The 46,575-nt window shown below is 60.9% G+C and carries 46 protein-coding genes (1 of these 46 running past the window's edge); 31 read left to right on the top strand and 15 right to left on the bottom strand.

Going from position 1 to position 46,575, the window contains the following annotated elements:
- Together HBO41_RS21435 and HBO41_RS21430 are read left to right on the top strand one after the other, a co-directional pair.
- The coding region (locus HBO41_RS21435) for an ABC transporter permease subunit (RefSeq protein ID WP_169987616.1) at positions 1-698 on the top strand (698 nt) is incomplete at its 5' end.
- Positions 695-1,579: an ABC transporter permease subunit gene (locus HBO41_RS21430; protein ID WP_056860728.1), complete on the top strand. Its 885-nt coding sequence runs from the start codon at positions 695-697 to the stop codon at positions 1,577-1,579. The genes HBO41_RS21435 and HBO41_RS21430, both read left to right, overlap by 4 nt.
- Before the next feature lie 131 nt (positions 1,580-1,710).
- On the opposite strand, the gene HBO41_RS21425 is transcribed toward HBO41_RS21430, so the two are convergent.
- Positions 1,711-2,352 (bottom strand): HD domain-containing protein, encoded by a 642-nt coding sequence (locus HBO41_RS21425; RefSeq protein WP_169987614.1) that lies wholly within the window; start codon positions 2,350-2,352, stop codon positions 1,711-1,713.
- Positions 2,353-2,608: 256 nt separating this feature from the next.
- On the opposite strand from HBO41_RS21425, the gene HBO41_RS21420 reads away from it, so the two are divergent.
- Complete coding sequence (locus HBO41_RS21420) at positions 2,609-3,574, top strand: GlxA family transcriptional regulator (protein ID WP_017139527.1); 966 nt, start codon at positions 2,609-2,611, stop codon at positions 3,572-3,574.
- On the opposite strand, the gene HBO41_RS21415 is transcribed toward HBO41_RS21420, so the two are convergent.
- On the bottom strand, positions 3,552-3,905 hold the full coding sequence (locus HBO41_RS21415; RefSeq protein WP_017139526.1) for a carboxymuconolactone decarboxylase family protein: 354 nt from the start codon (positions 3,903-3,905) through the stop codon (positions 3,552-3,554). The genes HBO41_RS21420 and HBO41_RS21415 overlap by 23 nt on opposite strands.
- A 99-nt stretch (positions 3,906-4,004) precedes the next feature.
- On the opposite strand from HBO41_RS21415, the gene HBO41_RS21410 reads away from it, so the two are divergent.
- A complete protein-coding gene (locus HBO41_RS21410; protein ID WP_017139525.1) occupies positions 4,005-4,913 on the top strand; it encodes an AraC family transcriptional regulator in 909 nt (302 codons plus the stop codon).
- A gap of 106 nt (positions 4,914-5,019) precedes the next feature.
- Here the strand turns inward: HBO41_RS21410 and HBO41_RS21405 are convergent, their stop codons facing one another.
- Positions 5,020-7,374, bottom strand: coding sequence for a penicillin acylase family protein (locus HBO41_RS21405; protein WP_169987613.1), 2,355 nt, complete (start codon positions 7,372-7,374; stop codon positions 5,020-5,022).
- Between the two features lie 158 nt (positions 7,375-7,532).
- Here HBO41_RS21405 and HBO41_RS21400 point away from each other — a divergent pair, with 158 nt between their 5' ends.
- Complete coding sequence (locus HBO41_RS21400) at positions 7,533-8,639, top strand: GNAT family N-acetyltransferase (protein WP_169987612.1); 1,107 nt, start codon at positions 7,533-7,535, stop codon at positions 8,637-8,639.
- A complete protein-coding gene (locus HBO41_RS21395; protein ID WP_017139522.1) occupies positions 8,636-9,514 on the top strand; it encodes a hypothetical protein in 879 nt (292 codons plus the stop codon). The genes HBO41_RS21400 and HBO41_RS21395 overlap by 4 nt, the downstream gene beginning before the upstream one ends.
- Here the strand turns inward: HBO41_RS21395 and HBO41_RS21390 are convergent.
- From HBO41_RS21390 to HBO41_RS21375, 4 genes are all read right to left on the bottom strand, one after another.
- Positions 9,492-10,709 (bottom strand): DegT/DnrJ/EryC1/StrS family aminotransferase, encoded by a 1,218-nt coding sequence (locus tag HBO41_RS21390; RefSeq protein ID WP_169987610.1) that lies wholly within the window; start codon positions 10,707-10,709, stop codon positions 9,492-9,494. The two genes, HBO41_RS21395 and HBO41_RS21390, sit on opposite strands and share 23 nt — an antisense overlap.
- Entirely contained in the window at positions 10,706-11,119 is a 414-nt protein-coding gene (locus tag HBO41_RS21385) for a multidrug efflux SMR transporter (RefSeq protein WP_017139520.1), read from the bottom strand. The genes HBO41_RS21390 and HBO41_RS21385 overlap by 4 nt, the downstream gene beginning before the upstream one ends.
- Complete coding sequence (locus HBO41_RS21380) at positions 11,119-11,475, bottom strand: EamA family transporter (protein ID WP_169987608.1); 357 nt, start codon at positions 11,473-11,475, stop codon at positions 11,119-11,121. The genes HBO41_RS21385 and HBO41_RS21380 overlap by 1 nt, the downstream gene beginning before the upstream one ends.
- 94 nt (positions 11,476-11,569) lie before the next feature.
- Positions 11,570-12,148 (bottom strand): DUF6436 domain-containing protein, encoded by a 579-nt coding sequence (locus HBO41_RS21375; RefSeq protein WP_017139518.1) that lies wholly within the window; start codon positions 12,146-12,148, stop codon positions 11,570-11,572.
- A 99-nt stretch (positions 12,149-12,247) separates the two neighbouring features.
- Here HBO41_RS21375 and HBO41_RS21370 point away from each other — a divergent pair, with 99 nt between their 5' ends.
- Positions 12,248-13,189 carry an alpha/beta hydrolase gene (locus tag HBO41_RS21370; RefSeq protein ID WP_169987624.1) on the top strand — a complete coding sequence of 314 codons (942 nt, stop codon included), beginning with the start codon at positions 12,248-12,250 and terminating at the stop codon, positions 13,187-13,189.
- Positions 13,190-13,228: 39 nt separating this feature from the next.
- On the opposite strand, the gene HBO41_RS21365 is transcribed toward HBO41_RS21370, so the two are convergent.
- A complete protein-coding gene (locus HBO41_RS21365) occupies positions 13,229-13,981 on the bottom strand; it encodes a DUF2059 domain-containing protein (RefSeq protein ID WP_099550310.1) in 753 nt (250 codons plus the stop codon).
- 131 nt (positions 13,982-14,112) lie between these two features.
- On the opposite strand from HBO41_RS21365, the gene HBO41_RS21360 reads away from it, so the two are divergent.
- A complete protein-coding gene (locus tag HBO41_RS21360) occupies positions 14,113-14,745 on the top strand; it encodes a 2OG-Fe(II) oxygenase (protein ID WP_099550311.1) in 633 nt (210 codons plus the stop codon).
- Between the two features lie 2 nt (positions 14,746-14,747).
- Entirely contained in the window at positions 14,748-15,230 is a 483-nt protein-coding gene (locus tag HBO41_RS21355) for a DUF523 domain-containing protein (protein WP_169987606.1), read from the top strand.
- A 101-nt stretch (positions 15,231-15,331) separates the two neighbouring features.
- Here HBO41_RS21355 and HBO41_RS21350 read toward each other — a convergent pair whose 3' ends face one another.
- Positions 15,332-15,805: a transporter substrate-binding domain-containing protein gene (locus HBO41_RS21350; RefSeq protein ID WP_169987604.1), complete on the bottom strand. Its 474-nt coding sequence runs from the start codon at positions 15,803-15,805 to the stop codon at positions 15,332-15,334.
- A gap of 133 nt (positions 15,806-15,938) precedes the next feature.
- Here HBO41_RS21350 and HBO41_RS21345 point away from each other — a divergent pair, with 133 nt between their 5' ends.
- On the top strand, positions 15,939-16,379 hold the full coding sequence (locus tag HBO41_RS21345) for a DUF4399 domain-containing protein (RefSeq protein WP_017139512.1): 441 nt from the start codon (positions 15,939-15,941) through the stop codon (positions 16,377-16,379).
- A 61-nt stretch (positions 16,380-16,440) separates the two neighbouring features.
- On the opposite strand, the gene serA is transcribed toward HBO41_RS21345, so the two are convergent.
- Positions 16,441-17,670 (bottom strand): phosphoglycerate dehydrogenase, encoded by a 1,230-nt coding sequence (serA, locus tag HBO41_RS21340; RefSeq protein WP_017139511.1) that lies wholly within the window; start codon positions 17,668-17,670, stop codon positions 16,441-16,443.
- Between the two features lie 365 nt (positions 17,671-18,035).
- Between serA and HBO41_RS21335 the strand changes: the two genes are divergently transcribed.
- The 4 genes from HBO41_RS21335 to HBO41_RS21320 all read left to right on the top strand — a co-directional run bounded on the left by HBO41_RS21335 (position 18,036) and on the right by HBO41_RS21320 (position 22,315).
- The gene (locus HBO41_RS21335) at positions 18,036-19,430 is read left to right on the top strand and encodes an FAD-binding oxidoreductase (protein ID WP_169987602.1); all 1,395 of its coding nucleotides are present in this window, start codon (positions 18,036-18,038) and stop codon (positions 19,428-19,430) included.
- 21 nt (positions 19,431-19,451) lie between these two features.
- Positions 19,452-20,117 (top strand): fumarylacetoacetate hydrolase family protein, encoded by a 666-nt coding sequence (locus HBO41_RS21330; RefSeq protein WP_017139509.1) that lies wholly within the window; start codon positions 19,452-19,454, stop codon positions 20,115-20,117.
- A 245-nt stretch (positions 20,118-20,362) separates the two neighbouring features.
- On the top strand, positions 20,363-21,286 hold the full coding sequence (locus HBO41_RS21325; protein ID WP_169987600.1) for an SdiA-regulated domain-containing protein: 924 nt from the start codon (positions 20,363-20,365) through the stop codon (positions 21,284-21,286).
- A gap of 120 nt (positions 21,287-21,406) precedes the next feature.
- Positions 21,407-22,315, top strand: a complete 909-nt coding sequence (locus HBO41_RS21320; protein ID WP_017139507.1) for an SdiA-regulated domain-containing protein — start codon at positions 21,407-21,409, stop codon at positions 22,313-22,315.
- On the opposite strand, the gene HBO41_RS21315 is transcribed toward HBO41_RS21320, so the two are convergent.
- Both HBO41_RS21315 and rpiA read right to left on the bottom strand, forming a co-directional pair.
- Complete coding sequence (locus HBO41_RS21315; RefSeq protein WP_169987598.1) at positions 22,316-24,262, bottom strand: autotransporter domain-containing protein; 1,947 nt, start codon at positions 24,260-24,262, stop codon at positions 22,316-22,318.
- Between the two features lie 364 nt (positions 24,263-24,626).
- Positions 24,627-25,298, bottom strand: a complete 672-nt coding sequence (gene rpiA, locus HBO41_RS21310; RefSeq protein ID WP_005792336.1) for a ribose-5-phosphate isomerase RpiA — start codon at positions 25,296-25,298, stop codon at positions 24,627-24,629.
- Positions 25,299-25,435: 137 nt separating this feature from the next.
- Here rpiA and ilvA point away from each other — a divergent pair, with 137 nt between their 5' ends.
- From ilvA to HBO41_RS21290, 4 genes are read left to right on the top strand one after another with little or no spacing between them, the layout of a single operon-like run.
- Positions 25,436-26,950 (top strand): threonine ammonia-lyase, biosynthetic, encoded by a 1,515-nt coding sequence (ilvA, locus tag HBO41_RS21305; protein WP_017139505.1) that lies wholly within the window; start codon positions 25,436-25,438, stop codon positions 26,948-26,950.
- Between the two features lie 41 nt (positions 26,951-26,991).
- Entirely contained in the window at positions 26,992-27,405 is a 414-nt protein-coding gene (locus HBO41_RS21300; RefSeq protein ID WP_017139504.1) for a DUF2269 family protein, read from the top strand.
- Between the two features lie 4 nt (positions 27,406-27,409).
- Positions 27,410-28,663, top strand: a complete 1,254-nt coding sequence (locus tag HBO41_RS21295) for an SDR family oxidoreductase (RefSeq protein WP_169987596.1) — start codon at positions 27,410-27,412, stop codon at positions 28,661-28,663.
- A gap of 24 nt (positions 28,664-28,687) precedes the next feature.
- Positions 28,688-29,155 (top strand): DUF2269 domain-containing protein, encoded by a 468-nt coding sequence (locus HBO41_RS21290; protein ID WP_056857660.1) that lies wholly within the window; start codon positions 28,688-28,690, stop codon positions 29,153-29,155.
- Between the two features lie 102 nt (positions 29,156-29,257).
- On the opposite strand, the gene HBO41_RS21285 is transcribed toward HBO41_RS21290, so the two are convergent.
- Complete coding sequence (locus tag HBO41_RS21285; RefSeq protein WP_138452856.1) at positions 29,258-29,914, bottom strand: HAD family phosphatase; 657 nt, start codon at positions 29,912-29,914, stop codon at positions 29,258-29,260.
- Between the two features lie 143 nt (positions 29,915-30,057).
- Here HBO41_RS21285 and HBO41_RS21280 point away from each other — a divergent pair, with 143 nt between their 5' ends.
- Together HBO41_RS21280 and ptsP are read left to right on the top strand one after the other, a co-directional pair.
- The gene (locus HBO41_RS21280; RefSeq protein WP_003176750.1) at positions 30,058-30,537 is read left to right on the top strand and encodes an RNA pyrophosphohydrolase; all 480 of its coding nucleotides are present in this window, start codon (positions 30,058-30,060) and stop codon (positions 30,535-30,537) included.
- Positions 30,538-30,559: 22 nt separating this feature from the next.
- Positions 30,560-32,839 (top strand): phosphoenolpyruvate--protein phosphotransferase, encoded by a 2,280-nt coding sequence (gene ptsP / locus HBO41_RS21275; RefSeq protein ID WP_017139499.1) that lies wholly within the window; start codon positions 30,560-30,562, stop codon positions 32,837-32,839.
- Between the two features lie 97 nt (positions 32,840-32,936).
- Here ptsP and HBO41_RS21270 read toward each other — a convergent pair whose 3' ends face one another.
- On the bottom strand, positions 32,937-33,683 hold the full coding sequence (locus tag HBO41_RS21270) for an NRDE family protein (RefSeq protein ID WP_017139498.1): 747 nt from the start codon (positions 33,681-33,683) through the stop codon (positions 32,937-32,939).
- Positions 33,684-33,895: 212 nt separating this feature from the next.
- On the opposite strand from HBO41_RS21270, the gene lgt reads away from it, so the two are divergent.
- Complete coding sequence (gene lgt, locus HBO41_RS21265; RefSeq protein WP_056857664.1) at positions 33,896-34,708, top strand: prolipoprotein diacylglyceryl transferase; 813 nt, start codon at positions 33,896-33,898, stop codon at positions 34,706-34,708.
- A 53-nt stretch (positions 34,709-34,761) separates the two neighbouring features.
- Positions 34,762-35,595 carry a thymidylate synthase gene (locus tag HBO41_RS21260; protein WP_017139496.1) on the top strand — a complete coding sequence of 278 codons (834 nt, stop codon included), beginning with the start codon at positions 34,762-34,764 and terminating at the stop codon, positions 35,593-35,595.
- Between the two features lie 141 nt (positions 35,596-35,736).
- Here HBO41_RS21260 and cadR read toward each other — a convergent pair whose 3' ends face one another.
- Complete coding sequence (gene cadR / locus HBO41_RS21255; RefSeq protein ID WP_017139495.1) at positions 35,737-36,186, bottom strand: Cd(II)/Pb(II)-responsive transcriptional regulator; 450 nt, start codon at positions 36,184-36,186, stop codon at positions 35,737-35,739.
- A gap of 85 nt (positions 36,187-36,271) precedes the next feature.
- Between cadR and HBO41_RS21250 the strand changes: the two genes are divergently transcribed.
- The 9 genes from HBO41_RS21250 to HBO41_RS21210 all read left to right on the top strand — a co-directional run.
- Entirely contained in the window at positions 36,272-38,578 is a 2,307-nt protein-coding gene (locus tag HBO41_RS21250) for a heavy metal translocating P-type ATPase (RefSeq protein ID WP_169987594.1), read from the top strand.
- A gap of 16 nt (positions 38,579-38,594) precedes the next feature.
- Positions 38,595-39,458 (top strand): LysR family transcriptional regulator, encoded by an 864-nt coding sequence (locus HBO41_RS21245; RefSeq protein WP_017139493.1) that lies wholly within the window; start codon positions 38,595-38,597, stop codon positions 39,456-39,458.
- Between the two features lie 224 nt (positions 39,459-39,682).
- Positions 39,683-40,747, top strand: a complete 1,065-nt coding sequence (locus tag HBO41_RS21240; RefSeq protein ID WP_017139492.1) for a putative 2-aminoethylphosphonate ABC transporter ATP-binding protein — start codon at positions 39,683-39,685, stop codon at positions 40,745-40,747.
- A gap of 1 nt (position 40,748) precedes the next feature.
- Complete coding sequence (locus tag HBO41_RS21235; RefSeq protein ID WP_026013869.1) at positions 40,749-42,473, top strand: putative 2-aminoethylphosphonate ABC transporter permease subunit; 1,725 nt, start codon at positions 40,749-40,751, stop codon at positions 42,471-42,473.
- A gap of 22 nt (positions 42,474-42,495) precedes the next feature.
- Positions 42,496-43,512 carry a putative 2-aminoethylphosphonate ABC transporter substrate-binding protein gene (locus tag HBO41_RS21230; RefSeq protein ID WP_017139490.1) on the top strand — a complete coding sequence of 339 codons (1,017 nt, stop codon included), beginning with the start codon at positions 42,496-42,498 and terminating at the stop codon, positions 43,510-43,512.
- A 126-nt stretch (positions 43,513-43,638) separates the two neighbouring features.
- The gene (locus HBO41_RS21225) at positions 43,639-44,769 is read left to right on the top strand and encodes a TIGR03364 family FAD-dependent oxidoreductase (RefSeq protein WP_169987592.1); all 1,131 of its coding nucleotides are present in this window, start codon (positions 43,639-43,641) and stop codon (positions 44,767-44,769) included.
- Positions 44,766-45,326, top strand: a complete 561-nt coding sequence (locus HBO41_RS21220) for a phosphonate degradation HD-domain oxygenase (protein ID WP_017139488.1) — start codon at positions 44,766-44,768, stop codon at positions 45,324-45,326. Before HBO41_RS21225 ends, HBO41_RS21220 begins: the two co-directional genes overlap by 4 nt.
- A 97-nt stretch (positions 45,327-45,423) precedes the next feature.
- The gene (locus HBO41_RS21215; protein ID WP_017139487.1) at positions 45,424-45,954 is read left to right on the top strand and encodes a hypothetical protein; all 531 of its coding nucleotides are present in this window, start codon (positions 45,424-45,426) and stop codon (positions 45,952-45,954) included.
- Between the two features lie 314 nt (positions 45,955-46,268).
- Positions 46,269-46,575, top strand: partial view of a hypothetical protein gene (locus tag HBO41_RS21210; RefSeq protein ID WP_169987590.1) — the 5' portion only. 248 nt of this gene lie beyond the right edge of the window; only the first 307 of its 555 coding nucleotides appear in the window; it begins with the start codon at positions 46,269-46,271; the stop codon falls past the right edge of the window.

Here is a 46,575-nt window from a genome sequence, read left to right as displayed (position 1 = left end):
ACGCGATGCTCGGCGACGATGAGTTGTACATCGCCGCCTACCTCGGCTCGCTGAAGATGGCGTTTTTCAGCACGATTTTGTGCCTGTTGATCGGCTACCCGATGGCCTACGCCATTGCCAGCGCGCGCAAAGAGATGCAGACCGTGCTGGTGCTGCTGATCATGATGCCGACCTGGACCGCGATCCTGATCCGCGTGTATGCGTGGATGGGCATCCTCAGCAACAACGGGTTGCTCAACGGCTTCCTGATGTCCATCGGGCTGATCAACGAGCCGCTGCAGATCCTCAACACCAACATTGCGGTGTATATCGGCGTGGTCTATTCGTACCTGCCGTTCATGATCCTGCCGCTGTACGCCAACCTGGTTAAACACGACCAGAGCCTGCTGGAAGCCGCATCGGACCTGGGTTCGAGCACCTTCAACAGCTTCTGGAAAATCACCGTGCCGCTGTCCAAGAACGGCATCATCGCCGGTTGCATGCTGGTGTTTATCCCGGTGGTGGGCGAGTTCGTGATTCCTGAACTGCTCGGCGGCCCGGAAACCCTGATGATCGGTAAAGTGCTGTGGCAAGAATTCTTCAACAACCGTGACTGGCCGGTGGCGTCTGCCCTGGCGGTGGTGATGCTGGCGATCCTGATCGTGCCGATCATCCTGTTTAACCGCAGCCAAGCCAAAGAGATGGAGGGCAAGATATGAAGCGCTTCAGTTTCTCGAGTTTCATGCTGGTAGCGGGGTTGCTGTTTATCTACCTGCCGATGCTGATCCTGGTGATCTACTCGTTCAACGAATCCAAACTGGTGACGGTGTGGGGCGGTTGGTCGATCAAGTGGTACGTGGGCTTGCTGGACAACACCCAGTTGATGGGCTCGGTGGCACGCTCTCTGGAAATCGCCTGCTACACCGCCGTTGCGGCGGTGGCATTGGGTACGCTGGCGGCGTTCGTGCTGACCCGTATCAGCCACTTCAAGGGCCGCACGCTGTTCGGCGGCCTGGTGACTGCGCCATTGGTGATGCCCGAAGTGATCACCGGTCTGTCGCTGTTGCTGCTGTTCGTGGCGATGGCGCAGATGATCGGCTGGCCCCAGGAACGTGGCATCGTCACCATCTGGATCGCCCACACCACGTTCTGTGCGGCGTATGTGGCGGTCGTGGTGTCGGCGCGCTTGCGTGAGCTGGACCTGTCGATCGAAGAAGCGGCGATGGACTTGGGTGCACGGCCATGGAAGGTGTTCTTCCTGATCACCATCCCGATGATCGCGCCGTCCCTGGCAGCGGGCGGCATGATGTCGTTCGCGCTGTCGCTGGACGACCTGGTACTGGCCAGCTTCGTGTCGGGGCCGGGTTCGACTACGTTGCCGATGGAAGTGTTCTCGGCAGTACGTCTGGGGGTTAAACCCGAGATCAACGCCGTGGCCAGTTTGATTCTGCTGGCGGTGTCGCTGGTGACCTTCCTGGTGTGGTTCTTCAGCCGTCGGGCCGAAGAGATGCGCAAGAAGGCGATCCAACAAGCCATCGAAGAAGCGGCGGCGGACGGTTGGCAGCAACCGGACAAGCGCCGGGCGCCTGCGCCGGTCTAACTGGCGCAACACGTAAACAATGTGGGAGCTGGCTTGCCTGCGATAGCGGTGTGTCAGTCGAAGGATGAGTCGACTGACATGGCCTTATCGCAGGCAAGCCAGCTCCCACATTTGATTGCATTTCAAGTCAGCTATGCAGCCCATGGCGATTTGCGAATCACCTCGACAAAATTCATCGGCTTGAACCCCGGCTCCTGGTCCACCAACACATCGGTCTTCACGTTGCCAAACGTGGTCTGCGGGCGATGGCGCAAGCCGTCGGCAAACGCGCAGATGATGCATTCCTTGAACTCTTCGCCGCGTGGATGCGCATGCACCACGGCCTCGCGCTGCACGCTGGAAAAGGCGGCGTAGTCCATGCCCAGCACGTCCATCTCAACGCCTGCAGTCACCAGTGCTACGGTCGGGCGCAAGTGCTGCGGTACACCCGGCGTGGTGTGCAGGGCGATCGACAGCCAGACTTGTTCGATATCGTCATCGCTCAGCCCGTAAGGCTTGAGGAACGCGGCCGCTGCATTGGCGCCGTCCACTTCGAAACGCTCGTTGTCACTGCGATGGCCTTCGACCAGGCCCAGGTCATGGAACATCGCGCCGACGTAAAGCAGCTCCGGGTTGTAGGCCAGTTGCTTGCGCTCACCGCTCAACGCACCGAACAGAAACACCCGGCGCGAGTGGTGGTACAGCAGGTCGGACTCGACGTCGCGGATGTATTCGGTAGTGGCCTTGGCCAGGGCGCTGTCCGGGATCTGGATGCCGGCGATGGAGTTGCTCATGGTCGTTCTCCTCAACAAAGCGCCGGGGGCGGCGCCGATGAGTGAAGTCTGGTCGCGTGCCCGCGATGGGGCTATCGCGGCGAGGGTGCGATGTCGGCCAATGTGGCTCGATATCAAGCCACATGCGGTCAAATGTGGGAGCTGGCTTGCCTGCGATGCTGACGACTCGGTCTGTCAGTTAGACTGAGGGGAGGCCATCGCAGGCAAGCCAGCTCCCACAGGGGTTTATGTTCCTCCAGTAGAAGGTGTGTTGTTCATGGGCAAAACCGTCGCCATCCTGATCTTCCCCGGCGTCCAGTCACTGGACGTGACCGGCCCCATGGATGTGTTCTGCGAGGCCAACCGTTTCCTGCTGCCCGAAGACCATTATCAGCTTGAAGTGATCGGCCTGGGCCACGGTACGATGGCCGCCTCTAACGGCCTTTCATTGCAGGCCCATCGGCATTACCCCGAAGCCCTGCAAGCCTACGACTTGCTGCTGGTCGCTGGTGGCCCTCAGCTGCCCTTCGAGGATTTCGGCGCCCAGTTTGATGATTGGCTGCGCGGTGCCGCCGCACGCGCACAGCGCTTTGGCTCGATCTGCAATGGCGCCTTCATGCTGGCGCGCGCCGGGTTGCTCGATGGCAAAACCGTCACCACGCACTGGAACGATGCCGCCGACCTGGCGCGCCTGTGCCCCTCGGCCCAGGTGGATGCCGACCGTCTCTACGTGCAGGACGGTAATCTCTACACCTCGGCGGGCGTCACGGCTGGCATCGACCTGTCGCTGTACCTGCTGGCCCAGGATCACGGCCCGGAAGTTGCGCTGAGCGTGGCCAAGCGACTGGTGGTGTTCACCCAGCGCTCGGGCGGGCAGTCGCAGTTCAGCCCGTTCCTCACGCCTCACGCCGAAAGCACTTCGGCGGTGGCGTTGGTGCAGCTTTACGTACTGGCGAACTTGACCGGGGATTTGACCATTGCCGATCTGGCCAAGGCGGCCAACATGAGTGCGCGTAATTTCTCTCGGGTATTTGCTCGTGAGGCGCGCATAACGCCTGCCGAGTTTGTCGAGCGGGCGCGAGTGGACGCGGCGCGGGTGATGCTCGAAAGCAGCCCCGCACCGCTCAAGACTGTGGCCTATCAATGCGGTTTCCGTGACGCCCAGCACATGCGCAGTGTGTTCAACCGCCGGCTGGGCGTGACGCCGCAACAGTTCCGGCTTAACTTTGCGGCGCCGGTGTGAGCGTGTCGTAGGCTTCCAGCGCGCGCAGCGAATAGATGTACGCAGCACCGGCATTCAGCGAGATGGCGGTGGCCAGGGTGGCGGCAACTTCTTCTCGGGTCGCGCCGGCCTTGATCGCCGCGTCGGCATGCGCGGCGATACAGCCGTCGCAGCGCGTGGTGATGGCCACGGCGATGGAAATCAGCTCACGGGTCTTGGCGTCGAGTACTTGGTTTTCCTCGGCAGCCTCGCCCAGCGCCATGTAGGCTTTGACCATCTTCGGGTTGCTCTTGCCCAGCGCGCCAAAGGTTTTATTCACGTTAGCAAGCAAGTTGGACCAGTTATTGAACATTGCGGTAACTCCTGAACGGGTTGGGTGTGAAGCCAGTGTGCGCGGTTCAGGTTTGGCGCTTTTGTTCGATCCACTCACCTTTTTGACCGATGCTCGCAAATGAACTCCATCGACACCCTGATTGCGTTGGCCAACCTGCGCGGCAGTCTGGATCTGCGCTGCCAGTTCCAGGGCGCGTGGGCCATGGACCACGGGCCTGAGCCGCTGGGCGTGGCGCCGTATCACATTGTGCTGGCGGGCACCTGCCACGCCGAGTTGTCGGGCGGCCAGCAGGTGACGCTGGAGGAGGGCGACATCCTGTTGATGCCCGGTGGCGCGACGCACCTGGTACGCAGCCAGGGCGCGCGGGTCAAGCCGGTGGCGCAGACCGTCATCGAGGGCGGCCTGTTGCCGATCCACCGCCTGGGAGGAGAGCAGCCGGACGTGGATATGCTCTGCGGCAACTTTCACTACAACCGCCAGTCGTTGTTGTTCAGTGCGTTGCCGGACTACCTGGTGGTGTCCAGCCGTGAGTGGCAGGGCGATGGGCAGTTGGCCGCGTTGATTGCTTTACTGCGCAGCGAAGCGGACGGCCAGCAACTGGGCGCACGCTCGTTTATCGACGCGCTGTCGTCGGCCTTGTTCACTCTGATCCTGCGCACCTGGCTGACCCGCCAGGCGCCGGTGGCGGGCACCTTCGCGTTGCTCGCCGACAAGCGCCTGAGCAAAGCCTGGCAGGCGATGCTGGCCGAGCCCGGCCATGAGTGGACCATCGACAGCCTGGCGGCAGCCGCCACCATGTCGCGGGCCACCTTCATGCGGGCGTTTGTGAAAGTCGCGGGCGTGTCGCCGTGGGTGCTGCTGACGCAGCTGCGCATGGAGTTGGCATTCAACCTGCTGCGCCAATCGCGCCTGAGCCTGCTGGATATCGCGGCGCAGGTGGGTTACCAGTCCCAGGCGGCGTTCAGCAAGAAGTTCAAGGAAACCTATGGCGAGGCGCCGGGGCGGATGCGGGCGAACACAGACTAACTGCGATAGCATCAACTCGGTCTGCCTGATGGACCGAGTTGATGCTATCGCAGGCAAGCCAGCTCCCACACAAGCCAGCTCCCACATTGATCGGGTTTACAGGCTGTTACCGGGCAGGCAACAGCTTCAGCGTGCCACGGGTATTCGCCGTCACCTCTTCCTCACTGAAATGCGCCTGCTCGTACCCACCCTCGATATAGGTTTCCGCCTGGTCGCCATAGTGCGAGTCAAACGGCACCCCGCTTTGCCCCACGGGGTTGATGGTCAATGCATGGGCCGGGTCGGCAAAGTCGATCAGGCGCCGGGTCGACGGGCCATAGGTCACGGGCCACGGCGCAGGGCCGATCATGGCCGATTGGTTATTCGGCACTTCGTGGGTGCCGGGCGCCGGGAATGGGCCGACGTTGAAAATCTTGTCCAGTGGCTTCTGCATGCCCAACGGATGCCCATGGGTCAGGGTATGGGCCTTGCCCCACTGCCATTGCGACGGGTCATCGCCAAAGGTGGCCTTGAGGTGCGCGAGGCTGTTGTCCCAGGCGAGTTTTACCGTGTCCGCGCGCTTGCCGTTCCACCATGGCGAGTCCGCCGAGGCGGCCAGGCGTGGCAGTGCGGCGTCGATCACCCGCGTGGTGATCAGGGTTTTGAACATCGCATCGCCCAGTTTCGGGTGGAAGGCCGCGTCGGTGAGGTTGAACAGAAACTGGTTGAACAGCGTGGCGCTGGTGGAGTCCAGCGGGTAGTCGCCTTTCCAGCTTGCAAGCTGCTCCACCAGTTTCAACTGCGCCGGGTCCTTGACCACTTCACGCAGCACCGGCAACAGCGGCGCCAGCAGGCGTGGGCCGTAGGCGGTGGTGGTGCCCAATTGCAAGGCCTGGCTGTTGTTCACGTCCCACTTCACGCTTTTATCGCTCAACTGCGTGTTCAACTGCTGGCCGCGGTCGGCGAGGTTGTAGTAACCAGGGATTTCCATGCCGGTGGGTGAGGCCGGTTGGGCGTTGGCCGACACCACATAACCACGGGCCGGGTTTTCTTCCTGTGGGTTGGCGCTGAACGGGTAGAAGCCCAATTTGTCCGCCTGGGCGGTGCTGCCGTCGAGAATGAATGCCGGGTTAACGCCGGCCGGGCGGATCGGCAACTGCGCCGCCGCCCACCAACCGATATCGCCCTTGGCATTCGCCCACACGATATTCAGGCCCGGCGCGGACACCTTGGCAGCGGCGGCGCGCACTTTGGCCAGGGTGTCGGCGCGGTTGAGTTCGTAGAAGCCTTCGAGGATAGGGTTTTCGGTGTCGAGGAACGCCCACCACATGGCAATCGGCGTGCTGCCGGCATTCTCGCCCAGCACGTCATTGATGATCGGGCCGTGGGGTGACTGACGCAGGGTGAGCGTCACCGGCGCCTGGCCCTTGACCGCAATCTGCTGTTCGCTGCTGGTCAGGTTGACCCATTGGCCGTGGTACCAGACCTGGTTGGGGTTGTCCGGGTTGACCTTTTCGGCGATCAGGTCGAGGTCATCGTTCTGGAACATGGTCAGGCTCCAGCCGAAATCCAGGTTGTGCCCCAAAAACGCCACCGGCACCAGTGCGTTGTGATAGCCGTACAGCTCAAAACCCGGCGCCGACAATTGCGCCTCGTACCACACCGACGGCACCGAGAAACGGATATGCGGGTCACCGGCCAGCAACGGTTTGCCGCTTTTGGTGCGGCTGCCGCTGATGGCCCAGGCGTTGCTGCCTTCGAACTGCGGCAAACCGTTGTCGGCCAGGGCCTTGTCGCTCAAGGTGGCAAGGGCGCCGAGGGATTTCCAGTCACTGGCGGCCAGGTTGAGGGCGCCCTTGGGTTGCCAGTCGAGGTCGAAGACTTTCAGGTAGTCGCTGCCGAGCTGGTCGCGCACGTAAGTCAGCAGCGGCTCGGTACGAAACGCGGCAGCAAAGCTGTAGGCCATATACCCGGCAACACTGATGGTGTCTTCGGCGGTAAACCGTCGTTTAGGAATGCCCAGCACGTCAAACTCCACGGGGCTGGCGTGGCTGTCCTGATATTGGTTGATGCCATCCAGGTAGGCTTGCAAGGCCTTCCAGGCTGCCGAGTCGTGGTCCATGTGCTCGACGTAACTCAAGGCGCGCTCGCGAATGCGCAGGCTGCGAAACAGCTTGTCGGTCTCCAGCACCTTCGGCCCCAGCACCTCGGCCAGCTCGCCACGGGCCAGGCGCCGCATGATTTCCATCTGGAACAGCCGGTCCTGGGCATGCACATAGCCCAGGGCGCGGTACAGGTCGGTCTCGTTCTCGGCGCGAATGTGCGGCACGCCACGGTCGTCATAACGCACCGTGACGGCGCCTTGCAGGTTGGCCAGTGTCTCGGTGCCCTGGCGGGTCGGTTGCTTGCTGTACACATACCAGCCAGCGCCGGCCAAGAGGGCGGCAATCAGGATAGCGAGCACGGTCAGGCTGCGTTTCATGGACGGTCCTTGAGTCAGTCACCTTGAAGGTCAACGGAGTCTAATCGGTTTGGTGAGAACTGCGGGAATTGCTGATACGCCGCAGCGACAGCCGAGGTTCAAGTGCCGAATGTGTCGAGTACGCTACTATTGCGCCGGTCATCTTTGAGCTTTTTTCCATGACTTGCGCCACGCAACCTACCCCAGACTCCAGCCGCCCCGAGGTTGCCTACGCGTGCTGCCTGGAAGCGCCCTCGTTGATCGGCCGGTTTTTGCAGCACCCGCCGGAGGGCTTTGACGCCCGGCTGTCCGCCCAGGGCCTGCCGTACTTCTTCACGCCATTTGACCTGCTGACGACGGCTGAAGACGAGTTCGTGAAGCGTGTGCGCGGCTGGCCCGGGTTTGGTCTTTGGAATGCGTGGCTGCGTATCGACAGCTGCTTTGTCGGCACCACGGTCAGCGAATATTCGCCATTGCCCCGCAACGTGTCACCCCAGGACCTCGCGCAGTGGCTGCAAGAAGAGTGCGCACCGCAGCGCAAACTCACGGTCGTCAAAGATGTGCCCTGCGACTCGCCGCTGCTGAGCGAGGCGGATAACCGCTACGCACAAGCCTTGATCGAGGACTGCACCCGGCGCGGCTTTATCAGCCTCGAAGGCCAGGCGCTGGCTTATGTGCCGATCAACTTCAGCAGCATCGACGAGTACCTGGCGCGTTTGTCCCACAGCCGTCGACGCAATATCCGACGCAAACTGCGCAGCCGCGAGGCGTTGCGGGTGGAAGTCCTGGACACTGGCGATGCGCGCTTCAACGATGAGGCGTGGCTTGCGCAGTTGTACGGCCTGTACAAGGCGGTGTACGACCAGAGCGAGATTCACTTTGACCTGTTGACCCCGGCGTTTTTCCGCAGCTTGTTGCAGGACGCCGCCAGCAACGGGCGGGTGTTCTGCTACTGGCACTGCGACGAACTGATCGGCTACAACCTGTGCTACGTAGAGGGCGACAAGCTGCTCGACAAGTACATCGGGCTCAACTACCCACAAGCGTTGGAATTCAACCTGTACTTCGTCAGCTGGTTTGTGAACCTGGAATACGCCGTGGCCAATGGGCTGAAATTTTATGTGGCGGGTTGGACCGACCCGCAGGTCAAGGCCAGCCTCGGCGCCGACTTTACCTTCACCCGTCATCTGGTCTGGATCCGCAACCCGTTGCTGCGCAAGCTTGGCAACCGTTTCCGCCATCACTTTGAAAGCGATGCGCAGTGGCAGCAGGAGAAATCCCAATGAGCCAGGACCGCGCGCCGCTGATCCTCGATTTTGACAGTGCCGTGAGTGACATTCCCGGCGCGATTACCTTGCCCATGCAGGCCTGGCAGGAAAAAATCCGCTTCGGTTGCCGCTGGGCGCAGTTCAAGGAGCTGGAAACCGCCCTGCACGCGCAGATGCCCAGCGATTACGGCTGTGTGTTCACCGGCAGCGGCGATTATCACCACCTCAGCCAGCTGCTGTTGAACCGCCTGCCGACGCAGCAGAAATTCCAACTGATCATTTGCGACAACCACCCTGACAACATGCGCTACCCGTTCGGCATCCATTGTGGCTCATGGGTTTACTGGGCCAGCCGTTTGCCACAGGTCGAGCATGTGCATGTGTTGGGCATCGGTTCCCAGGATATCGGCCTGGGCCATGCCTGGGAGAATCACTGGTCGCCGCTGCTCAAGCGCAAGCTGACTTACTGGAACGTCAACGTCGACACGCGCTGGATGAACTGGATCGGCGCCGGGCGCAGCAACCGTGCGTTCGGCAACGCCGATGAGCTGATGCGTGCGTTCCTCGCGCAGTTCGACCGTTCACTGCCGGTTTACCTGTCCATCGACAAAGACGTGCTGAGCCCCGAAGTGGTCAACACCAATTGGGACCAGGGCGAGTTTCTGGAGCAGCATTTGAACGATCTGATCGACGCTTGCCAGGGCCGGATCATCGGGGCGGACATCACCGGCGATGTGTCGGCTTACCACTATGAGAGCAAGTTCAAACGCTGGTTAAGTGCCTCCGATGGCCAGGAAGAACTGCCGCCGGCGCAGGTGCAGATCTGGCAACAGCAGCAGAACGAGCTGAATGGCCGGCTGGTGGCGCGTATCAATCAGGGGTGGCGACAATAGCTTTTAGCTGGGCGAATACGCTTTCGAAGTGTTCGTCCGTCAGCCAATGGCTGTTGCTGATCGACAGGGTGCGGCTGGCAAATGCCTGGGCCTGGCTAATGTCGCCGCCCGGTTGCAACAGCGGGACGACGGCGGGGTAGTCCGGCAAGGTGTGGATAAACAGGCGGGTCACGCCGAGCCCGGATGTCCACAGTTGCGCCATGGCGGCATCACGCGCCTGCGCGGTCGGCATCAGCACCATCAAAAACGGCCAGGTGCCTTGCTGCCCCAGCCGGTCCATGATCACCGCGACGCCGGGTAAGTCATTCAAGCGCGCCGCCCGGCGTAAGGCGCGGGTACGGCCTTGTTGCAAGTAGTCAGGCAAGCGCGCCAGTGCGGCGGCGCCGACCTTCTGCCGATAACCGCCGAGGCGGTGCAGCGGGATATCGTTGAACGAAAAATCATCACCCACGGCGGCCACTTCATCACCCTGTGCCAGCGCCGTGCGCAACGCCTTGCCATACACGTAGTGCAAGCCGCGCGGTTGGTAAAGCAGCGCGTAACCCCAGAGTTCGGCGCTACGTTGCAGCTCCCAGCGCAGGCTGAAGGGCAGGTCCTGCGCGCACTGACGGTGCAATGCCTGATGCAGCACCGGGTCGCGGCTGAACAGCACACCGCCTTCGGCTGTGGTCAGGCCTTTGCCCAGCGCCAGGCTGAAAAACCCCACATCGCCTTTGAGCCCGACGCTGCGGCCATCGTCGAGGGCGCCCAGGGCTTGGGCGGCGTCTTCGATCACCACGGCGCCGACTGATTCGGCAATACGCTTGGCGGCGTCCACATCGGCCACGCGCCCGGCCAGGTGGGTGACCACCACGGCCAGGGTGCTGTCGTCGCACAGTTGCTTGAGGTGTTGCTCGTCGAGGTCAATGCTGCCGGGCTGCAAATCACAGGGCACCACCCGTAACGGCGGGCAGTAATGCGCGGCCAATGCCACCAATGGGCAGGTGTACGCAGGCACAATCAGCCGAGTGCGGCCAGGCATGCGCTGCTGCAACACGCGCAAGGCGATGATCAGCGCGGCGGTGCCGGAGCAGGGCAGTGCAGGCAGTGGAATCGAAAACTGGCGGGCCAGCGACTGGGCGAGGTCGCCCGATAAACTGAGCAAGTCCCGCCCGCGCAAGGGCAGGCCGGCGGTGGGCGGGATTTCTTTGTTCATGACACCAGTGGCTGCGAAGGTTCGGCCTCGACGGTTTTGCTCTCTTTGTCTTCACTGCGCGCCAGGCACAGGATGCCCGCGATGATCAGCGCGCCGCCGATGATTTTCGGCCAGGTCAGGGTGTCATCGAACAGCCAGACCGAGATCAGCGTCACGCTGATCAACTCCAGGTGCGAGGCCGCAAACGCCGGGCCTACCGGGGCGTATTTGAGCAAGGTCATCCAGGTAAAAAACGCGCCGATATAGCCGACAAAGGCGCCGTAGATCCACGGTGCGCCAAACACCCGGGCCAGCCACGCGACGTCCATGGTCAACGGTTCGGCATGCACCGAGGCAAATTTGAAACTGACCTGCGCCAAGGTGTCGAAAATGATCAGCGCGAGAAAACCCAGGATATAAAAACGTTTCATCATTCAAACCCTACGACGGTCACGCCACAGGCGATCAGCATGATGCCGATCAACCGCCATTTGCTCAGGCTTTCCTTGAACAGGAAACGCCCGGCAATCATGATCACCACAATGTTGATCGAACCCAGCATCACGCCGACCGACAACGGCACCAGCGTCAGGAACGCCAGCCACAACACGAATTCGAAGACATAGCAGATCATCCCCAGCCAGATCCACGGGCGCTTGAGCATGTGTTTCCAGTGGGCGAGGCCGTCATGCTCGGCGCTGGCCGAGGCGGCGGCTTTGAACGCCAGTTGGCCGGACGTATCGACGATAACGTTGAGCATCCAGAGGATGATGGTTAACTGGCTCATGGAGTCTCGCGTCTGCTTGCAATGTCACTGGACGCTTACAATACAGGAGCCTGCCGGCCAGGTTATCGGAGTTTGCCGGTCAAACAGCCAGCGTTCAGTTTGACGCCTTGCTCCACTGGCAATAGCAGCCCACCGCCAGGGTGTGGGTGGCATCGACTTCGCGCCCGGCCTCCAGGGCTTTGAGGATAGGCTCGATAAAGCTGTTGCTCGAATTGCACGTCAGCCCTTCGCTGTACGGCCCGAAGTACGCGAGTTTGCCGCTGCGATCCCAAATGCCTACGGCCGGAGTCGCCGGCACTTGGTCGGCGCCGAGCAGGGCATTGAGCGGTTTCATCTTGCGCAAATTGTCGGGCAGTTGGCCGTGGCTGCCGGCCTTTTGCAGGGCATAGAACTCGACGCCCTGGGGCGCGTATTGCTCGATCAGTTCGCCCAGGTGCTGCTGGTTGCCGACGTTGCAGGGGCAGGCCGGGTCCCAGAAGTGCACCAGGCGAATCGGGCCTGGGCCTGCCAGTTCGGCGGGCAGGCGCAGGGCATCACCGGAAAACACCGCGGTGTGTTCGCTGAATGCGCGCAAATAGCGGCCCTGGAACCAGTCATAAGCCGCCCACAGCACGCCGGCGCAGATGACCAACAGCAGGCCGGCAAACAAGGCGGAGCGGTAGGGTTGTCGCATTCGGAACTATCCTCGAAGGTCGCGTAGCTTGCCATGCTTGCCCTGACAGATGAATATCGCAGCTCGATATTCATCTTCACCGTCAGTCTGGAAGCCTTTATGCCTGTGAGTTTTGACCCCGATCATCTGCGCGAGAGCTTGCGGCCACTGGTGGATGCGCAACCGCTCAGCGCCGAGGCGCGGGTCTACCAGCGTTTCTATGGGCTGGACCTGGCGGCGCGCAAAGTACCCGTCGTGAGCCGTTTGGGCCGTTTTGAAGTGGATGGCTTCCAGGTGGTAGCGCAGGTGTGGTGGCCGTCTGCGCCGGTGGCGACAATGTTCATGTACCACGGCTTCTACGACCATATGGGCCTGTACCGGCATGTGGTGGACTGGGCGCTGGATCAAGGTTTTGTGGTGATTGCCTGCGACTTGCCGGGCCACGGTCTTTCCAGTGGCGAGCGCGCCAGCATTGACGATTTTGTGGTGTACCAGGACGTGGTGCAGGCGCTGTTTGCGCAGGCCCACAGCTTGCAACTGCCGCAACCGTGGCACCTGTTCGGGCAAAGCACTGGCGGTGCGGTGGTGGTGGACCATTTGCTCAACCACGGCGCCGACAGCCCGGCCCAGGGCAAGACCTTCCTGCTCTCGCCCCTGGTACGGCCGCGTGCATGGGGTTGGTCGCAGGTCAGCTATTACCTGCTGCGCCCGTTCGTCAAAGGCATTGCGCGGCGGTTCAGCGAGAACACCCACGATCCCAAGTTCAAACCCTTCCTGGAAGCTGACCCGCTACAGCCGCGCCAACTGCCGACCGCGTGGGTGGGCGCGCTGGCGCGTTGGATCAAACGCATCGAAGCTGCGCCGCAAAGCCCACGGCGGCCGGTGATCGTGCAGGGAGAGGAAGATATGACGGTGGACTGGCAGCACAACTTGCAGGTGCTGCGGAGCAAGTTCGACCAGCCGCAGGTGCTGATGCTGCCGCGTGGTCGGCATCACTTGGCCAATGAGATTCCCGAGATTCGCGAAGAGTACTTCAAATTCCTGACGGATCATCTGAAGTAACACCGTTCAAATGTGGGAGCTGGCCTGTTTCCACATTACTTATTGCGTCAGGCTGGAAGTGCTTTGACCTACTGCAAGTCCGGCGCGAATCGCGGCCAGCGCCGCCTTGTAATACGCCCGACCGTCCGGCGACTCCGCAAACGTGGCGAATTCTTCCAGTTCCGGGTCGGACAAATCTCGATAGACGTACAACAGTGTGTTGTTCAAGTCATTGCCGATCTGCTGCATCAGCCGCTCACGTTGGCCGTTCAACATGCCTTGCGCCTGACCGCCGCCCAACAGGCCGGGAATCATCTGGCTCAAACTGTCGGCTGCTACGCCGGCAATCGCCAGGCTGACTTCTGCGCCGGCTTCACGGGCCGGCAGCGCCTGGGCCAGGTGGCCGATGATCAGGCTGCGGGTGGCGTCGGCTTCGATGTGCGGCAGGCCCTTGGCATTTTTTGCCAACTGGTCGCGGCGCGTGGCCAGCAATTCAGCTGCAACGATTTTGCGACCCAACGGCGACTGGAAAAACGCCAGGGCAGGTTTCGGGTCCGCCAGGTTTTTGCGCAATTGCGCCTCGGCCCGCTGGTCCACGGCCTGGGCGGCGAAGCGTTTATTGCTGTTATCCACCAGCGCCTGGTACACCGCCGGCGGCAGGCTATTGCGATAGCGTTGCTGTGCGGCACTCAGGGCGTCATTAAAATGCGCACGTTGTTCGGCCCAGCCGGCGACCTTGTACAACTGGTCATGGCCGTCTGCCCAGGCGGGCAAAACGCAGAACATCAGCAAGGAAAAAAACAAACGACGCATAGGGACTCCTGTCAGTCGGCCACTATTGTCCGTGTCGGGCGTAGGATTTGTCGAGAAATCCTATCAGTCACCTGACTAAAGTGTGTTCAGACGCTCGGCGGCTCTGTCGGATTCATAGGCGTATGGATACTATGCGCGCCATGCAAATATCCCTCGAACACCCGCTGCTGCAACGCATCGTCGACGACCTGGCCGAAAAAGGTTGGTCGCAGCAGAACGGCTTCCTGCCCCAGGCTCTGACCCTGGAGTTGGCGGCTGAGTGCCGTAAACGTGCGGCTGAGGGTGAATTGGCCCCGGCGGCTGTAGGACGCGGCCCCGCGCAGGAGATACGCGAGGGTATTCGCGGCGACCATATCCAGTGGCTGGAGGAGGGCGACGCCGCTGTCTGCGAGAGCTACATGAGCGTGATGGACAGCCTGCGCCTGGCCATGAACCGCAGCCTGTTCCTGGGCCTGGAAGATTTCGAAAGCCACTTCGCGATGTACCCGCCAGGGGCGTTTTACCTCAAGCACCTGGACCGTTTTCGCGACGATGACCGGCGCATGGTCTCGGCAGTGGTCTATTTGAATGACGCCTGGTTACCTGAGCATGGCGGCCAGTTGCGCATGTACCTCAAGGGCGGCGTGGAATACGATGTGGTGCCCACCGGCGGTAGCCTGGTGGTGTTCCTGTCCGGGGAGGTGCCCCACGAAGTCCTGCCCGCCACGCGCGAACGCCTGTCCCTGACCGGCTGGTTTCGCCGACGCGGTAACGAGCCGTTTTAACCATGCAAAAGATTCTGATCAGCCGCTGCCTGCTCGGGCACAAGGTGCGCTACGACGGTGGCGCCAGCGGCCCCTTCGATCAATTGGCGGCCTGGCAGGCCGAAGGCCGGGTGGTTGCGATTTGCCCGGAAGTATCAGGCGGTTTGCCGACACCGCGTCCCTCCGCCGAGATCCCGGGCGGGCAGGGCATTGATGTGTGGGAAGGGCGTGCGCAAGTGCTGACGGCCGAGGGCGAAGACTTCAGCGCCGCCTTCCTCGACGGCGCCCGCCAGGCACTGGCGTTGGCGCAGCGGCATAACATCCGCATCGCGATTTTCAAGGCCAATAGCCCGTCCTGCGGCAATCTGCTGACCTATGACGGCACCTTCAGCGGCGTGAAGGTCAGCGGCGAAGGCGTGACGGCGGCGCTGCTCAAGCGCCATGGCGTGCGGGTGTTCAGTGAACTGGAGCTGCCTGAGGCGGCAATTGCCCTGGCACAACTTTGAGGTTCAACCCAGATCAAATGTGGGAGCTGGCTTGCCTGCGATAGCGGTGTCGACTGGCATGCCGCCATCGCAGGCAAGCCAGCTCCCACATCGACTGTGTTTCACTCAGGTGCAAACCACTTCTGCGTCAGCGCCTTCAAGCGACCATCGGCCTTCACCCGCTGTAATGCATTGTCCAGGCTGCTTTTGAATGCCGGGTTGCCTTTTTGGAATGGAATGGCCAGCTCAGGTGTTTGCTTATAGGCCTCACTGAAATCGAACCGATCCTGCAGCGCGGCAGTCATAGCAATATGGTTGATGGCCACGTCGAACTTGCCGCTTTCCACACCCGACAACAGGTCGGCGTCATCGACAGTGATGAACGAGGGGCGAACCTCCATTTCCTTGGCTAATTGTTCACCCAGCTCCACTTCAAAACCGGTTAGCTTGTCACCGTCCTTGAAGTTGTACGGCGGGGTGTTGGCCTCCAGGGCGATGCGCAGTTCGCCGCGATCAAACACGTCATCGATCAGTTCGGCGTGAGCCAGTGGGCTCAACAGGGGCAGTAAAAGTACAAGGCCAGGCACAAAGCGCATGGTCGCTCCTAAAGAATTTGTGCGTGCGAGGCGCCATTGAGCATCGCTTGCTATGGTGTTGAGTGCCTTGGACAGCAATTTGTCGCGAAGTTGTCATAACCCTACAGATTTCACCGTAAAACTGGAGAAGCGAATGAAAGCCCTTTTGTCCCGTGCAACCCTGGCCAGCCTCTTGCTGGGTGCTTCGATGTTGGCCACAGCCGCTGACGGTATCCCGCGCAGCGCACCACCGGAAGGCGCCAAAGTCTTTATCGTGTCGCCAAAAGACGGCGCCACCGTCGATAAAACCTTCACTGTGAAGTTCGGTATGGAAGGCCTGAAACTGGCGCCAGCGACCAGCCAGGACCCAGGCACCGGCCACCACCACCTGCTGATCGACCAGAAAGAACTGCCGGACGCCAGCGTGCCGATCCCGGCCACCGACACCGTGATCCACTACGGCAAGGCCCAGACCGAGACCGAGTTGACCCTCACCCCAGGCAAGCACACCTTGCAACTGGTAGCTGGCGACAAACTGCACATGCAGTTCAACCCGACTGTAGCCTCGAAAGTCATCACGGTTAACGTCAAGTAAGATTTGTTCAGACAAAAAAGGGAGCCCGAAAGGCTCCCTTTTTTATGCAGCGTTCAAAGCGTTAGAACAACACGCGGCTACGAATGGTGCCGTTGATGTGCTGCAGCTTCTCTTGCGCCAGGTCCGAGTACTCGGCGTCGACGTCGATAACCACGTAGCCAACCTTCTCGTTGGTCTGCAGGAATTGACCGGAGATGTTGATACCGTTTTCTGCGAAGACCTTGTTGATCTCCATCATCACGCCAGGGATGTTCTGGTGGATGTGCAGCAGGCGGTGCTTGCCAGGGTGAGCCGGCAGCGCCACTTCGGGGAAGTTGACCGAAGACACCGAGGTACCGTTGTCGCTGTACTTGACCAGCTTTTCCGACACTTCCAGGCCGATGTTGGCCTGAGCTTCAGCGGTGGAGCCGCCGATGTGCGGAGTCAGGATCACGTTGTCCAGGCCACGCAGCGGGCTTTCGAAGATGTCGTCGTTAGAGCGTGGCTCTACCGGGAACACGTCGATAGCGGCGCCGATCAGGTGCTTGTCCTTGATCGCGTCGGCCAGGGCGTCCAGCTTAACCACGGTGCCGCGTGCCGCGTTGATCAGGATGCCGCCCTTCTTGATGGCGCGGATTTCCTTCTCGCCGATCATCCACTGGGTTTCAGCGGTTTCCGGTACGTGCAGGGTGACGATGTCGGACATGCCCAGCAGCTCGGTCAGGCTCGCCACTTGGGTGGCGTTGCCCAATGGCAGCTTGGTCAGGGTGTCGTAGAAGAACACCTGCATCCCCAAGCCTTCGGCCAGCACCGACAACTGCGTGCCGATCGAGCCGTAACCGACGATACCCAGCTTTTTGCCGCGGATTTCGAAGGAGTTGGCCGCGCTTTTGATCCAGCCGCCACGGTGGCAGGAAGCGTTTTTCTCAGGAATGCCGCGCAGCAGCAGGATCGCCTCGGCCAGCACCAGCTCAGCAACGGAACGGGTGTTGGAGTACGGTGCGTTAAACACCGCGATACCGCGCTCGCGCGCAGCGTTTAGGTCGACCTGGTTGGTGCCGATGCAGAAACAGCCGACAGCCACGAGTTTCTTGGCGTGGTCGAAGATCTCTTCGGTCAGCTGAGTGCGGGAGCGAATGCCGATAAAGTGCGCGTCGGCGATCTTTTCCTTTAACTGGGCTTCCGGCAGAGAACTGGTGATGTACTCAATGCTGGAGTACCCAGCGGCTTTCAGTACGTCGACAGCCGATGGGTGGACGCCTTCCAGAAGAAGGAACTTGATCTTGCTCTTATCGAGAGAAGTCTTGCTCATCTGCGTAAACCTGTATCCCGGAGAAAAATGGCAGGGAATCGAGCAGCAGGATGTGCCCTGATTCACCAATACTGTTCCTGTTTGACGGCGTCTGTTGCCGCCATGCTGCGTTGCCGCTCCTCCCCATAGCAAGCTATGACTCGTCGCGGCGCCTTGCCTGACAACAACAGCCGCTCGTCAAACAGAAACGTATTGGCAAATCAGGGCACAGAGCTGACCCGGACGGCAGGAAAGCCGTCACCGCAGAACGCCCTTGGGCTCTGTCCTGCGGGGGCGGTATGCTAGCATACGTGCCCCGCTAAACACCCATTCCTGCGACGTGAAGCGTTCTCAGGATGACCATGAATTGTTCGAGAGTTCCGTCGATGACCCATCCTGCCCTGATTGATGAGCTGAAGACCCTGGTTGAGCCTGGCAAAGTGCTGACCGATGCAGACTCCCTGGAGGCTTACGGCAAGGATTGGACCAAGCACTTCGCCCCCGCGCCGACCGCTATCGTCTTTCCCAAGACCATCGAGCAGGTCCAAGCCATCGTCCGTTGGGCCAATGAAAACAAGGTGGCGCTGGTGCCATCGGGTGGTCGTACCGGTTTGTCGGCCGCTGCGGTGGCGGCCAATGGCGAAGTGGTCGTCTCATTCGACTACATGAACCAGATTCTCGACGTGAACCTCACCGACCGCACCGCCGTGTGCCAGCCGGGTGTGGTCACCAAGCAATTGCAGAACGTCGCCGAAGAAAAAGGCCTGTACTACCCGGTGGACTTCGCTTCGTCGGGTTCGAGCCAGATCGGCGGCAATATCGGCACCAATGCCGGCGGGATCAAGGTGATTCGCTACGGCATGACCCGCAACTGGGTGGCCGGCATGAAAGTGGTCACCGGCAAGGGTGACGTGCTGGAACTGAACCGCGACCTGATCAAGAACGCCACCGGCTACGACATGCGCCAGCTGTTTATCGGTGCCGAAGGGACGTTGGGCTTTGTGGTCGAAGCCACCATGCGCCTGGACCGTGCGCCGAAAAATCTCACCGCGATGGTGCTTGGTACCACTGATTTCGATTCGATCATGCCGGTATTGCACGCGTTCCAGAGCAAGCTGGACCTGACTGCCTTCGAATTTTTCTCCGACAAAGCCCTGGCCAAGGTCATGGGCCGTGGCGACGTGCCGGCTCCCTTTGAAACCGAGTGCCCGTTCTACGCGCTGCTGGAATTCGAAGCCACCACCGAAGAAGTTGCCAACCACGCCCTGGAAACCTTCGAGCACTGCGTAGAGCAGGGCTGGGTGCTGGACGGCGTGATGAGCCAGAGCGAAACCCAGCTGCTCAACCTGTGGAAACTGCGCGAGTACATCTCCGAGACCATTTCCCACTGGACGCCGTACAAGAACGACATTTCGGTCACTGTCTCCAAAGTGCCAGCGTTCTTGAAGGAAATTGATGCGATCGTCGGCGAACACTACCCGGACTTCGAAATCGTCTGGTTCGGCCATATCGGCGACGGCAACCTGCACCTGAACATCCTCAAGCCAGAAAACCTGAGCAAGGATGAGTTCTTCGCCAAGTGCGCCACCGTGAACAAGTGGGTGTTCGAGACCGTCCAGAAGTACAACGGCTCAATCTCTGCCGAACACGGCGTGGGCATGACCAAGCGCGATTACCTGACCTACAGCCGTTCCCCGGTTGAAATCGAATACATGAAAGCAGTGAAAGCGGTGTTCGACCCGAACGGGATCATGAACCCTGGCAAGATCTTCCCTGTTTAACCGCCCTGAAGGAGTCGTTTCATGAGCTACCAGCACAAGTATGTCGACGGCACCAACATCCACTTTCCCTTGGGCAAAGTGGTGTGCATCGGGCGTAACTACGCCGAACACGCCAAGGAATTGGACAACCCGGTGCCGACCGAACCGTTGCTGTTCATCAAGCCGGGCAGTTGCGTGGTCGCGCTGGAAGGCGGTTTCGCCATTCCGACCGAGCGCGGTTCGGTGCACTACGAAGCGGAAATCGCGGTGTTGATCGGCAAACCGTTGTCGACCAAGCCCAGCCGTGAAGAAGTGCTGGATGCCATCTCCGGCTTCGCTCCGGCCCTGGATTTGACCCTGCGCGATAAGCAAGCCGAGCTGAAAGCCAAGGGCTTGCCGTGGGAAATCGCCAAGTCTTTTGACGGCGCCGCCGTGATTGCCCCCTTTGTGGTCAGCAGCACCTTTGCCGACGTGACCGACATCGGCATTCGCCTGACCATCAACGGCGAAGTGCGCCAGGACGGCAATAGCTCGCAGATGCTCAACCCGATCGTCCCGATGATCCAGCACATGGCCGGCTGCTTCTCGCTGCAGGCGGGTGATGTGATCCTCACCGGCACTCCAGCCGGTGTAGGCCCGTTGAATGTGGGCGATGAGCTGGTGCTGGAATTGGGTGGCGGTAGCCGTTTCGAAAGCGTCGTTCGCTAAAGGCTGCATGCAATCAGCTGTGGGAGCTGGCTTGCCTGCGATAGCCTCGCCTCGGTCTAACTGAAAGACCGAGTCGTCTGCATCGCAGGCAAGCCAGCTCCCACACAAATCAGTTCCCACACTGGTTTACGCGCGCTTGGTTTTGCATTTTTTTCACACGCCATCCGGATAATCCCCAGCCTCCTGCGCGCGGGCCTGTTGATCCTGTGCTATCACATAAAGCTGACTCTGCGGAAAAGCGCTCAATGGCCGTGTCCCTGCCTACCCTCACTTCCAAGCCCCGTTCACGTTTTGCCCTGCGCTGGTATTCCTGGCTGTTTCTGGTCGGGGCCATTGTGTACGGCATTGCCTGGGCGATGCATTGGGACGACCGTGGGGTGCTGTGGATCGCTGAGCGGTTCGAAACCCCGGCCGAACGCCAGGCCAGCGTCTGGCTGCCGGATTACCACGCGGTGATCGATGGCAAATTGCTGCCCGGCATGGAAAAGGACGAGGCTTCGGACCTGTCCTACAACCCGCAGACCAAAACCCTGTTTTCCGTGATGGGCAAAAACCCTTTCCTGGTTGAGCTGAACCTGCAAGGCGATGTGTTGCGCAAGATGCCGCTCAACGGCTGGAACAACCCGGAAGGCGTGACAGTGATGGAAAACGGCCTGATGGCCATTGTCGACGAGCGCATGCACACCTTGAGCGTGGTGAACGTCGACGCCAGCACCCAGCAACTGAACTATGCCGACTTCAAGCACTATGACCTTGGCCCGTCCAAGGACCAGAACAAGGCATTTGAAGGTGTGACCTGGGACAAGCGCAACCAGCAGATCGTGCTCGGGGAAGAGCGCCCACCGGCGTTGTTCACCTGGAAAAGCGATGGCGCCACGCTGACCGGCGATAAGCAGAAGATCGCCAGCACCGAGCTGGACATGCGTAACCTCTCGGCCCTGGCCGTCGACCCGCGCACCGGGCATTTGCTGGTGCTGTCGGCCGATTCCCATCTGCTGCTGGAGCTGGACGCGCAGGGCGAGCAAGTCAGCTTCATGACCCTGCTGGGCGGCTTCAATGGCCTCAAACACACCATCCCGCGTGCCGAAGGCGTCACCATGGACGAAGCCGGCACCTTGTACATGGTCAGCGAACCCAACCTGTTCTATCGTTTCGAGAAGCAGAAATAGCCGACGATTACGTCGGATACTTCGCTATCAGCGGCATTCGCCAGACAGTCGACTGCGTTTAAGTTTAAATTCAGACGGGCGTGATACTTATTCGCCACTTTTTGACTTTGAGCTTGCCTGATGCGTCGACTCGCCCGCCCCAAACCCGCGTTTTTTATCCTGTTGCTGCTCGCCCTGGTGATTGCCGGGGCGGTCGCGCAGAACTTTCGCTTGTTCGAGCGGGCCTGGTTCAACCTTCAACACTGGCGCCATCCTGCCGATGAACGCTCCATTGGCCTGAATGATTACCGGGTAAGCCTGGAAGCCAAGGTCATCGAAGGGCTCGACGATGATGTCTCGGCCCTCACGTACGACCCGATACGCAAAAGCCTGTTTACGGTCACCAATAAAAACGCCGAGCTGATCGAGTTGTCCCTGGACGGCAGGATCCTGCGGCGTATCCCGTTGGTGGGCTTTGGCGATGCCGAGGCGGTGGAGTTCATCAGTGACAACATTTATGTGATCAGCGATGAAGCCCAGCAGCGGCTGATCAAGGTGCACGTGAATGACGACACCCAATTTCTCGACGCCGCCGATGCGGAGCAGATGACCCTGGGCGTGCACCTTGGCGGCAATAAGGGTTTCGAAGGGCTGGCCTATGACTCGGTGGGCAAGCGCCTGTTCGTGGCCAAGGAGCGCGACCCGATGCTGATTTACGAGGTGCACGGGTTTCCCCATTTCAAGCCGGAAAAAACCTACTCGGTGCATGTGATCAACAACCCCAAGCGCGATGCCGGGCTGTTTGTGCGCGACCTGTCGAGCCTGCAATACGACGAGCGCAGCGGGCATTTGTTGGCGCTGTCGGATGAGTCGTTCCTGGTGTTGGAACTGGACATCGACGGTCGCCCGTTGAGCAGTCTTTCCCTGCTTAACGGGCGCCATGGCCTGAAAAAACGCGTGCCTCAGGCCGAAGGGATCGCGATGGATGACGAGGGCTCGCTGTACCTGGTCAGCGAGCCGAACCTGTTTTACGTGTTCAAGAAGCCCTGATCAGAACATCCATTGCACGCCCAGGGAGTAGCCGGTCTGGCTGCCTTCGGCGTGCCCAAGACGGCTGTTGACCTCGGCGTAAACGCCCAGCTGCGGGGTGATCGCCAACTGGCTGCCGATTTGCGCGCGGCCAAAGCTTTTGTCCACTGAACCCAGCTTGGCGGTGCGCGCCTGGCCATCGGCGCGGGCGGTCAATTGCAGGTCATCGAGACGGCCATCGGCCAGCTCCTTGACCCAGGCGATGTCGGCATATGGCAGCAGGCTCAAGCCATAAGGCAGGGCGACAGCACCGCGCACGCGCCAGCCGAGGCTGGCTTGCAGGGAGTCGAAAGACTGTTCTTCGTACTCCAGCGCGGTGCGCAGGTTCTGTTTCTCGTGGAACTTGTCGATACGCGAATGGCTGTAGTCCAGGCCGGCAAACGGCCCGCTTTTGATTGCGCCGAAGTCGAAGTCATAACCGCCGAGTACGTGTGCGCCCAGGGACAGTGCGTCGGTATTGCCGCTCAGTTGTTGATTGAGCAGCACCGGGCCGCCATTGGCTTGGATCAGCAGGTTACGCTTGGCCTCAAAACGCGTATGGCCGATGCTCAAATCGCCCGCCAGCCAGCTTGGCCCGCCATCGTTGAGCAAGGCATAGACCGCGGCCTGCCAGGTGTCGCTGTCGAGTTTGCCGCGCTGCTGCAGCTTGTCACGACCGTTGAGGTAGCTGAGGCTGGCGCCGATATTCAGGCTGGAGGTGAGCTGATAGTCGCCCAAGGCGTGTACGCCCAGGCGTCGGGCATCGCGGTTGAGCGGGCTGTCGAAGCCGCTGTCCGGGGTGTATTCGCCGTCCATGCCGATTTCGCCATCGAAGCTTCCGACCTCGCGGCTGGCCGCTTGCAAGGTCAACCAACGGCGATCATGCAGGCGCACCATGGCCTGATGCTGGCGTTGCAGGTTGTCCTGCATGTTGCGCGCAACGGCGCCACCCGAGGCGGTCGAGGCCAGCAGGTCGGCGTTGGTCAGTTCCAACACCAGGCGGCTGAGCAGGCGCGAGTAATCGCGCAGGCGCTGGTCGATGCGTTCCTGGCCGAAGGCATTGGTCAGCACGGTTTTGTTGTCTTCTGCCGGGTCGTGCCATGTGGAGCCGCCGGGTATTTTCGGGTTGTTGGTCTGGGTGTAGCCGTCCAGATCGCCCAGCTCCCAGTTGGTGGCTTCGATATACAGAATCGGGATCTTCAGCGGTTCGAACGGCTCGCCATCACTGCAGCAGCCGGTGCCCTTGGGGTATTGCGGGTCCAGGCCGGGGTTGGTGAACAACGGGATGTTCAATTCCCTGGCGATCTGGAAGGTGTGTTCGCGCAGCGATGCCAGCGCGGGGTTGGCGGTGCTGTTCTGGCCTGCGTGGGCGTACATCATGTCGCCGGTGATCAGGCTGTCGAGGTTGATCATCGCCAGCATATTCGCGCGTTGGCTGGCGCTGAGTGAATCGACAAAGGCTTTGGAGCCGCGCAGGCCTTCCTCTTCGGCGCCGAAGGCGACCACTTGCAGGCCGTTTTCCAGCTGCAAGCCGCCGAGGTTCTTCGCCACTTCGGTCAGCACGCTGGCGCCGGAGCCGTTATCGTCCAGGCCTTGTAAGGTCGGGCGGCCGAAGTAGGTGTCGAAGTGCGCGCCAATCACCACGTATTGCGGTTTAGTGCCCGCAGCATAGGCCACCACGTTTTGCGCAGCGCGAGTGCCGTTGTTCCAGGTGAAGTTCTGTCGACTGAGGCTGTAGGCCGAACCCATCTGGCTTTGCATCCAATCTGCCGCGCCGGCGAAATTGGCCGTGCCGCGATACCGGCCGGGGTAATCGTTGATCAGCTTTTCCAGGGTGGTATTGGCGTGCTGGCCGTAATCGTAGGCCTGGGTTTGCGCCGACAGCAGGCTGCCGACCACGCTGATCGCGAGGGCGAGGGGCTTTATCACAAGGTCTTCCTTGAGGTGATTGAAGTTTTCCAGCCCAGACCCTTTGCACAATGCGCGCCTCATTCCCTGGGCGAGCGCGAAGTGGCGCATTGTTAAACGCTTGGGTCGCCTGGCTGTCATTTGTAACGGATTTGATACCAATAAAGGCGTGGGATGCCGTGACATGGCGCACGGTTTTGGGCGGGGGTGCTGCGAAAAGTAGCGGTTTTGTTACACGGATCTTCTAAACGATGAGGCCTCCTGTGGGAGCTGGCTTGTGTGGGAGCCGGGCTTGCCCGCGATGCAGACGCCTCGGTCTTTAAGTCAGACCGAGGTGATGCTATTGCAGGCAAGCCAGCTCCCACATAAAGCCAGGCCGTGAGTTTTAGGCCTTGAGGGTTTTCACGCCTTCGGAAGTACCCAGCAGCAACACATCCGCCGGGCGCGCCGCGAACAGGCCATTGGTCACCACGCCAACGATCGCATTGATCTGCGTCTCCAGCTCCACCGGGTTGGTGATCTGCATGTTGAACACATCAATGATGATATTGCCGTTGTCGGTCAGCACGCCTTCGCGGTACACCGGGTCGCCGCCCAGTTTCACCAGCTCGCGGGCCACGTGGCTGCGGGCCATGGGGATAACTTCCACCGGCAGCGGGAAGGCGCCGAGCACCGGCACCAGCTTGCTGGCGTCGGCGATGCAGATAAAGGTCTTGGCCACGGCCGCAACGATCTTCTCGCGGGTCAGGGCTGCGCCGCCGCCTTTGATCAGGTTCAGGTGCTCGTCGCTTTCATCGGCGCCGTCGACGTAGAACTCCAGGTCGCTCACGGTGTTGAGCTCATACACTGGAATGCCATGGCCCTTGAGGCGCGCGGCGGTGGCTTCGGAGCTGGCTACGGCGCCGTCGAAAGCACCCTTGTGCTGGGCCAGTGCATCGATAAAGCAGTTGGCGGTGGAGCCGGTGCCGACACCGACGATGCTTTTGTCGTCGAGTTTAGGAAGGATTAAATCGACGGCGGCCTGGGCCACTGCCTGTTTGAGTTGATCCTGGGTCATGCGGGCTCCGGAACGGGCGGGGAATTATCGAGGGCGGCGAGTATAACCCAACAAAACCTCGGGATTCGTGTGGTCGCCCGGCTAAACGCTGGGTTAGACTCCTTGGCCCTGCCCAACCCGCCCAGTGATGCTTTCCGATGCTTGAACAGTACGTCAAAAAGATCCTCACCTCGCGCGTTTACGACGTTGCCGTAGAAACCCCCTTGCAGACCGCGCGCCAGCTCTCCGAGCGGCTGGGCAACAAGGTCTGGCTCAAGCGTGAAGACTTGCAGCCGGTGTTCTCGTTCAAGATTCGCGGTGCCTACAACAAGCTGACCCAACTGAGCGCCGAAGAACGCGCGCGCGGCGTGGTCACCGCTTCTGCGGGCAACCACGCCCAGGGCCTGGCCCTGGCGGCCAAGGTGCTGGGGGTGAAAGCCACCATCGTGATGCCCAAGACCACGCCGGAGATCAAGGTCGAAGGCGTGCGCTCGCGTGGCGGCAAAGTGGTGCTGCACGGTGATTCCTTCCCGGAAGCCCTGGCCTACTCGCTGAAACTGGTCGACGAAAAAGGCTACGTTTACATTCACCCTTACGATGATCCACACACCATTGCCGGGCAGGGCACCGTGGCGATGGAGATTCTGCGCCAGCACCCTGGGCCTTTGGACGCGATTTTTGTACCCGTGGGCGGCGGCGGGCTGATCGCCGGGATTGCGGCGTATGTGAAATACCTGCGCCCGGAAATCAAGATCATCGGCGTCGAGCCGGATGACTCCAACTGCCTGCAAGCCGCCATGGCCGCAGGCGAGCGCGTGGTGCTGCCAACGGTCGGCATCTTTGCTGATGGCGTGGCGGTGGCGCAGATCGGCCAGCACACCTTTGATATCTGCAAAGACTATGTAGACGAAGTGATCACCGTCAGCACCGACGAAATCTGCGCGGCCATCAAGGACATCTACGACGACACCCGCTCCATCACCGAGCCTGCGGGTGCGCTGGGCGTGGCGGGTATCAAGAAATACGTGGAAACCCGTGGCGTGACCGGGCAGACCCTGGTGGCCATCGACTCCGGCGCCAACGTCAACTTCGACCGCCTGCGCCATGTGGCCGAGCGCGCCGAGCTGGGTGAAGGCCGCGAAGCCATCATCGCCGTGACCATCCCCGAGCAACCGGGCAGCTTCAAGGCGTTCTGCGAGGCCGTGGGCAAGCGCCAGATCACCGAATTCAACTACCGCTACCACTCCGGCCGCGAGGCGCACATCTTCGTGGGGGTGCAGACTCACCCGGAAAACGACCCGCGCAGCGCGTTGATCGCCAGCCTCACAAGCCAGGGTTTCCCGGTGCTGGACCTGACCGAAAACGAGCTGGCCAAGTTGCACATTCGCCATATGGTGGGTGGCCATGCAGCCAAAGTCAGCGACGAGCTGGTGTTTCGCTTCGAATTCCCCGAGCGTCCGGGCGCGCTGTTCAACTTTCTTAACAAATTAGGCGGGCGCTGGAACATCTCGATGTTCCACTATCGCAACCACGGCGCAGCCGACGGCCGTGTGGTCGCAGGCCTGCAGGTGCCGACAGACGAGCGCCACCTGGTGCCGGCCGCGTTGGCAGAAATCGGCTACCCGTATTGGGATGAAAGCGAAAACCCGGCTTACCAGCTGTTCCTCGGTTGAGCGACTAAGCTGACTGGGCGGCCTTTTAAGGAATCAAGACCATGGAAACGCTGACCACCCTCAAGGTTATTCACATCACCGCCACCGTGTTGCTGTTGCTCAGCGGCCTCGGCCTGGCGGTACTGGCCTGGCGCAAACGCAGCGCCGGCCCGGCGGTTACCGTGCAACGCCCGTGGGCGTTCGTGTGGTTGCTGATGGGCGTTTGCGTGGTCAGCATGCCGTTCACCGGCTGGTGGCTGGTGCATCTGCTCGGCTGGCCGCTGGGGCAAACCTGGATTTTGGGTTCCAGCATTCTCTACACCGTGGCGGCACTGGCGTGGTTCTGGCTGGTGGCGCGGCTTAATCGCCTGCGTAAGGGCGAGGGCGGTAGCCTGAATTTCACCCTGGTGCTGGCGGTGGTCAGCCTGGTGGGGTTTGTAGCGATTGCCGGGTTGATGGGCGCCAAGCCGGTTTAACCGTATGAATATTCTGCTTGTCGGCGCCACCGGCTTTCTCGGTGGCCACTTGCTGCGTGCCCTGCAGCAGGCTGGGCACAGTGTGATCGCGACGTGTCGCAAGCCTCGAAGTCAGGGCTGGCCAGGGGTGCAATGGCAGGCGCTGGATTTGGGCCGGTTGGCTGCCGACCCAGGTTGCTGGGTGTTTCCTGAGTCGGTCGATTTAGTCATCAATGCGGCGGGGTTGCTGAGCGTGGACGCGGCCGAGCTGAGCCGCGTCCAGGATCAGGGCGCCCGCGCGCTGTTTGATCTGGCCGCCCATCACGGTGTGCGAGTGTTGCAGATCTCTGCCCTCGGCGCCTCAGCGCAATCGGATGTGCCATTTCTGGCCAGCAAAGGCGCTGCTGACGACTATCTGCTGAGCCTTGGCGTATCCGCCGTGGTGCTGCGGCCTTCGCTGGTGGTGGGCGAGGGGGGCGCCAGCAGTGCCTGGTTGGCGGGGCTGTCGCCCTGGCCGCTGATTCCATTGCTGGACCTCAACGCTCAACTGCAGCCGGTGCATATCGACGACCTGGTCGGCGCGGTGCTGGCCGTGTTGCGCCAGTGGCCTGCCGAATCATTGGTACTGCCGTTGGTGGGGCCAGCACCGATGCGGCTCGCTCAAGTCATTGATCACCTGCGCGTCGCTCAAGGCTGGCGCGCAGGCCGATACTTGCAAGCGCCATTGCTGGGGTTGGGCGGCTGGCTGGGCGATCGCCTGGGCTGGCGCGCCTTGAACTCACAAAGCATTGCCCTGGCTCAGCGGGATAACGTCGCCGACCCCGAGGTGCTGGCGTCGGTCTGCGGCTACACTGCCGCGCCGTTAGCCTCACGCCTGCAAGGCTGGCCCACGGCGGCCCAAAGCAGCCAGCGCACCATTCGCCCGCTGATGCTGGCGGTATTGGTGCTGATCTGGCTGGGGACGGCGGCGGTCTGCGTTGGGCCGGGTTACGCCTGGGGCCTGCGCATCATGGCCGAGGCCGGTGTGCAGGGCACTTGGGCGACAGTGGCCGTGATCGCCGGGGCGGTGTGTGATGGCCTGTTGGGCCTGGGGTTGCTGGTTGCGCGCTGGCGCAGGTCGGCGCTGATCCTGCAATTACTGTTGATGGGCGGCTATACCGTGATTATCAGCATAGTCCTGGCCCATTACTGGTTTGATCCTTACGCGGCGGTCGCCAAAAATCTGGTACTCATGGTGGCGACCCTTTGGCTCCTCTGGACTGAACCTTCTCTGGACTGAACCTTTTTCGACCGAGCCCCGCCGATGAACGCTTACCTGCTGTTGAAAACCCTGCATATCCTGTCCTCGACCATCCTGTTTGGCCTGGGTGCGGGCTCGGCATATTACGCCTTGCGCGCCTGGCGCAGCGGCAAGGTGGAAGTGATCGCGGTCACCTTCAAACACCTGGTGTTCGCGGATTGGGCATTTACCACGACCACGGCGGTTTTTCAGCCGTTGAGTGGCATCGGCTTGATGTACTTGGCGGGCTGGTCGATGCAGCAGAGCTGGTTGCAGTGGACGTTCGCGTTGTATGTGCTGGCGGGTGTCTGCTGGCTGCCGGTGGTGTGGCTGCAGATTCGTGTGCACAAGATGGCGGAGCAGGCGCTGCGCGATGGCACGGCGATGCCGATCAAGGCCGCGACCTATATGCGCTGGTGGTTTGGCCTGGGCTGGCCGGCGTTTCTGGCGTTTCTGGTGATTTTCTATTTGATGGTGGCCAAGCCGATGTAGGGCTTGGGACCGAGCCGGCTTCATCGCAGGCAAGCCAGCTCCCACATTTTGATCTGTGAATACATCTAAAGTGTGGGAGCTGGCTTGCCTGTGATAGCGTCATCAGCCGCGCAGGGTAATCACCGGCCAGCCACGCTTCTCGGCTTCGGCACGCAAATTCGGGTCCGGGTCCACCGCCACCGCATGCGCTACCTGCTCCAGCAACGGCAAATCATTCATCGAATCGCTATAGAAGTAGCTGTCTTCCAGGCTGTACCCGGTTTCTTCCAGCCAACGATTCAAGCGCGTCACTTTGCCTTCACGGAAGCACGGGATATCCGTGCTGCGCCCGGTATACCGGCCGTTTTCCATCTCGCATTCAGTGGCGATCAGGGTTTCAACCCCCAGCAGCTCGGCGATCGGCGCGGTCACGAAGCGGTTGGTGGCGGTGATGATCACCAGCTTGTCGCCAGCGGCGCGGTGTTTGGCCAGCAGTTCCAGGGCGAGCGGCAGCATCAGTGGGGCGATGCAGTCGCGCATGAAGTCGCGGTGCCATTCGTCCAACTGGGCCATCTCGGTGCGGCCAAGGATTTCCAGGCTGAAGTTCAGGTAGGCGGCGTTATCCAGCTTGCCGGCCAGGTAATCCTGGTAAAACTCGTCGTTACGGGCTTTGTAGGCCACCGGGTCAAGAATCCCACGCTCACAGAGGTAATCGCCCCACGCGTGATCGCTGTCACCGCCGAGAAGCGTGTTGTCCAAGTCGAATAAAGCCAGGCGCATTGCAGTTACTCGCTGAAGAGTCTGTAAAAAGGCGTCCAGAATACGGTCTTTTCACAAGAGTGCACATAAGGTAAGAAGCCTCGTTGCCGCTGGAACAACCTTTGTGGAACAATGCGGCGACATGCGTTTGCGAGGTTGTTGCCGTGATCGACCCCGATGGTTTCCGTCCTAATGTCGGGATTATTCTTACGAATGATGCCGGACAGGTGCTATGGGCTCGCCGAATCAACCAAGATGCCTGGCAGTTTCCTCAAGGCGGAATCAACCCCGACGAGACCCCTGAAGACGCCTTGTACCGTGAGTTGAATGAAGAAGTCGGCCTTGAGCGCGAAGATGTGCAAATTCTGGCCTGTACCCGTGGCTGGTTGCGCTATCGTTTGCCGCAACGCCTGGTGCGTACCCACAGCCAACCGCTGTGCATCGGCCAGAAGCAGAAATGGTTTCTTTTGCGCCTGATCTCCAACGAGCAGCGGGTGCGAATGGATTTGACCGGTAAACCGGAGTTCGATGGCTGGCGCTGGGTCAGCTATTGGTACCCGTTGGGCCAGGTGGTGACATTCAAGCGCGAGGTTTATCGTCGCGCTCTCAAAGAGCTTGCCCCGCGCCTTTTAGCGCGCGACTGACGACGGAGTTCGACCCCGAGCCATGCTCAATACGCTGCGCAAGATCGTCCAGGAAGTTAACTCCGCCAAGGATCTCAAGGCGGCGTTGGGGATTATTGTGTTGCGCGTCAAGGAAGCCATGGGCAGCCAGGTCTGCTCGGTTTACCTGCTGGACCCAGAGACCAACCGTTTTGTGCTGATGGCCACCGAGGGCTTGAACAAGCGCTCGATCGGCAAGGTCAGCATGGCGCCCAATGAAGGTCTGGTGGGCCTGGTGGGGACGCGTGAAGAACCCCTGAACCTTGAAAACGCGGCCGATCACCCGCGTTATCGCTACTTTGCCGAAACCGGCGAAGAGCGCTACGCCTCGTTCCTCGGCGCACCGATCATTCACCACCGCCGCGTTGTCGGCGTGTTGGTCATCCAGCAAAAAGAACGCCGCCAGTTCGATGAAGGCGAAGAAGCCTTCCTCGTGACCATGAGCGCGCAGCTCGCCGGGGTTATTGCCCACGCTGAGGCGACCGGTTCGATTCGTGGTCTGGGCCGTCAGGGCAAGGGCATCCAGGAAGCCAAGTTCGTCGGCGTGCCAGGTTCGCCGGGCGCTGCGGTCGGTACGGCCGTGGTCATGCTGCCGCCAGCCGACCTGGATGTGGTGCCGGACAAAACCGTCGATGACATCGACGCTGAAATCAAACTGTTCAAGACCGCCCTGGAAGGCGTGCGCGCCGACATGCGCAACCTGTCGACCAAGCTGGCCACGCAACTGCGCCCCGAAGAGCGCGCGCTGTTCGACGTGTACCAGATGATGCTCGACGACGCGTCCCTGGGTAACGAAGTCAAAACCGTGATCAAGACCGGCCAGTGGGCCCAGGGCGCGTTGCGCCAGGTGGTCACCGATCACGTCAACCGTTTCGAACTGATGGACGATGCCTACCTGCGTGAGCGCGCCTCGGATGTGCGCGACCTCGGCCGCCGTCTGCTGGCCTACTTGCAGGAAGACCGCACCACCAACCTGGTCTACCCCGACAACACCATCCTGATCAGTGAAGAACTGACCGCCACCATGCTCGGCGAAGTGCCAGAGGGCAAGTTGGTGGGTTTGGTGTCGGTACTGGGTTCGGGTAACTCCCACGTCGCGATCCTGGCTCGGGCCATGGGTATTCCGACGGTAATGGGCCTGGTGGACCTGCCGTATTCCAAGGTCGACGGCATCGACATGATCGTCGACGGCCATCGTGGCGAAGTCTTTACCAACCCCAGCGAGCTGCTGCGCAAGCAATACGCCGAGGTGGTGGAAGAAGAGAAGCAACTGGCGCTGGGCCTCGATTCGCTGCGCGAGCTGCCGTGCGTCACCCTCGATGGCCACCGGGTGCCGCTGCTGGTCAACACCGGCTTGCTGGCCGATGTGGCCCGAGCGCAACAGCGTGGCGCTGAAGGCGTGGGGCTGTACCGCACCGAAGTGCCGTTCATGATCAACCAACGTTTCCCGAGTGAGAAGGAGCAGCTGGCGATTTATCGCGAGCAACTGTCCGCCTTCCACCCGTTGCCGGTGACGATGCGCAGCCTGGACATCGGCGGCGACAAGTCACTGTCGTATTTCCCGATCAAGGAAGACAACCCCTTCCTTGGCTGGCGCGGTATTCGTGTAACCCTCGACCACCCTGAAATTTTCCTCGTCCAGACCCGCGCCATGCTCAAGGCCAGCGAAGGCCTGAACAACCTGCGTATCCTGCTGCCGATGATCTCCGGCACGCATGAGCTGGAAGAAGCGCTGCACCTGATCCACCGCGCCTGGGGCGAAGTACGCGACGAAGGCGCCGACGTGCCGATGCCACCGATTGGCGTGATGATCGAAATTCCGGCGGCGGTGTACCAGGCCAAAGAACTGGCGCGGCAAGTGGACTTCCTCTCGGTCGGCTCCAACGACCTGACCCAGTACCTGCTGGCCGTGGACCGCAACAACCCACGGGTGGCCGACCTCTACGATTACCTGCACCCGGCAGTGCTGCAAGCCCTGCAGCATGTGGTGCGCGACGCCCATGCCGAAGGCAAGCCGGTGAGCATCTGCGGTGAAATGGCCGGCGACCCGGCGGCAGCGGTGCTGTTGATGGCAATGGGCTTTGATAGCCTGTCGATGAACGCCACCAACTTGCCGAAGGTGAAGTGGATGTTGCGTCAGGTTGAGCTGAGCATGGCCAAGGACCTGCTGGCCGAGTTGATGACCATCGACAACCCGCAAGTTATCCACAGCTCGCTGCAACTGGCGCTGAAGAACCTGGGGCTGACGCGAATGATCAACCCGGCTTCTGCAAAAACCCTCTAGACCGCTATCGCAGGCAAGCCAGCTCCCACATTTGACTGTGTTCACAGTTCAACATGTGGGAGCTGGCTTGCCTGCGATGACGGCAGCCCAAGCGCCATCAAATGTTCAGTTCGACTTCACCCAACCGTCCACCCAACGGCCCAAAACTACGCTCCACCATCTGCCGCGACCCATCGGCATTCACAATCAGCGCCGTACTCGCCCGCGTCCCATAACTGGGGCTGGCGATAAACACGCTGGAGAGCAGGCTTTCGGTCGCCAAGCCCACGCCGGTGTCCGGCAAGTCGGCAAAAGGTGCGGTCTGCGGGTCGCTCAAGATTTCCAGCAAGGCCTGCGGCTGTGGGTGCTCCAGCAATTCACTCAACGCCGCCCTGGCCTTGAGCAATTTGGGCCAGGGCGTATTCAGGCCGGCATTCGACAGGCCATAAACCCCAGCCTCCAACCGCGTCGGCTCGGTCTCATTGGCGTTGTAATGCCACAGCTCATCCCGCGTGCCTACCAGCAGGTTAAAACCGGAGTATTCAATCGAACGGCCGTTAACATCGGCCAAATATTCGTCAATTGGCAGCGATCCACTGAGAAATCGCGCCACCAACTCCCCTCGGGACTTACGTGCAGGCGGCTGGTGCGGGTCGCGAATATTGGTCAGGGCAGCAAACCGCCCCTCGGCGTTCACCCCAAGCCAGGTGCCACCGGCTTCTTGGTCGCGACCAGCGTAGACATGTGGCGCATCCGGCCACTGAGCCAGCGGCAGGCTGGGGCGGGCGTAGAACTCATCACGGTTGGCCGCGACGATCAGCGGCTGGGCGTGGCCCGGCCGCCAGGCGAAAACAATCAGGCACATAAGGCGTTCCCTTTGTGTTTTGTTCACTCTACCCATACAGCGGATGGCTATCCATCGTATCGAAGTTGGGCCGAGCGCCTTCCATCCGTTAACATGCCGGGCTATTGGGCGTGTCTAACCTTCTTAATTTGAAATTGCGGCTGTAACGCAGGCTTAATCCCACACCGGCATGGTCCGGTGCGCCATGACTAATGATTTAACGAGGAGTCGCAATGCTGCCTTACCCGCAGATCAACCCGGTGGCCGTGGCCATCGGTCCGCTGCAAATCCACTGGTACGGGTTGATGTACCTGATCGGCATCGGCGGTGCCTGGCTGCTGGCTTCCCGGCGCCTGAACCGTTTCGACCCGACCTGGACCAAGGAGAAGCTCTCCGACATGGTGTTCTGGATGTCGATGGGCGTGATCGTCGGCGGACGCCTGGGGTATGTGCTGTTCTACGATCTTCCGGCCTATATCGCCAACCCGACGCTGATTTTCGAAGTGTGGAAGGGCGGCATGGCGTTCCACGGTGGCTTTGTCGGCGTGATGATTGCCGCATGGTGGTTCGGCCGCCGCAACGGCAAGTCGTTCTTCCAACTGATGGACTTCGTCGCACCGTTCGTGCCGATTGGCCTGGGTGCCGGGCGTATCGGTAACTTCATCAATGCCGAGTTGTGGGGCAAGCCGACCGACGTGCCGTGGGCCATGGTGTTCCCACCCTTCAGCGACCCGGCGCAACTGCCACGCCACCCGTCGCAGCTCTACCAGTTCGCGCTGGAAGGTGTGGCACTGTTCCTGATTCTTTATATCTTCTCGCGCAAGCCACGCCCAACCATGGCGGTTTCCGGCATGTTTGCGTTGTTCTACGGGATCTTCCGCTTCATCGTCGAGTTCGTCCGCGTGCCGGATGCACAGCTGGGCTACCTGGCGTGGGGCTGGTTGACCATGGGGCAGATTCTCAGCATGCCGATGATCCTGGCGGGCCTGGGCCTGCTGTGGTGGGCGTACAATCGCCCGCAAGGCATCAAGAACGCCGCGCTTTAAATTCGAATGCCGAGGCTTTTGCGAGCCTCGGCTTCTTTGATACGGGTAAAAACATGAAGCAATATCTCGAACTACTGAACGACGTCGTGACCAATGGATTGACCAAGGGCGATCGCACCGGCACCGGCACCAAAGCCGTGTTTGCCCGTCAGTATCGGCATAACTTGGCCGACGGCTTCCCGCTGCTGACCACCAAGAAGCTTCATTTCAAAAGCATCGCCAACGAATTGATCTGGATGTTGAGCGGCAATACCAACATCAAGTGGCTGAACGAAAACGGCGTGAAAATCTGGGACGAATGGGCCACCGAAGACGGCGACCTCGGCCCGGTGTACGGCGAGCAGTGGACCGCCTGGCCAACCAAGGACGGCGGCACCATCAACCAGATCGACTACATGGTCGACACGTTGAAAAACAACCCCAACAGCCGTCGCATCCTGTTCCACGGCTGGAACGTCGAATACCTGCCGGACGAAACCAAGAGCCCGCAGGAAAACGCGCGCAACGGCAAGCAAGCCCTGCCGCCGTGCCACCTGCTGTACCAGGCGTTTGTGCATGACGGCCATCTGTCGATGCAGTTGTACATCCGCAGCTCCGACGTATTCCTCGGCCTGCCGTACAACACCGCCGCGCTGGCGTTGCTGACCCATATGCTGGCCCAGCAATGCGACCTGATCCCGCACGAGATCATCGTCACTACCGGCGACACCCATGCCTATAGCAACCATATGGAACAGATCCGTACGCAGCTGGCGCGCACGCCGAAGAAGCTGCCGGAACTGGTAATCAAGCGTAAGCCGGCGTCGATTTACGACTACAAGTTCGAAGATTTCGAGATTGTGGGCTACGACGCCGATCCGAGCATCAAGGCTGACGTCGCCATCTAAAGCCTGTCTCGGTTAAAAATGTGGCAACTGGCTTATGTGGGAGCTGGCTTGCCTGCGATAGCGAAGTGTCAGGCGATACAAATGCCTCTGATCCACCGCTATCGCAGGCAAGCCAGCTCCCACAGTTGTTCTGTATGCACCTTAATGCCCGTGGCTTCTGCCCACATGCGAAGGCTCCGCCTCGCTGGCCGCCACACTGCCGCTGACCTCCAGCCGCTGCAAAATCCCGCACTGGTCCAGATCCGGCCCACCGCCGCAGCGTTGGCGCAGGTCGAGCAATTGCGCCTGCAACGCCAACAGCCCATCGATCCGCGCTTTCACATGGTGGATATGCTCGTCGATCAACGCATTCACACTCTCGCACTGGTCCTGCGGGCTGTCGCGCAGCCCCAGCAGGCTGCGGATTTCTTCAAGCGTCATGTCCAGGCTGCGGCAGTTGCGGATAAAGATCAGCCGCTCGGTGTGCGCTTGGGTGTACACGCGATAATTGGCATCGGTGCGCGCCGGGGGCGGCAGCAGGCCTTCTTTTTCGTAATAACGGATGGTTTCCACCTGACAATCGGTCAGTTTGGCCAATTCACCGATCTTCATCGCAGCAATCTCCAAATGGGTGCTTGACCCTATAGTGGCTACAGGGTCTTTACTTGGCAACAGGCACCTTTACGGACGCGACAGAATGAGCGATTCCATCCACACCCCGAAAAAACATGATCACAAGCACGACCATGATCATGACCATAGCCACGAACATAGCCCCGAACATAGCCACGACCACGGCGCCACGCTGACCCCGGTCAGAAAACATGAGCATGGCAGCCATGGCGATTCCTGCTGTTCCAGCAAGGTAGCGCCTGCTGTGGTTACGCTCAGCGAAGCGCCGACGGCCGGCTCGCGCCTGAGCACTTTCCGCATCGAAGCCATGGACTGCCCCACCGAACAGACGCTGATCCAGAACAAACTGGGCAAGCTTGCCGGTGTGCAGCAGCTGGAATTCAACCTGATCAACCGCATCCTCGGCGTCACCCATGACCTGCCGAGCACTGCGCCGATCATCGCGGCGATCAAATCCATCGGCATGCAAGCCGACCCTATCGAAGAGGGCACACCTGCTGCCGCGCCGCCTGCCAAGAAACATTGGTGGCCGTTGGCGGTGTCGGGCGTAGGTGCATTGGGCGCCGAAGTGTTGCATTTCACGGGCGTGGCACCGACCTGGGTAATTGCCTTGGTGGCGCTGGTATCGATCCTCAGCGGCGGCCTCACCACCTATAAAAAGGGCTGGATCGCCCTGAAAAACCTCAACCTGAACATCAACGCGCTGATGAGTATCGCGGTAACTGGTGCGATCCTGATCGGCCAGTGGCCGGAAGCGGCCATGGTGATGTTCCTGTTTACGGTGGCCGAGTTGATCGAAGCCAAGTCTCTGGACCGTGCGCGTAATGCCATCAGCGGCCTGATGCAAATGACGCCGGAACAGGCCACGGTGCAGCAGGCCGATGGTTCGTGGCTTGAACAGGAGGTAAAAAGTATTGAATTGGGCGCGATCGTGCGGGTAAAACCCGGCGAACGCATAGGCCTGGACGGTGAAGTTACTGCCGGCCAATCCACCATCGATCAGGCGCCGATCACCGGCGAAAGCCTGCCGATTGAAAAAACCGTAGGCGATAAGGTCTTCGCCGGCACCATCAACCAGGCCGGTTCCCTTGAGTACAAGGTCACCGCAGCGGCGAACAATTCGACCCTGGCGCGCATCATTCACGCGGTGGAACAGGCCCAGGGCGCACGGGCGCCGACCCAGCGCTTTGTCGACAGCTTCTCGAAGGTCTACACCCCGGCAGTCTTCCTGTTTGCCTTGGGCGTGGCGATTATCCCACCGTTGTTCATGGCCGGCGTGTGGTTCGACTGGATCTACCGCGCCCTCGTATTGCTGGTGGTCGCGTGCCCATGCGCCCTGGTGATTTCCACCCCGGTGACCATCGTCAGCGGCCTGGCGGCTGCGGCGCGCAAAGGCATCCTGATCAAGGGCGGCGTGTACCTGGAGGGTGGTTACAAGCTCGACTACCTGGCCCTCGACAAGACCGGCACCATCACCCACGGTAAACCGGTGCAAACCGATTACCTGGCGCTGTTCCCCAACGTCGAAGACAGCGCACCCGCCTTGGCGGCCAGCCTGGCCGGGCGCTCCGACCACCCGGTGTCGCTGGCCATCGCCAAGGCAGCTGTGGATAAAAACTTGCCAAGCCACGTTGTGGATAACTTCGAGGCCTTGCCAGGTCGCGGTGTGCGTGGCGGCATCAACGGCGAAACCTACCACTTGGGCAACCACCGTCTGGTGGAAGACCTGGGCCTGTGCTCGCCGGCGCTGGAAGAAAAGCTGTTCGCCCTGGAAAAACAAGGCAAGTCCGTGGTGCTGCTGCTCGACAAGTCCGGCCCGCTGGCGTTGTTCGCCGTGGCTGACACGGTAAAAGACAGCAGCCGCGAAGCCATCCAGCAACTGCACGAGCTGGGCATCAAGACCCTGATGCTCACCGGCGACAACACCCACACCGCCCAGGCGATTGCGGCGCAGGTTGGCATTGATCAGGCCCAGGGCGATCTGTTGCCCACCGACAAGCTGCAAGCCATTGAAACCCTCTACGGCCAAGGCCGCCGGGTAGGCATGGTCGGCGACGGCATCAACGACGCCCCGGCCCTGGCCCGCGCCGAAATCGGCTTTGCCATGGCCGCAGCCGGCACTGACACGGCAATCGAGACTGCCGACGTGGCGCTGATGGACGATGATCTGCGCAAGATTCCGGCATTCATTCGTCTGTCGCGGCAAACGTCGAGTATCCTCAAGCAGAACATCGCCCTGGCGTTGGTGATCAAGGCGATCTTCCTGGCAGTCACCTTCCTGGGCATGGCGACCATGTGGATGGCGGTGTTCGCGGACATGGGCGTGAGCCTGCTGGTGGTATTCAACGGTCTGCGCCTGTTGCGCAAATAGAGGATGAGAGGGCGGTGTGCTGAGTGCTGAGTTAAAGGCGTTTTTTATGGTCGCCCGCCTGGGCAGCATTACCCAGGCGGCGAAAAAACTCGGCTTGAGCCAGCCCACCGTCACCACCCAGATTCGCAACCTGGAAAGCCAATACGGCGTTGAACTGTTCTACCGCGGCGGGCGGCGCCTCACCGTCAGTGACGACGGCGCGCGCCTGCTGCCGATGGTCAAGGCGCTGTTGCAGCAAGAGGCCGATATCGAGTTTTTCCTGCGCAATACTGGCCAGGTCCAGGGCGCTTTGAGGATTGCCGCCACGGCGCCGTACTACATCCTCGATCTGGTCAAAGCCTTTCGCGAACGCCTGCCCCATGTGGACGTCTCGGTGGAAATCGGCAATTCCCAACAAGTGCTCGAAGCACTGGACGATTACCGCGTCGATGTCGCGGCCTCCTCGCAACTGCTCGAAGACCCACGCCTGATTCGCCGCGTGCTGGGCACCGACCCGCTGGTGCTGGCGGTGCATCGTAATCATCCCCTGGCCAAGCTTGAACATGTGCCACTGAGTGCGCTGGCCGGGCATACGCTGCTGATGCGCGAAGCCGGCTCTACCACGCGGCGGCTGACTGAAGAGATGTTGCAGGGCGCCGGCGTGAGTTACGGGCCGTTACTGGAAATCGGCAGCCGTGAGTCGATTCGCGAGGCGGTGCTGCGCAACATCGGCATCAGCATCATTGCCCGCCAGGAAGTGCCCCATGACCCACAACTGCGGGTGCTGACTATCGAGAATGCACCGCAGATTCCCGAGTATTTGTACTGCCTCAAAGAGCGCAAAGGCGCGCGGTTGCCGGCGGCGTTTCTGGGGTTGGCGCAGGAAATGTCGCCGCTCTGATCGTTCCCACGCTCCGCGTGGGAATGCCGCCCTGGACGCTCCGCGTCTGCGCTTGAATGTCGTGACGCGGAGCGTCACAAGATGCATTCCCACGCAGAGCGTGGGAACGATCGCCTTACACCCAAATCCACCAATACCACTATCACTGCCTTTTGCCTTTCTGCCACAAGAGGGACGCATTGCCCGCCTAGCATGACCTTCATCAGTTTGATGAGGTGCCTTGCATGAACACAGCCCTGACCCAACCCGGTGCGCCAATGAAGGTGCGCGGTATCCAGAAACGCTTCGGCGCATTCACCGCGCTGGACAACGTGTCCCTGGAGGTCGCGGCCGGCGAGCTGGTGTGCCTGCTAGGCCCGTCCGGCTGCGGCAAAACCACCTTGCTGCGCTGTATCGCCGGCCTGGAGCGCCAGGACAGCGGGGAGCTTTACCTGGGCAACCGCGATGTTTCCTTGCTGCCGCCGCAGGCGCGGGACTACGGCATTCTGTTCCAGTCTTACGCGCTGTTTCCCAACCTGACCGTCGAAGCGAACATCGGCTACGGCCTCACCGGCAGTGGTCGCGACGAAGTGCGCAAGCGCGTCGGGCAGATGCTCGAACTGGTCGGCCTGGTCGGCAGTGAAAAAAAGTACCCCGGTCAACTCTCCGGCGGCCAACAACAGCGCGTGGCCCTGGCCCGTGCCCTGGCGCCGGCGCCGTCATTGCTGTTGCTGGACGAACCCATGTCGGCCCTCGACGCCCGCGTGCGTGAGCATCTGTGTACCGAGCTGCGCCAATTGCAACGGCGCCTGGGCATCACCACGCTGATGGTCACCCACAACCAGGACGAGGCCATGCTGATGGCCGACCGTATTGCCGTGATGAACAACGGCAAGGTCGAGCAATACGCCACGCCCCAGGAAATCTACGACCGCCCGGCCACGCCGTTTGTGGCGGAATTTGTCGGCCAGGGCAACTGGCTGCCGTTCAGCCGCAGCAGTGACAGCCATGCCCAGGTCGGCGGCTTGCACATGCGGCTGGATGACAGCGCCAGCAAGGCCAAGTCCGGCCGCTTGTTCTGCCGCCCGGAAGCCATCAGCGTCAACCCGCTGGTGCATGAAGAAAACCTGTTCCCGGCCAAGGTCCGCGAGATCACTTTCCTCGGCAACCGCTGCCGCATGAGCTTTGAGCTGGAGCAATTGCCTGGCCACCCGCTGTTGGCCGAACTGGCCCCCGAAGCCATGCCGCGCCTGGGCGCGCAGGATATCTGGGTGGCCCTGCCGCCGCGCAGCCTGCAGGTGTTTGCCTGAGATGGCTGCTGATATGAGTCTGCCGATACCCGACCACGTGGCTCGTCAGGTTTCCCGCGCTGAGCTTGGCGACCGCATTTTTGTGGTCGGCGGCAAGCTGCTTTGGTTACTCCTGTTGGGCATTGCGGTGTTGTTGCCGTTGCTGGCGATCTTCTGGCGCGGCTTCAGCAGCGAAGCCGGGCAGGGCGGCGGGCTGGTCGCGGCGCGGGAGCTGATGACCAGCGCCAACTTTCATTGGTTGTTAGGCAATAGCCTGAAAGTGTCCCTCAGTGTGGCGGCCATCGTCGTACCGCTGGCCTACCTGTTTGCCTACGCACTGCAACGCACGCTGATTCCCGGCAAGCCGATCTGGCGCGGCCTGTCACTGCTGCCATTGATGGCCCCGTCGATGTTGCCGGGTATTGCGCTGGTCTATCTGTTCGGCAACCAGGGCATGTTGCGTGGTTTGCTCTCGGACAATATCTACGGCTTCTGGGGCATTGTGCTGGGTGAAGTGATCTACACCTTCCCGCACGCCTTGATGATTCTGCTGTCGGCGCTGTCCCTGGCGGATGCGCGCCTGTTCGATGCCGCCTCCAGCATGGGCGCCAGCCCGGCCCGGGCGTTTCGCAGCATTACCTGGCCGGCCACGCGTCAGGCGGTATTCGCGGCGTTTTGCCTGGTGTTCACCCTGACCATCACCGACTTCGGCGTGCCCGTGGTGGTGGGTGGCGATTATCAGGTGCTGGCGCTGGAAGCCTACAAGGCGGTGGTCGGCCAGCAACAGTTCGGTCGCGGCGCCTTGATCGGCATGGTGTTGCTGTTGCCGGCGCTGTTCAGCTTTGCTGTGGATGCCTGGCTGCGCCGCCGGCATGGTGACGCCATGAGCGGCCGCGCCCAGGTGTTCCAGCCGACGCCATCGCGCTTGAGGGATGGCTGCTACCTGGCGATTGTGTTGTTGATATGCGCCGTGTTGCTGCTGGTGTTCGGCATGGCGGTGTATTCCTCGCTGGTGAAGTTCTGGCCGTACAACCTCTCTCTATCGCTCAATCACTACCAGTTTGAAGACACGGCCGGCGGCGGCTGGCTGGCGTATCGCAACAGCCTGACCATGGCGCTGTGCACCGCGCTGATCGGCAGCGTACTGATCTTCACCGGCGCCTACCTGATGGAAAAGACCAAGGGCCAGAAAGGCCTGAACCTGGCGCTGCGCATGCTCAGCTTTGTGCCGATGGCTGTGCCGGGCTTGGTGCTGGGCCTGGGTTACGTGTTCTTCTTCAACCTCAACGGCAACCCGCTGCACGTGTTCTACGGCACCATGACCTTGCTGGTGGTGTGCACCATCGCGCACTACCTGACCACCGCGCAAATGACCGCAACCACCGCGCTGCGCCAGTTGGATGCCGAGTTCGAAGCCGCTGCGCTGTCCCTCAAGGCGCCGCTGTACCGCCACTATCTGCGTGTCACCGTGCCGATCTGCCTGCCCGCGTTGCTGGATATCGTGCGCTACTTGTTTGTGTCGGCGATGACCACCGTGTCCGCCGCGATCTTCCTCTACAGCCCCGACACCATCCTCGCCGCCGTCGCCGTGTTGAACATGGACGACGCCGGCAATGTGGGCGGCGCTGCGGCCATGTCGACCCTGATCCTGTTCACGTCGGCCGGCGTCTCGCTGCTGCTGGCGTGGGCCTCACGTGGCGCTTTACGCCGCTCTCAAGCCTGGCGCCAAACCGCGCCCGGCCAATAAAAATCCCTGAAGGAGGTGCTCCATGTTCAAGCCCTTGGCCCTGGCCGCTGCTCTGCTCAGCGCATTCAGCCTGAATGCCTTTGCCGCCAAAACCGAGTTGACGGTGTACACGGCCCTCGAAGCCGAGCAGTTGAAGACCTACAAACAGGCCTTCGAAAAAGCCAACCCGGATATCGATATCAAGTGGGTGCGCGACTCCACCGGCATCATCACTGCCAAACTGCTGGCCGAAAAAGCCCGCCCGCAGGCGGATGTGGTGTGGGGGCTGGCTGCCTCCAGCCTGGCGATTCTCGATCAGCAAGGCATGCTGGATAGCTACGCACCCAAGGACTTGGACAAGATCGGCAAAAACTACCGTGACGCCGCCAACCCACCGGCCTGGGTCGGCATGGACGTGTGGGCTGCGACCATCTGCTTCAACACTGTCGAAGCCGAGAAACAAGGCCTGACCAAGCCGGTGAGCTGGCAAGACCTGACCAAGCCTGAGTACAAGGGCAAGATCGTGATGCCGAACCCGGCGTCGTCCGGCACCGGTTTCCTGGATGTGAGCGCCTGGCTGCAGACCTTCGGCGAGAAGCAGGGCTGGCAGTACATGGACGACCTGCACCAGAACATCGGCCAGTACGTTCACTCCGGCTCCAAGCCGTGCAAGCTGGCGGCTTCCGGGGAATTCCCGATTGGTATTTCGTTTGAGTACCCGGCCGTGCAGCTCAAACGCCAAGGCGCGCCGCTGGACATTATCTTGCCCAAAGAAGGCTTGGGCTGGGACATCGAAGCGACTGCCGTGATCAAGGGCACTGCTCACGCCGATGCGGCCAAAAAACTTGCCGACTTCTCCGCCAGCCCCGCTGCGATGGAGCTGTACAAGGACAACTTCGCCGTCCTCGCCCAGCCGGGTATCGCCAAGCCGCAGACCGAATTGCCGGCTGATTACGAACAACGCTTGATCAAGAACGACTTCGCCTGGGCCTCGAAAAACCGCGACAGCATCCTGACCGAATGGCGCAAGCGTTATGACGGAAAGTCCGAGAAGCAGTAACTGATCATCGTTCCCACGCTCCGCGTGGGAATGCTGCCCTGGACGCTCCGCGTCCGCTCTTGGAAGTCGTGACGCAAAGCGTCACTGGATGCATTCCCACGCAGAGCGTGGGAACGAGAGGAACACATGAGTAGCGATCTGTTAATCATCGGCGCCGGCATCCTCGGCCTGTCCCACGCCTACGCCGCCGCCAAACGTGGCCTCAAGGTCAAGGTCTTCGAGCGCAGCGCCACACCGCTGGGCGCCTCCGTGCGCAACTTCGGCCAGGCACTGGTCACCGGCCAACCCCCCGGGCCGATGCTTGATCTGGCGCAGGAAAGCCGTGATATCTGGGCGCACTGGGCACAGGTGGCCGGTATCCAGCTCAAGCGCAACGGCTCATACCTGTTCGCCCGTACCGAAGCCGAAGAACATCTGCTGGAAGCCTTCTGCGCTGGCCGGGCGCAAGAACACGACTACAACGTCGAGCTGTTGCAAGGCGCGGCGATGAAAGACCTGTACGGCGGCCAGTTTCGCCATCACCGTGCCGCGCTGCATGGCAAGGATGATCAGCAACTGTATTCGCGCGAAGCGATCCCGGCGCTGATCAATTACCTGGCCCAGGAATTGAAGGTGCAGTTCTATTTCTCCACGCTGGTGCGCGACGTTGAGCCTGGTCAAGTACACACTACAGCGGGCAGCTTTCGCGGTGAGCAGGTCATCGTATGCTCCGGTCATGACTACCAAACCTTGTTGGCGGAGTCGATTGCCGGGCTCAACCCCAGCATCTGTCGCCTGCAAATGCTGCGCGCCCGGCCTGCGCTCAACCTGAACCTGCAACACGCATTGCTCACGGGCCTTAGTTGCGTGCACTACGGCGCGTTTGCCGACCTGCCGGAAGCTGCGCCAGTGCAGGCGCAGATCCTGCGCGAAGCGCCGCATTTGCAAGAGCACGGCATTCACTTGCTGATCAGTCCGACACCGCAGGGCGAGCTGATCATCGGCGACTCCCACGATTACGGCAGCGATGCATCACCGTTCAATGCCGAGCAAGTTGATGACTGGCTGATCGAGCTGGCGGAGCAAACGTTAGGCTGCAAAATCCAGGTGGTGGAACGCTGGCAGGGTGTGTATGGCTCACGCGGCCCGGCGCCGTTTTCATTCCTGCGTGCGGCGCCGGGCGTGAGCGCGGCGTTGATGCATTCCGGCGTGGGCATGAGCGTTGGCCCGGCGATGGCCGAGCGAAATATCACAGCATTGTGGGGAGACGCATCATGAATCCGGAACAGGCAATCGCCGAAGTCTTCGGCTTATACGAACAGCACGGAGCGGCCGATTACATCGGCGAGCCAGTGTCGCAGATCGAGCACATGTCCCAGGCTGCGCAGCTCGCTATGGCCGAAGGCTTCGACGATGAGGTGGTGCTGGCGGCGTTTTTCCACGACATAGGGCATCTCTGCGGGCAGGGCGGTGAGAACATGGGCGGCTATGGCGTGGTCAGCCACGAACGCCTGGGTGCGGACTATTTGCGCCGCGCAGGCTTCAGCGAGCGCATGGCCAAACTGGTGGAGTACCACGTGCAAGCCAAACGCTACCTGACCTTCAGCCAGCCGGACTACTGCGCGCGCTTGAGTGAAGCCAGCCGCCGTACCCTGGGTTACCAGGGCGGTGTGATGACGGCCGAAGAGGCTCGGGCTTTTGAGCAAGATCCGCTTTGCGAGGTCAGCCTGCGCCTGCGTGATTGGGATGAGCAGGCCAAGCAAATGCACGTGCCTGTACTGGACTTGGAGGTATTAAAGTTCAAGGCTCGGCGGCTACTGACGTTGCCTTCATAAGAATGGCGTGATTCCGACCGATGACACGGACGCAGCGCATGGAGTCAATGTCCACGCACTCTGTAAGGTACGCCCTCTGATTAAGGGAGCGATTTAGATGCGTTATTTGAGAGTTGCCGTGAAGGATCAAAGTGCTAATGCTTTGGCGGATACCGTGGACCTTCTGTTTTTTCAACGCACGCCAAAGCTGCCGGATGAGCTGGTGCGCCAGGCCACAGCTGTCGACTTATCTGCGGATGGCCTGGTCGATTACCAGATCACCGGTGACATCGACGGCAATGGTGTCTCGGGGGAGAGGGACAGGGCGTTACTCAAGGATTTTGCCAATGCTGTATTGAAAGTGAATTGGCTCTGCCGTCCACCCATGCCCAACCGCTCGATCAACTTTTATGTGAGCCGTTTCACCGTCGCAGGCGACCCCGCCGAAGTTCGCTTGGATCTCTATCAGAACGAAAAACCCATGATTGAAAAACAGCGGCTGAAGTTCAGCGTCACCGCGTGCGATAGCCTCGGCATGGGCGTAATGCAACTGGATGACGAAGCGCTGCCTCTTGAGCTGTTCGACACCATGGATCTAAAGGCACTGCAATCAATGGCCAATCTGTATCTGAAGTTCAACTGGCGTTAAGGGGCGACACATGTCGAGCCTTCTTACAGCGGGCATCGACTGTGTGCGCTGGTGAGCGCACGAGGCATGAATTAGCTTTTCAGGAAACCTCCATGCGCTATTCACCCTTGCGATAACACCCCGGTGATATGGAACGCCGCCTATGACTTTGATAGTGACGGGGCGTTGGAGTGGAATATTCACTTCGATATTAACCGTGACGGCGTCACCAATGACGTCGACAAGGGCTTGGTGCAAGTGCTCGCCGATACGGTTTTGAAGTTCAATTGGTTTACTGACGACGAGGGATGTCCAGTATGAAACGAGAGTCTGTGATGCGTTACTTGAAAGCCACCGCTCAGGACAGAAGCGGTAATGGCAAACCCGACATGGCGGTGTTGCAGTTTTTTCAGCGGGCCGACAACGACCCTGACGAGCTGGTGCATGAAGCCGTGGCCGTGGATATTACGGCTGACGGTGCTGCCGATATCCTGCTACCCGGCGATATCAACGCTGATGGCTATAAATCAGCGGAAGACAAAGTGTTGCTCAAGGCCTTTGTCGATACCTTTTTGAAGCAAGGCTGGTTTAACCCCGGCGATACCTGGCGGCGTTACTTGACGATGCACGTCAGTCACTGGG

Source organism: Pseudomonas sp. WS 5146 (assembly GCF_012985495.1).
Taxonomy (GTDB): Bacteria; Pseudomonadota; Gammaproteobacteria; order Pseudomonadales; family Pseudomonadaceae; genus Aquipseudomonas; species Aquipseudomonas edaphica.
The sequence above is the reverse complement of the archived record's forward strand: the minus strand, read 5'-3'. Positions and strand labels throughout refer to the sequence as shown.

Coding starts and splice junctions, on each gene's coding strand:
- HBO41_RS21430 (WP_056860728.1), top strand. CDS start 695: ATGAAGCGCTTCAGTTTCTCGAGTTTCATGCTGGTAGCGGGGTTGCTG.
- HBO41_RS21425 (WP_169987614.1), bottom strand. CDS start 2,352: ATGAGCAACTCCATCGCCGGCATCCAGATCCCGGACAGCGCCCTGGCC.
- HBO41_RS21420 (WP_017139527.1), top strand. CDS start 2,609: ATGGGCAAAACCGTCGCCATCCTGATCTTCCCCGGCGTCCAGTCACTG.
- HBO41_RS21415 (WP_017139526.1), bottom strand. CDS start 3,905: ATGTTCAATAACTGGTCCAACTTGCTTGCTAACGTGAATAAAACCTTT.
- HBO41_RS21410 (WP_017139525.1), top strand. CDS start 4,005: ATGAACTCCATCGACACCCTGATTGCGTTGGCCAACCTGCGCGGCAGT.
- HBO41_RS21405 (WP_169987613.1), bottom strand. CDS start 7,374: ATGAAACGCAGCCTGACCGTGCTCGCTATCCTGATTGCCGCCCTCTTG.
- HBO41_RS21400 (WP_169987612.1), top strand. CDS start 7,533: ATGACTTGCGCCACGCAACCTACCCCAGACTCCAGCCGCCCCGAGGTT.
- HBO41_RS21395 (WP_017139522.1), top strand. CDS start 8,636: ATGAGCCAGGACCGCGCGCCGCTGATCCTCGATTTTGACAGTGCCGTG.
- HBO41_RS21390 (WP_169987610.1), bottom strand. CDS start 10,709: ATGAACAAAGAAATCCCGCCCACCGCCGGCCTGCCCTTGCGCGGGCGG.
- HBO41_RS21385 (WP_017139520.1), bottom strand. CDS start 11,119: ATGAAACGTTTTTATATCCTGGGTTTTCTCGCGCTGATCATTTTCGAC.
- HBO41_RS21380 (WP_169987608.1), bottom strand. CDS start 11,475: ATGAGCCAGTTAACCATCATCCTCTGGATGCTCAACGTTATCGTCGAT.
- HBO41_RS21375 (WP_017139518.1), bottom strand. CDS start 12,148: ATGCGACAACCCTACCGCTCCGCCTTGTTTGCCGGCCTGCTGTTGGTC.
- HBO41_RS21370 (WP_169987624.1), top strand. CDS start 12,248: ATGCCTGTGAGTTTTGACCCCGATCATCTGCGCGAGAGCTTGCGGCCA.
- HBO41_RS21365 (WP_099550310.1), bottom strand. CDS start 13,981: ATGCGTCGTTTGTTTTTTTCCTTGCTGATGTTCTGCGTTTTGCCCGCC.
- HBO41_RS21360 (WP_099550311.1), top strand. CDS start 14,113: ATGCGCGCCATGCAAATATCCCTCGAACACCCGCTGCTGCAACGCATC.
- HBO41_RS21355 (WP_169987606.1), top strand. CDS start 14,748: ATGCAAAAGATTCTGATCAGCCGCTGCCTGCTCGGGCACAAGGTGCGC.
- HBO41_RS21350 (WP_169987604.1), bottom strand. CDS start 15,805: ATGCGCTTTGTGCCTGGCCTTGTACTTTTACTGCCCCTGTTGAGCCCA.
- HBO41_RS21345 (WP_017139512.1), top strand. CDS start 15,939: ATGAAAGCCCTTTTGTCCCGTGCAACCCTGGCCAGCCTCTTGCTGGGT.
- serA (WP_017139511.1), bottom strand. CDS start 17,670: ATGAGCAAGACTTCTCTCGATAAGAGCAAGATCAAGTTCCTTCTTCTG.
- HBO41_RS21335 (WP_169987602.1), top strand. CDS start 18,036: ATGACCCATCCTGCCCTGATTGATGAGCTGAAGACCCTGGTTGAGCCT.
- HBO41_RS21330 (WP_017139509.1), top strand. CDS start 19,452: ATGAGCTACCAGCACAAGTATGTCGACGGCACCAACATCCACTTTCCC.
- HBO41_RS21325 (WP_169987600.1), top strand. CDS start 20,363: ATGGCCGTGTCCCTGCCTACCCTCACTTCCAAGCCCCGTTCACGTTTT.
- HBO41_RS21320 (WP_017139507.1), top strand. CDS start 21,407: ATGCGTCGACTCGCCCGCCCCAAACCCGCGTTTTTTATCCTGTTGCTG.
- rpiA (WP_005792336.1), bottom strand. CDS start 25,298: ATGACCCAGGATCAACTCAAACAGGCAGTGGCCCAGGCCGCCGTCGAT.
- ilvA (WP_017139505.1), top strand. CDS start 25,436: ATGCTTGAACAGTACGTCAAAAAGATCCTCACCTCGCGCGTTTACGAC.
- HBO41_RS21300 (WP_017139504.1), top strand. CDS start 26,992: ATGGAAACGCTGACCACCCTCAAGGTTATTCACATCACCGCCACCGTG.
- HBO41_RS21295 (WP_169987596.1), top strand. CDS start 27,410: ATGAATATTCTGCTTGTCGGCGCCACCGGCTTTCTCGGTGGCCACTTG.
- HBO41_RS21290 (WP_056857660.1), top strand. CDS start 28,688: ATGAACGCTTACCTGCTGTTGAAAACCCTGCATATCCTGTCCTCGACC.
- HBO41_RS21285 (WP_138452856.1), bottom strand. CDS start 29,914: ATGCGCCTGGCTTTATTCGACTTGGACAACACGCTTCTCGGCGGTGAC.
- ptsP (WP_017139499.1), top strand. CDS start 30,560: ATGCTCAATACGCTGCGCAAGATCGTCCAGGAAGTTAACTCCGCCAAG.
- HBO41_RS21270 (WP_017139498.1), bottom strand. CDS start 33,683: ATGTGCCTGATTGTTTTCGCCTGGCGGCCGGGCCACGCCCAGCCGCTG.
- lgt (WP_056857664.1), top strand. CDS start 33,896: ATGCTGCCTTACCCGCAGATCAACCCGGTGGCCGTGGCCATCGGTCCG.
- HBO41_RS21260 (WP_017139496.1), top strand. CDS start 34,762: ATGAAGCAATATCTCGAACTACTGAACGACGTCGTGACCAATGGATTG.
- cadR (WP_017139495.1), bottom strand. CDS start 36,186: ATGAAGATCGGTGAATTGGCCAAACTGACCGATTGTCAGGTGGAAACC.
- HBO41_RS21250 (WP_169987594.1), top strand. CDS start 36,272: ATGAGCGATTCCATCCACACCCCGAAAAAACATGATCACAAGCACGAC.
- HBO41_RS21240 (WP_017139492.1), top strand. CDS start 39,683: ATGAACACAGCCCTGACCCAACCCGGTGCGCCAATGAAGGTGCGCGGT.
- HBO41_RS21235 (WP_026013869.1), top strand. CDS start 40,749: ATGGCTGCTGATATGAGTCTGCCGATACCCGACCACGTGGCTCGTCAG.
- HBO41_RS21230 (WP_017139490.1), top strand. CDS start 42,496: ATGTTCAAGCCCTTGGCCCTGGCCGCTGCTCTGCTCAGCGCATTCAGC.
- HBO41_RS21225 (WP_169987592.1), top strand. CDS start 43,639: ATGAGTAGCGATCTGTTAATCATCGGCGCCGGCATCCTCGGCCTGTCC.
- HBO41_RS21220 (WP_017139488.1), top strand. CDS start 44,766: ATGAATCCGGAACAGGCAATCGCCGAAGTCTTCGGCTTATACGAACAG.
- HBO41_RS21215 (WP_017139487.1), top strand. CDS start 45,424: ATGCGTTATTTGAGAGTTGCCGTGAAGGATCAAAGTGCTAATGCTTTG.